The following is a 56,032-nucleotide window of genomic DNA, read 5'->3' on the forward strand; positions in this document are numbered from 1 at the left end:
ACGCTGAGAACGCCCGGCCAAGGGACATTGCGTCCTACGCAGCCGGGCATCTCCAGTCGGACGCCCTGGCATTCGCCAATCAACTGGGCGCGGGACGCTTCCATCTGATTGCCCACGACTGGGGCGGACTGGTTGCGTGGGGGCTCGCCTCGACGCATGCACACCGCGTGCGTTCGCTGTCCGTGCTGGCGACGCCACATCCGTTAGCGCTGCAAGCGGCGCTCCATCAAGAAGAGCAATACCAGCGTCTGGACTATGTTCGTGCATTTCGTCAACCAGGAGGTGTCGCAGAGCAACGCCTGCTGGCGGACGGAGCAGCGGCGCTGCGGGCCGCATACGCTGGACTCGTTCCAGCTTCCCTCGTGGACGAAAACGTGCGGCGTCTCAGCGAACCGGGCGCGCTTTCCGCGACGTTGAACTGGTATCGCGCACTTCCCGACGACCTGTCTTATCCCGCAGGCCGCATTGCCGTCCCGACACTCTACGTTTGGGGATCCGAAGACCGCGCCCTGGGGCGCGAAGCCGCCCTGCTCACGGGCGGCTTTGTCGACGGGCCCTACCGTTTCGAAATACTCGAGGGGGCAAGTCACTGGCTCCCGGAAGAAGCGCCGGACCGGATCATCCCATTGCTGCTCGACCATCTCGCCGCCTCGCCGTCGGCGTGAATCCTCGTACCGGCAAAAGATCCGACCCATCCGATATACGATACGCACCGTACCCGTCACTCATGCCTACTCATTCCCTAAACGACAATCAGCCGATCGCACGCGTCATGGTGGCCGGCACCGGCGTGCTGGGCGCGCAGATCGCTTTTCAGTGCGCGTTTTCCGGTATCGACGTCGTAGCCTACGACGTCGATACCGCCTGCCTGGATCGCGCGAACGCCCGTTTTGATGCGCTAGCGCGCATCTACGCTGTGGACCTCGGCGCTTCTCCCGAGCAGATCGAAGCCACACTGGCACGCATCGAGAGCAATACCGACCTCGGTTCGGCCGTCGCCGGCACGGACCTCGTCATCGAAGCCATCCCTGAGGATCTGGCAATCAAGCAGTCTTTCTACCGTTCACTGTCGGCTGTAGCGCCGTCCAGCACCATCTTCGCAAGCAACTCGTCGACGCTGGTGCCGAGCCAGTTCGCCATGTTCACCGACCGGCCCGAGCGCGTGCTGAGCCTGCATTTCGCGCACGAAGTGTGGAAGAACAACATCGCCGAAATCATGGGACATCCGGGCACCGACCCCGCCGTATTCGCGCACATGGTGCAGTTCGCACACCGTATTGGCATGGTGCCTTTACCGCTGCGCAAGGAGCAGCCCGGCTACTTGCTGAATACCATGCTCGTCCCGATGCTGATCGCCGCGCTGAGTCTGCTGGTCAATGAGGTCGCCGACGTGCAGACGATCGACAAGGCCTGGATGATTGCAAAGGCGGATCGAATTGGCCCATTCGGCATTCTCGACGGAATCGGCATGACGACCGTCTATAACGTTACGCGCGCTCTCGCGGAACGTACGGGCGATTCGACACATCGGCGCATTGCGGAATACGTGAAAACGTATTTCATCGATACCGGGTATATCGGCGAGTCAGTGGGACGCGGCTTCTATCAATATCCGGATCCAGAATTCCTGGATCCGACGTTCGTCGCCCCGTGAAACCCAAGGCAGGCTATCACTACTCAGCAGAGCGTCCGCGGTCAGCCTCGTGACGCATTGCTCGATACTGCCGGGGCGTGACGCCCCGCAGTCGCTTGAACGCACGGCTAAACGCGCTTTGCTGCGAATAACCGAGCAGTTCAGAGATCTCGGCGAGACGCAGGTTTGACTGCTGCACATACTTCAGGGCGAGATCTTCACGAACTTGTTCCCGCAGTTCATCGAACGTCGTGCGGGCCTCTGAGAGGCGACGTTGCAAGGACCGCGGGGACATTGCGAGGGCTCGCGCTATGGCGTTGAGCGAACTGTCGGTGAACGGCAAAAGCGCGCGAATCATCGTTTGCGTGCGTACCGTCCATAGCGCCTCCACCTGGGCCCTTTCTCGCCGCAAATGTGCCTCGAGCACACGATGTGCGTTACGGCGAAGTTGCGTCACCGGACGCGCCACCGTACCGCGATCGAGGACGATCGCATTTCTGTCCTGATCGAAGTTCAGGGACGGTCCGAACGTGCGCCTGTGCATTGTGCAGTCCGCAGGCGCGGAATGACGGAATTGCACAACGGCCGGTTGCCAGGCGGTACCGCAGATGGAACGCAAATACTGCATACCGTTAGCGAGACCCAGTTCAACTGCCTGAACCTCTCCGGGACCAGAAGCGCTTTCAAGGTCGTAAGTCAAAACCATCCCTTGATCGTCCCGCACTGCCCGTACCGAGGACATCGATGTATGCAGTACGTAGAACTCGGCAAGCGTATCCATTGCCTCCCCGATGGTACGCGCACCATGCATCATGACAAGGATCGGCCCCAGGACCGCCAGGCCCTGATATTCGGCGAGCCTCAGTCCAAAGTTCCGGCATTGCGTCACTTCAGCAGCTAGCGAAAGGAATCGAAGCACTTGCGCTCCCCGGATCGGCACATCGGCGGAACGGAGCGCAAGATCCGGCAGATCGGCTCCGGCCGCAACCACCTCGGGTTGAACGCCGAATACCTCAAGCAGAGCAGCAGCTCCGGTCAACACAACACTGGGTAGGTAGCCTTGCATTCTATATACGGATCGTCACTTGAGATGGTCGCTGCGAGAGGCAGTGCATACGTGAGCACCGAAGCGCGCGGCAGACAGCAAGCACAAGCTTCGCTAACGCGACGATCTCGCCATCCGCCCAAACGCGCCGCGCGAGGGAATTTACCCGATGGTATCGCGTTGTCGAATGAAAGAGTACGCGTGTTCGGCGCGGGGTCTCATTCGCGACCATTTTGCCTCGTAGCGGTGGCGGACTTGAACAGGCCGTCGACGGTGATCCGGCTAGCTGGCACGCTGTCTGGTGAGATGTGGCGCGCAAAGTACAAATTCCGGCGGCACGAGTCAAGTTTCCACGCGTAAATTGCGCGTAAATAGGGACCAGAGATTGTGCAATGGCAACGCTGTCGAATCGGCAACGATCTACGCAAGGTGATCGCCGCGTCAGGTGGTCGGGATGTCTTGGCTGTACAAGCAGGAGCGTGGAGATTCGTTCCTGGGGCGCGGGACTATTTGTCACGTGGCGGGTACCCAGATCCGAGTTGATCTGCTAAACCGGTGGCGAAAAGATCAGCAAGCGTCTACAGCATAATTAGGCATCCAAAATGTAGGACGACATATACAACGCGTCGGTTTGATCGCGTCTACGCGCAACGTTTCACTCAACGCGACGACGCCAAATCACACCGCCGTTCACCTCGGTATCACGCCAATCATTCACATACTATGAACTAAAGGAGACGCCCCGTCATGACGAAAAAGATTCCCACCATTCGTTCCATTCGATACGCCGCCGTCGGCGGCGCCTGCACACTCGCCGTCACATTCGCCAGCGCACCCGCCGCCCATGCGCAAAGCAGTGTCACCCTCTACGGCATCACCGATGCCTCGATCCTCTATACCAGCAAGACGTTCAACCTCGCCACCGGCGCCAGCGAAGGACACCAGTTTTCCTTTAAATCCGCCGGCGAAAACGCCTCTCGCTTCGGCCTGCGCGGAACCGAAGATCTCGGCGGCGGACTCGCCGCAATCTTCAACCTCGAAAGCGGCATCGACATCTCCAACGGGGGATTCGCGGACTCCAACGGCGAGTTCTTTGGCCGCCAGGCGTGGGTCGGCGTCACCGGCGGCTTCGGCACCCTCACCGCCGGTCTTCAGTTTTCGCCTTTCCTGTTGTCCATCTTCGCGAACGACCCCCGGGACCTAAAGCAGTTTGGGAGCGGACTCGTCAGCTACGTCGACAACGTCATCGTCACCGGCCTCTTCAACCCCAACTCAGTTATGTACACGTCGCCCGAGATTGCCGGCATCCAGGGCCGCGCGATGTACGCATTCGGTGGGTCTCCGGGTAACTTCCAGGCCGGACAGCAGTATTCAGCCGGGCTCACATATCACTACAGCGGCTTGCTGATCACCGCCGCGATGTATAGCGGCAACCCCGGCGGCTCCGCGGCCACCATCCCAAACCCCAGCACCATCGCCTTCTCCGGGCGCAACATCGGCGCCACCTACTACTTCGACCGCCTGACGGTCAGAGCCGCCTACACACTCTACAAGGTCGCTGGCTCCTTCGACAACCGCGTGATCTCCGGCGGCCTCGCCTACAAGCTCACGCCGTTCCTCTCCCTCGACGGAGGCGCCTGGTACACCCACGACGGCAACGACTCGAACAACCATTCGATCCTTGGCTCGCTCGGCGTCGATTACTCGCTGTCCAAACGCACCACGCTCTATAGCCAGGTCGCCTACGTCAACAATCATGGGGGCATGAACACCGGCCTCGCGATCAACGGCGCGCTCTTCGGCGTACCTGGCTCCCAGTTCGCCGCCGACCTCGGCATTCGCCACTCGTTCTGAACGTTCCCAGACGACTGCGGCCGGGGCCTGCCGGCCGCAACGCGACCAGGTTGACAATTACGAAGGTGTGAAGGCCCGGTCAGTGTGTTTAACCGCAAGCCTGCGCAGATGCCATTCCAGCTGGCCGAGCCGGTGTGGATCGTCGTCAAGCAAGCGGGCGTGACGGCCGCCCCGCAGGCCAAGCGCTCGCACTGAAACAGCGGCACGGCACATGCTTTCCAATTGTAGCGACAGCACCGCTGCGGTAGCGTCCAGCAGCCGCGATGACACCAGGCTTAAGCCCTGAAGAACACAAATCATGAAATCTGGCGCGACTACTAGCCCGATCGCGCTTAGCCGGTTGAATCCGGGAATAACTGGGCCCAAGCGACAGTCTTGCAAGCAGAAAGGCATGAGAAAGGTGATCGAAGTGGACATCATCGACATGGCTCGTGCACCGGGAATGACCGTCATCCTCGACGGAAAAATCGGCCGGGAGGGCTTGTCCCCCGCGAGGCCGGCGAATGAAAACGCGATTTCCGGAGGTCCACCGAGCAACCAGAAATCACATGCTATTCGCGCGCTTTCGGTCTGAATCCTACGCCAGTGCACCGATCTGCTGCCATGACCTGGTGTCCGGAAAACGCAGGGGCAACGCAATCGTCACCGAAGAAGGGACAACTGGCTGGACGCACGACGGCGAATGCTTTTCGGTGCATGAAATACTGCTGATCGCGAGCCTCAATCCGATCGAGCGCCGCGGACCTGCGCGATCCTCGGCGGAAATCCTGACCCGCATAAACTGGGCCTTTTTTCAACTCACCGCTGATGCGTGAATCGCGTGCGCTCAGTTTTGTCAGTCGCTTGATCAACAATAGTAATATGCCTGCAGGCACGCTTGGAAAGATCCAGTTTCACAGCGATGTGTCAAGGCACGTGGTCGCCCGGCTTGGCGTCGCAAGCAAGCAAGCCAGGTCCGAGCTGGCGTTTCCAGAAAGGCTCCACGATCTTGCCGGCAAGACGATGGATGCAGAACCAGACACGAATTGCAACGACCTCGAACCGAAGCCCGCCGGTCGGTCTCGCAACGCGATGCCTCTGATCGAAAGAGTGGAGCGTAGAGCATGTCACACTTTCCCGGTTTTCAAAGATGGCGGCCGGCGGGAGTGCGATCGGTTCGGCTGACCACCGGATTGGTGCTATTCACCTACGTAGGAACGCACCTTCTGAATCACTCGCTGGGGAATATCTCGCTCGCATGGCTGGAGCGCGGTCTGCTTGTACAGAAGTTCATCTGGCAGGGGTGGCTTGGCACAGGCGTGCTGTACAGCGCGCTCGTGACGCATTTCTTCCTGGGTCTGTGGGCTCTCTATGAGCGGCGCTCGGTGCATTGGAATCGGGGTGAGGCGACGCAGCTCGTCCTCGGCCTGTGCATTCCGCCGCTGCTGGCCAACCATCTCGCCAATACGCGGGTCGCGTTTGCCGCGCTCGGCCTGAACAAGGGTTACGCGCAACTGTTGTACTCGTTCTGGATTGCTTCGCCGTTCTTCGGTCGGGTGCAGCTAATGCTGTTGGTGGTCGCATGGTCGCATGGGTGTTGCGGCGTCTGGTTCTGGTTGCGGTTGAAGCCATGGTTTGGAGCGTGGCGGAGCGTGCTGCTAAGCGTCGCCGTGCTGCTCCCGGTGCTCGCTCTGCTAGGCTTCCTGCAAGGCGGACGGGAAGTGATCGCGCTTGCGCAGGATCCCGTCTGGCGCGCCGCGGCGACTCGGCCGGCGGTCGTCGGGACGGGATTGCAAAACCTCTGGCTCGCCGATCTGCGCAATGACTTTTTGCTCTTCGACGGTGGTGCGCTGCTGTTGATACTTGGAGCGCGGCTGCTGCGCACGATCCGTGAGCGCCGGCGCGGACGGCTCTGCATCTTGTATCCAGACGGGCAGAAGGTATTCGCGCCACTCGGATTTTCGGTGCTGGAAGCTAGCCGGATGGCCGGAGTTCCTCACGCCAGCACGTGCGGTGGCCGTGCCCGATGCACATTGTGTAGGGTGCGCGTGCTCAGCGATGTGCCGCTGCCCACGCCAGCCGAGGCGGAGCGGCGTGTCCTGGAGCGACTGGGAGCTGACTCGCAGACCGTGCGTCTTGCGTGCCAGTTGCGGCCGATCCATGATCTCTCCGTGTGGCCACTCGTGCCACCGGCCGCATCCACGGCCTTCCTGCAACGGCGTCAGCGGGACGTCATGCCGCAAGAGCGATTCGCGGCGTTCATGTTCGTGGACATGCGGGGTTCCACACAGCTTGCGGCGGCGCAACTACCGTTCGACAGCATTTTCGTAGTCAGTCGCTTCCTGAGCGCTGTCTGTGCTGCGGTGGTCGAGGCGGGTGGTATGCCAAACCAGTTCATGGGCGACGCTGTGCTCGCGATCTTTGGCTTACGCAGCGAGCCAGCCATTGCTTGTCGCCAGGCGCTCTGCGCAGTGCCGTTGGTGGCGGCCAACATTGATCAACTCAACGCTGCGCTCGAGCAGCAGTTGCAAACGCCCATCCGGTTTGGCATTGGATTGCATTGCGGCCGGGCTGTAATGGGTGAGATTGGCTATCGCGAGCATGCGACATTCACGGCGATTGGTGACCCACTGAACGTGGCCTCAAGACTTGAGGAACTGACAAAGGAAATCGCTTGTGATGCTATCGTGTCCGAACAGGTATTCCAGCAAGCCGGCGTTTCGGCGACAGACCTGCCGCAGCTTGATGCACACCTGAAGGGCCGCCATGGCCCGGTTCCCGTCCGTGTGCTGTCCAAGGCGTCCCAGATGCCTCAGGCCTGACAACACTTCGCGATATTGCGCGGCACTCAGCGCCCGCCGCGAAAAAGGGGGAGTGTCGACAGCGAGCTGGTGCCAAACGTGAGCGAGTTACTCACTCTTGATGCTTAAGATATCCAGGTCCTGAGAGGATGGTGATTACGTCTGGCTGCACGAATATGGCAACAACACGCGACACGCTAGCGAAGCTCGTTGTGAATGTCGATGCTTGAGCATTGCCGAACCGTGTTGTCGTTGGTCGCGAGCCAGGCGCCCACCACCGTCCCGCCCTTCTCGTGAAGAAAGCAGAGGAAGTCCCAGCTGAGTGCAGGCAGCATGCGCTCGGCTACACCGTTGCCAGCTTCGACAAGAGCTGCCAACTAAACTCCGTCGACCTTCGCGGATCATCCAAAGTCTGTCCGCAGTCATTCGCACCCGAGACAACGGTGTGAGCATCGCCACGATCCCACAGTCAATTTCGTGAACGCCGTGTCCTCGGGCCTCCTTCCGGACAGCTACTCAACCTCTGGCGGCATGGGCTCCGGGACAGTGAACCTACTTGACGGTGATCGTCTGCTTCATATATGGGTGTATGGCGCAGAACACCTTGTAGACACCCGGTTTATCGAACTTGAACTGAAAGGTGTCGTTCTGATCAAGCGCGCTGGAGCGAAACATGCCGGCATCGTTAACAACCGTATGCGGCTCGCCATCAAGATTTTTCCAGGTCACGGTCGAACCAGTTTTGACCGTGAGGGACATCGGCGAAAACATGAAGTTCTTTATCACGACGGCATTGGACTCCTGCGCTTGCACAGCGGAGAAGTCAGCCGATGCAGTCAGGAACAAAACGACTCCGGCGGAGACGATAATGGCGCGGCGAAGGGTGGTGGTTGGCATGACATAGGTCCTGGTTGGTAGCATGGTGTGGCAATTCAGACGAGTGTCGTGTCGGCAAGTGTCGCCTTCAGCGGGTGGCGCACGATCTTGATGCTAGTCACGTCAAGCATCCCTGGAAGCTGATCGCTCGCCACCGTCAGCGGCATGGGGCCGGGCCCAATGCCGGCTGTCGGTTGCGGATACGCCGTCGAGCCCGCCGTATGGAAGGTGATATTGCCTCCCACCTTCGACACGATCTGATGGATATACCCGTTCAGGACGGTGACCGAACCAAAGCGCTTCAAATAGGTCATCGCCTGGCCAGCATCGCCGGTGCCCCGCCCCCACGGCTCGTAAATCGTCCACATTGGCATGTGCGCAAAGACGACGATCGGTGTGCTGGACGAGCGCCCCTTCAGATCGTTTCCCAGCCAGGCGAGCTGGTTGTCGCCCCGGCCTCCCAAACCATTCGGCTTGAAATGCATTACGTTGACGAGCCCGATGAAGTGCACGCCATTGTGGTCGAAGCTGTAATAACCTTCGTTGTCCGACGCTTGACCGAAGCGGCTGAAGTATTCAGTTTCAGGCCCGTCGGTTACGTCATGCTCGCCGGGAACGGTATGCAACTCGGTGATATTCATTCCCGACAACAATTGGGCCGCGAGGTCGAACTCTGCGGGTTTGGAAAGATGGGTAGTGTCAGCTGTGTGAATCGCCAGCGCCGGCTTGACCGGCATCGCGTTGACAAAATCAATCGTCTGCCAGAGCGTACCGGCGACATCCGGATTGGCTTCCTTGTTGAAACCAATATGCGTGTCGCTGATCTGCAGGAACAGGGGAATAGCCGAGGCAATTGATAAATCCTTCGCTGTGGCGGCGAGGACTAATTCCACCGGCGTGAGAATACCGCCGGCCAGAACAAACACGGTGTCTATGCCACCGAAGGCGAGACATTTCAACGCGCCACGCGGCGACGGATCGGGCGGAAGATCTGACGACATAGTGCCCTCACGATTAGGTTCAGGAGGTACACCGCCAGATTATCCGACGGGCCTCCCGACTGGACACAATGCGTAGACTGCCGGGTCGTCCGTTTTATTCCCGCCCGCCGCACATTTCGAATCGGGTCGTGGGGTCGGCGTAACCGGTTCGGCGCCCTGATTGGCTGCAGTGGCCGCGGACCAGGATCGCATTTGGCACGCGCATCACGGCGACGTGATCAGAATCGTTGGCAAGTACCGACCCGCCACCTGATGCTGGTGAGCCGACGGTGAACTGACTTTGCGGTCAGCCAAATGTGTTTTATAGAAGGCGCGGGAATATCCGGCGACGAAACGGCGTCTACATTGCATATCGCACATCACGCTCAAAAGTCTGCAGAGAAGAAGTTTGCCGCGGTCATCATTTCTCTGATCATTCTCGCGCCACCGGGCGCAGCTGCTCAAGGCAAGACGCGCACCGAAGTCGATCAGGAAACTGGTCGAAGCGCAGCAATACGGCCTGAACTCGTCTCCGAGACCTCGTACCCAGACGTCAACCAGATGTTAACGGCCCAGATTACGCGTCTGAAGCAACAGCAACTCGCCCCAACAAAATGCAGCCAGCAAGGGTGGGAGTGGCGGTATTTCGGACAATACAGCTAACGAAATGTGCACGTCGATTAGACATGCTCATGTCCATGCGATGCCGCGCCTGAAAGTGCAAAGACCTGCAGGCCCGTCCCTCGCTCTAACCTGAAGACAGGAGAAGTGCAAATGAACCAATTCGATCTTCGCGACAGCCCGATCCCCGGTGCGTACAGCTCCGGTGCAGCCTGCCACCACAAGGCGACGAACGGTACCCCTGGTTTGTGCAGCCAGCCCGTAGGCAAGAGGGCTTCGTCGCGCATCCGCCGCGCGGTCTGGATCCACGTCGCCTTAGCGGGACTGATGGCTGCGGGATGCACTTCCCTGCCCCAGGCCAGCAGCAATGAATGCGTAGGTCCAGTCAGCTACTGCCAGCTGTTTTTCGGCTCCTGAATAGCAGTTCTCTTCTCGTCTGGTATCAAGGGCGACGAGGGTGCATGGCAGATGGCTGGTGATCGGAGACAGGGGCGCGTAGCAAAACCGTGGTGAAGCGCTTTTATTTTCGCCAGTTGCCCGGCGCGTGCGCACGCGTGCCGAGCAAGCCGGCCCTTAACGAGCCGCGCAGTCCACGTCGGCCAAAGCTGGAATTCACCAATGGGCCAATGTTAGACACGCTTTTGTGAATGCCGGCTTACGAATCAGTACCCGGGCCGAAACCCACCACCGGCCAGCCCGCGAACGGGAGAGGCCGATGAAGGGTTTCCATCGCGCATGCTCACACACATGCATTGCTCTCGAGCTTCGGCATGGACCATCAGCACTTCGCAATCAAACGGTGCGCCTGCGATGCCGCTCACTATCGATGTCACCTTGCCCGACGCTTTGCGTCGCGGCGCCTCTTTTTTACCAGCAGCACCCAAGGTCCGGTTGTCAGTTGCTGAGCAACGCGAGACCTGTATCTTTTTGCCTGCGCTCCTCGTCAAGCCGAAAGTGTTGTTCGTAACTATCGACGGGCGCCCCTCAAACCGACCCTGCCCGGCTTCGAGAAACCGTGGGCGCCCCCTACACGCAATCCTTCGCATTCATGGCGTGGGCTTCGTTTGCGCTATCGGGCTTCCGCCCGTCAGCGCATCCTGTTCCGCTTGATGCTTGGCCGCCAGTCTTTGTTCCGCCGCCTGAATGTCATCCGGGTAGTAGAGATCATTGGGAACAGGGCGGTATCCGACCGCCTCCAACTCCTTGAGTTCATGCCGTACTTCTGCACGGGTGATCTGATGCGTGCCGGGCTCCACCGACGTTTGCGCGTACACACAGGCTGACGTTGCCATCAGCACCGCACTCACGACGAGCGAACCACGCGCGGATTGACCAACAAGCCGATTAAGCGAATTCGATTTCATGATGCTACTCCTTGGTTTTCGAGCGCGTGATGTCCACAGTCCACTTGACTTCAGCGCACGGCGCTCTGCACGGGTAAACCGCTGAACCGGCATCCTTATTCCCTACTCTCTTTCGCAGGACAACAAAGCATCCTTGACATCGGCGATAAGAGGACACGGTGACACGCCCAACCGTGCGGTTGTCCAACGATCGTCCCCTACCGCCGCGTCGCCGATGCGGCGAGTCTCTTCTTCACCGAGCAGACTGCGGGAATATCCGGCGACGAAACAGAGTCTACTCATTGCATATCGCAAACGGTCTGAAGTCTGAAATGAAGGAATTCTCAGTGGTCGTATTGCACGTGATGAAGCAAGCAGCGAACCGACGCTGGGATTGAGGAAGCCTGCCCGGCCGCATTGCTGCATAGAGCGTCGTTATGAGAAACAAGGTCGATAGCGGGTCTCTCGCTTTCGGCACTTTAAGGAATTTGATACGAAAGAACGTCTTCGAGAGAGCGAGCGTGCCGCATGCACTGCAGATAACTAGCTGCATTGAATCGTGAGTCTGATCGTCATCGAATCCAGTCGTGTCACGCAGCTGGTTCGAATGCGCGCCTGGCGGCCCATCAACGGCAACCTGGCTGGATCCAGTGTTGATCGCGTCGCGTGCGCTCCTGTTACGCTGGTCGGGCACAGGGATGAAAGCCATGAAGAAGCATTCCGTTCATGCGATTGCCGCGCGGGCGTTGCGGATTTCGGTGCTCGCAATGGTCGCGGCACGCACGCCGCTCCAGGTGGTCACGCATACCGTCAGTCAGTCTGAAACGCGAGTGCCGCCAGGTCAGTACGAACTCGATCCGCACCACTGGAGCATTACATTCGACGTCGATCACTTCAAGTATTCGCGCTTCACGATGCGCCTCGATCGCGCGACCGCAAAGCTCGATTGGGATGAAGGCGGCCTCGACAGGAGTTCAGTCGCGGCGACCATCGATGCCGCCAGCGTGGATACCAACGTGCCGCTCCTCGACAAGCTCGTCAAAGGCGCTGATATGTTCGACGTGGCGCGCTACCCGCAGATCCAGTTCGTCAGCACGCGCTTCGAACGCACAGGAGACGCCCGCGGCACGTTGACCGGCAATCTGACGATCCGCGGCGCCACTCGACCGGTCACGCTTGACGTGACGTTCAACGGCTTCGCACCCGATCCACTGACGAAGCAGGACACGCTCGGCTTCTCGGCAGAAGGCCATTTCAGCCGCGCGAGGTTTGGACTATCGACGTGGTTCCCGGCCGTAGGCGACGAAGTAGACGTGCGGATTCAGGCGGAATTCGTCCGGCAACCCGCGGCGCCCGAGCGCGCTACGGGCGTACCCGACATGTCGCTCAAGAGAGTGATAAACGGCCCAGTCCGGGATCAGCTCGCCGCTTCCGCCTGCGGACACCCTGCGAACACGCAGACGACCCATCTTCCACGGTCTCAAGGCCCCCCGTTCGAGTTAGTCAATCGATACGTTCCGCCTCAAAGACACGGGCGGTGGAGACATGACATCGTGCGTCGCAGTGTAGTCTTTCTTTTTGGATGCCTTGGCTTCACTCGAATGTCTTCACAGGGTGGGCGGATTCAACCGGTGGATGCAACACACTTAAGACTGCGCAAGCAGTGGGAGTGTTGCATCCACCGGTTGAATCCGCCATGTGTGCATTGACGCGACAGGCCCTTATATTCAGAACCAGGCCAGGCTGGCATGGCGCCCACTGATCATAGACGTGCGGGATCCGCCGGGACGGGTAGGTAAACGGGGGCGTGGCTGGACCCGGCATTGAGGAGGTTTTCCATGGCGACGACGAATAGGGAGCGGCCGATCGCGCAGAAGACTATCGCACTCGCACTGCAAGGCGGCGGGATGCACGGAGCGTTCACCTGGGGCGTGCTCGATCGCCTGCTGGAGGACGGCCGGCTTTTAATTGAAGGCGTCAGCGCCACCAGTGCAGGTGCGATGAATGCCGCCGTGCTGGCCCACGGTCTATTGACGGGTGATTCCGAAGACGCGCGCCAGGCGCTGCACGACTTCTGGCGCGCCGTTGCACAATCGGCGCAGAGCTACGATCCGTTCGGCAAGATACCGTGGTTAAAGGGAACCCACACGTTCGGACTGGACCACTCCCCCATGTACCTGCTGGCGGACGTCGTTCTTCGCATCCTGTCACCGTACCAGTTCAATCCCCACAACATGAATCCGCTGCGCAGGATACTGGACCAACACGTCGATTTCGCCGCGCTGCGAAGACATTGCCCGATACATCTATATCTATGCGCAACTAATGTCGAGACCGGCAAAATACGAATCTTTTCTGGCCAGGAGCTGTGTATAGAGGCGGTGCTTGCTTCGGCATGTCTCCCAACGCTGTTCCAGGCGGTAGAGATCAACGGCGAACATTACTGGGACGGAGGCTATGTAGGTAACCCGGCAATTTTCCCCCTGATCTATAACTGCGAAACACACGATGTAGTAATTGTCCACATCAATCCGATTGTGCGCCCCGGTGTACCAACCACGGCGGCCGATATCCTCAACCGCATGAACGAAGTGAGCTTCAATTCGTCACTGATGCGTGAGATGCGCGCAATCGCTTTCGTCACCAAGCTGATCCAGCAAAGAAGCATTGAGCCCGGCGGCATGAAGGAAATGCTGATCCACTCGATTCGGTCCGACCAGACAATGGCGGCGCTCGGTGTGTCGAGCAAGTACAACGCCGACTGGGACTTTCTCTGCTCTTTACGTGATAAGGGACGGACCGAGGCCGGGGCATGGCTCGAGGAGAACTACCACCACATCGGCCAACGATCGAGCGTCGACATCAGCAGGGAATTCCTTTAGGGCCAGGTTGAACAAGCCGCGCAATTTGAGCGCGCCTCCGGCATGTGGGAGCTCATCAGCCAGTCGTCAACCCACACGTCATCCCTGACTTTTCGGGCATTCCGGGCCTCTCCCCGTCGCGCCGATGCAGTCCAATGCAATGGGGGATCTCATTCCGCCTTATCGAAGACGCCAGCTTCGAGATCCTGTCCGAAATGCTGCACCCAACCGGTTTCGAGTCCGATGGGGTATTCCCTCGCAATTTGTGTTGATAGCCTGGTTACGGTGACATAGCCCTGCAGGCCGACGTTCTCGTCGCCCTTGGGGTCGGTCGTATCCGTTTCCAGCAATTCGAATTCACCTTCTGCCAGTCCCTTGCGCTGCAAGCTCACCAGAAAAGCCTGACGTTCATCCGGTTCGATCAGTTGCATCTTCCGCCCTCCCGTCTGTCCGACACCGATGTTCGCGGCCCCCTTCACGACGTCGCCATAACCCCAGAACGTTATGCGGTGCCCGAGTGCGTCGCAGCTTGCTGCGGACGTTGTACCCGTGGCGCCGTTTTGATGTATGTCCTATCTGCGACAGGAGGAGATCGTGAAACGCGACATGAATCTGGCACTCGCAATATTGAAGACTCTCGAGGAAAATAGATTCCCGCACCTCGGCGAATTTGACGTTGAAAGCGCGCTCAAGGACGCGTTCGATGTTTCGAACCTGGGGGGTGTGTATCAGTTGAACCTGCTGGCCGACGCAAATCTCGTCCGCCCGATGGGTAGCGACTGGCGGCTAACCTGGGATGGTCACGAGTTTTTGAACTCGGCGGTCCCGAATACCTTCGAAGAGACCTGCAGGATGACCTAAGCGCTGGAAACATCCCCCGGCTCTAGTGAAGACAACCCGATTGCCGGGGCATCGCACAGGAGGCACCGAACGCAATGGCAGTTCGCCGAAGCGCGTTCGATTCCACGACTTGATGACGACCGCGCCCAACGTCCAGCCAGCCGGTTTTGTACAGCCGCATGTGCGGATATTCCTGGTCTGAGGAGAACATGGACCGGTTAAGGCATGCAATGCTTGAATATCACGAGCGCAGCAAGCATCGCGTCAGCGGCTACGCCCCTGGCCCCGGAAAACTCGACTGGGCAACCCAACCGGATCCGTTCCGGGTGTTTCACGGCGCACCGCGCATTGGTCTGCCGTTAGCCGCGGATAGCCTGACTACGCGCTACAACGAACTGCGCTGCGGCGCTTTGCCGCCCGCGCGCAGATTCGATCTTTCCGGTCTGGCAATCCTGTTCGAACTTTCGCTCGGCCTGTCGGCGTGGAAATCCTACGGCACCCAGCGGTGGGCACTGCGCTGCAACCCTTCGAGCGGAAATCTGCATCCGACCGAGGGCTATCTTCTGTGTCCGACTCTGCCCGGCTTGTCCGGTGGGGTCTACCATTACCTGAGCCGGGACCATTCCCTTGAATGTCGCGCCGCAGTGGATGACGAACGATGGAGCGAGGCGCTCCCGCAAAGTGGCGTCCTGGTCGGCATAAGCTCGATCCCCTGGCGCGAGGCGTGGAAATACGGCATGCGTGCCTGGCGCTACTGCCAGCACGATTGCGGCCATGTGATCGCCGCGGTGAGTTACGCGGCGGCAGCGCTTGGCTGGCAGACGCGGCTGGTGGAGGCGGCCGCGGACGACGCAGTGGCCAACCTGCTCGGATTAAACCGCGGAGAAGATTTCGGGAAAGCAGAACCAGAGGCGCCGGATGCGTTGCTCTGGATCGGTAACCCAGAATTGCGGCCTGATCTTGAGCGCATGCTGGTCGCCTTGGATAGCGTACAGTGGCACGGACGCGCGAATCAGCTGAGTCCGGGACACGTGAAGTGGCCGGATATCGATTCGATCTATCGTGCCACCCATAAGGCCCGTACTCGCGAACCGGCCTTGCCGAATCCGGAAGAGCACCCGTCGCCCGCGGCGCCCGCCCTTGATCTCAGCTTTGCCCGGATCGCGCGGCAGCGCCGCAGCGCGATGAATTTCGACGGTACGGCCTGCATCGACAAAGCAGCGTTTTTCAGCATGCTGGCGTGCCTGTTGCCCCGTCATGACACGCCGCCGTGGAATGCGCTGATGTCTCCTGCAGCAGTGCATGCAGCGCTAATGGTGCATCGCGTGGGCGACCTGGAGCCAGGCCTGTATATGTTCGTGAGAAGTCCGGGCGCGCTGTCGGATCTCAAGCGATCTCTACGTCCAGAATGGCTGTGGCAAAAGATCGGCCCCGATCATCTGCCGCTCTATCTTCTGCTGCCTTACGATTTGCGCGCCACGGCAAAGTTGATCTGCTGCCACCAGGATATCGGCGCCGATTCCTGCTTTGCTCTGGGGATGATCGCAGGATTCGGAATCGCGTTGAAGCAGCCATGGCGTTATCGCCATCTGTTCTGGGAATGCGGCATTCTTGGCCAGGCGCTCTATCTCGAAGCCGAAGCCGCCGGCGTGCGTGCGACAGGGATTGGCTGCTTTTTCGATGATGAAATGCACGCACTGCTCGGCGTGGAGGATCACACCTGGCAAAGCCTGTATCACTTCACCGTCGGCCGTGCGGTAGATGATCAGCGCCTGTCCACATGTCCACCGTATGAGGTTCAGCCTTGAAGCGAGAGCCTCACGTCCCGATCGTGGTGAGGCGGTATTTTCCAGGCGATTGAGCGTCACACATTGTCCTCGTTTTCCTTATCAATGGGCGGCGAACCAAATGTACTAGCGTGAGAATAAAAAGGAAAGCAACTCGCCCGCATGCGAAGAATAGAACCGCTGCCAGAAAGTTTGCTTTAAGGTCTGCTTTCCAAGGCAGTGATGGTTGAAAGCATCTATTCGAATTGCATCGAAGCGGACATTTTCGAGTGGTCGCAACTGGAAAGGCATAAGTGGCCGCTTCGGCCGAACGATGCCACGCTAATCTCCGTGAATGTCTTCTTTATGACGCATATCATCGCTGGCTCGTGTGTTCGGGGTGCGCGTGATCAATGGTACGTCGTCGTTGACGACTGCAGCTTCGTCAGCACGCCGCGTTTGAATCGGAACCAGCCTTGCGAGCTTTGCATCACGACTTCATCGCCTTGCCAGAACACGCGCTTGACCGTCATGCGCTTACCCGAGCGTTGCACAAGTGGCGGATGGTGGCGAAAGTCGTACAGCACCGGGCCGGAATCAGTCTGCACGAGCGTGCGCGTCACGCTGTCACTTGCGTTGCCGACGTCATCGAAATGCGTGAGCGTGCTCGCGCTGAAGCGATCGAAAATTTCCTTGTCGAGCATCGCCACGAAATCGCGGTCGACGCGCGCAAATTGCAAGTTACCCGAGGGCGTGACGAGTGGACCGGACGCGTTGCTTTGCGCATGAACGCAAGTCATGAAAGAGGTGGCTGCGAGCGCAGCGAGAAACAGTCGTTTCATGTTTCCTTTTAGATTCAGCGGCGTCTCCGACGACAGAGCACGACCTGCAATCGTTCCTTGTGAACATTGTCGGCCATTCTGGTCGACACGTCCAAGCTCTTTAACTTGCCGCACCCGGGCCCACAGTGATCGGCTCAGGTCGACGCTTTCCCGCCGGTCAGATCAAAGCTGTGGACGGCGGGTTTTCAAGGTGGAACAGCCACTTGCTCATTCGCGTTGGGCCGACGCGTGTGCGGCGCTTGGGACGGCACACAACAGGGCCTCGCGACATTGCCTGCTTTGCCGAGAAACGGCGAGGCGCTAGCAAAGTGCCGCCCCAAGAACCAGAATCTGGGGACCGTCGGTCCGGAAGCGCTAGAAACTCATTGCAAACCCGAACGACACGCCATGCACGTTGTGTCCGAACACGTATCGCACCATCGCGCGCGTGCGCGTGATGATGATGGGATACTTGCTGCTATCGAGTTCAAGGCCGACTCCCAACGACGTGAGGTCGTTGAACCCGAGCACGCCGGCGCTGTCGCCAAAATAGTGCGAATAGGCGGCTTCCAGCACATAGCGGACCGGCCGGTCCAGCGCGTGCCAGCCGGTCGGCGCTCGCCAGCGTGTCCACAGGCTCACTTGCTGCGCCATGGCCGATCCTTGAACGGCCTCCGACGAACCGCCGAAGCTGCGCAGGTAGATATCGGTGGCGCGCAATTCGGCATCGATTTCGTAGTTTTCGCGATAGTGCTCGTAGTCGAGCATGAGTGAGCCACCGTACCCGTACGCGTCCAGCGAACCATTCTCGAGGAACTGCAGGTTGCGGTCAGTGACGTGATTGAAGAGTGTCTGCCCCACCTTCAGATCGCTCGAGACACGTCCAATCGTACCGTTCAGGATCGGACGGAACGCCAGTTCATCCGTGATCCGGAAATCCCAGCCGACGCCGACCGTGCCACTGAAAGTGTTCCATTTTGTCGGGACCGCACGTTGCTGGGAACCATCCGTAGCGATAAAGATTGGATCGTAACGGCTGTAGGCGAGCGTGCCCTCCAGGTACAGCGGGAAGGATTTACTGATGGTGAAGCCGCCGCCAAACTGCGTCTGACCAAAACCGGGATTGCCGGTGGCACCGTTATTGACCGACAGGTTACTGGTCGTAACGTCGGGGACTGTCGTGTAGGTCATGATCGCGAGCACGGCGTTGGCATGTTGCTTCACGTTGCCGCCGATCACAGTATTGCTCGTCAATTGACTCGGCCCGGTCTGCGCATTCGACAGACAAGGCAGCAGGGCGAACGCCAGAGCAGCGCACGCCCATGATGCGCGACAGGACCGGCGTACCTGAAGCACAGGCATTGTCATGCCACCTCGCCATTTGTCCGCGCGACTGGAAGCTGCCACACTGCGTAGCGAACGCACATGACTCACTCCTATCAGCCAGGTCGTTTCGTTTATCTTCCACGAGACCGGCATTTCGTGCCGGCACAACGGTTCCAAACAACCCACCTGGCGCGTAACGACCGTTCCATCGTTCGCAAAATTCGAGTGGGCCACATGGGGGGCCGCCCAATTGTATAGCTGAAGGAGACGACAGATCTCGGCGCAGCTCTACGGCAGCCGTTCGGGCCTTCGGCTTCCCATCTGAGAACGGTCGAATCGCCGCCATTTGCAGGGGTTCGCAAGCCCAAGTTGAAACGCAGGCGGCAAGTTCAAATAACGTCTTGTTCGAAATTACCAAAGGCGGCTCGCTCAAGCGGCTCCCATTTGAAGGCCTGCCCGACCGTGACGCGCGCCTCCTTCGAGAAGGACGACAGAAACAAGCCGTGTCCCTCCAGTACGCAGTCATCTGCAAGCTCCCGGAGCGGATCCACGTACCCGAACTGCCGCACGTTCCATTCCGCGTGCTGGCGGGAAAAATCTGTCTTGTGCAGGGCGCAGAGATGTGCAAGCAATAACCGGTGATAGCCAAACCCGACATGCGCAAAGATCAGGCCGCTCTCTTTATGATAGAGAAAATCGCCGGTCGCCCCCGAACGCACGTCGTCTAACGCGTCCGCAAGCTGCTCCGCATAACCGAAGCGGATATGCCGCCAGAGATAGCGCTGAAGCCCTTTCTTGATGGCCGGCTGCGGCATCTCCGTGAAAACCGACAAAAGCAGACGTGTAAGCTCGGGCGCATCGCCCATCTGGTATCGCATACGTTTTCCCCGAAGACGTATGAAACTAGCCCAGTTTAGCTTATTAAGACCATTGCTTTTTGAAGCGCACTAAGCTTCGCGGTGAACTGATTCAGCGTCACCAGCCAGTCCAGGAGCTGACAGTGGCAGGCGGTCGCGGATTGGCTGGAACTGGCCGTTCCCGGAAGGTCGGACTGCCTTGCAGCACGAACAGTCCGCCGTTGGTCTCCTTGTCGGTGCCCACATAGGAAATGACTGCCTTCACCGGCGCATGCGCGGCCACCAGCTTCACGATCGACCCGTTGAACGCACCGCCGAAATCGACGTCGCCTGTCACTGCGGCCTGGATGTCCTGCGGCCCGCTGATCGTATTGCCGATCTATTTGAGTTTGATCGGCGCAAGGTATCCCAGGTCTTCGGCCAACTCCGGATACAGCACTTTGCTGGCCCAGCCCTGATAGCGCAGTTCGAGTTTCTCAGGGGTCTGCGCCAAGGCGGGTGTGCCGCAACCCACCACGCCTGCGATCAGCGACGTTAGCGACGCCAGATACAACCGCCGTGCAGCCCGCTGCCGCCAGTGACGCGCGATTTTCCTCATGCTTCGATCTCCGTGATCCATTCCTGAAAGCGCGCCGGTCAGAACACGCCGTCGTGCTCCAGCGTGATGCGGTGAATGCGACGATGGGCCGATCCGTAGTAGTCGCGTGCCGCATAGTGCTGGACCTGACGGTTGTCCCAGATCGCGACATCGCCGGCACGCCACTCGAAGCGCGCCTGCACTTCCGGCGTCTTGATCAGGTCGTACAGGTAATTCAGCAGACTCTGGCTTGCCGTCTTCGAGACGCCGAGCAGATGACTCGTATGCCCTTCATTCACAAACACCAGCTTGCGGCTGTTTTCAGGGTGCGTCTTGATGACCGGCACTTCGATCGGCGGATACTTTTGCGCCGCATCGCGCACTCGCGCGAGTCCAGCCTCGACGCTCTGTTCGCTCGTACCCTCGGGAATGTCGTAGCCGCTCAACAGATCGGCAAGCGCGTGCTTCTTCGGCGAGGCAAAGAAGGTGTTCACCGCTTTCAGCTTCTCGAAGTAGCGGGCCAGATCGGGATCCAGCAAGTCGTAGACTGCCGCCGACGAGGTCCAGATCGTGTCGCCGCCGCCCCCCTCAGGAATCTCCTGCGCGTGGAGGACGGTGGCCTTGGGCGGCTGGGGTTGCCAGGAAACATCGACGTGCCAGTTGTCGGTGCCGCCGGATTGTGTTTTCTCGCTATGTGCGATGACCTCGATTTCCGGGAAGCCCTTGACGGCTGGCAGATAGATGTTCTTGCGAACCGGGGTGCCGAACACGCGTGCCAGCGCGACATGCTGTTCTGGCGTAAGCGTCTGCTCGCGAAAAAAGATCACGCCATGATCGACGAGTGCCTGCCTCACGGTTCGCTGGTTTTCGTCGCTGAGCGATCTGGACAGATCGACGTTCTCGATCACGGCGCCGACCAGCGGCTTGTATCGGCGTACGCGAAGATCCTGGTGATCGGCGGATTGCGGATGCTGAAGCTCAGACACTGTACTCATGGCGTCCTCCTGGTGGGGTCGATAGCGGACTCCATGAAAGCAGCAGGAAGACGGCACCGGCAACCAACAATTCGGCGCATGCATAGGCGAAGGCGTGAAATTCGTTTAGTCGTTCTCGCGATGCCTTGATTCGAACGAAAGCTTCTTTCCCCTCCGGCTATCGATTACCTATAGTCGAACGTTAGCCACATCGTGATATCAAGTTCGCAGTGAACCTGACCTGTTTTGTTTCACTTAAAAATGTGAGGCATCGCAGCAAAACCTTCGCGCAGCCGTGCGTGCTGCGTGATCGTCGGATTAGCTGTTATGGGCTTCACTGACGCGAAGCGACGACACCGTGCTGGACGGGTGCCGTCGCGCGTGCGGATCGGGTGATTGGCGTGCTCCTGCTGGCGTGCCGAACAATCCGGAGCGGGTGCCCTGGCCAGAGAGGCGGAACTGGGGCGACGCTATCGCGATGTCCGTGCCGGCGCGTTCCATCCACCTAACGCCGATGCGTCGCATGATCTGATCGGCCAGGCATGGCTTGGTGTTCTGGGCCTCGCTTGAGCGAGTGACTCGGGGAAGCTGGCGACGATGCGCCCGCGCGCGAAGCGGCGATCCGCAGGCAGGCCTCACAAGAATTCTCACCAACGTGCCCGTATCCACCCACGGCACTATGCAATCGATAATCCGTTGCTAGTGTTTTCTCCAACGCCTTCGCATACTCTTCGACTACCCATCTGAGGAGCGTGTCCCGCATGTCTCTTTCACTCGACCATATCGTGATCCGCGTGCAGGATCTCGAGCAGACCATCGGCAACTTCAGTTCGCTCGGCTTCACGGTGCAGCGCGGCGGCACGCACGCCGACGGCGCCACGCATAACGCGCTGATCGGCTTCGGACATCGACGCCGGCGTACCGAGAGCCCGTCTGTCTGGACTGGCGCTTCGCCGCCGCGGGATCTGCGCCGCCGTCCCGTGATGCCCGTTGCTTCTCCCACTCCGCTATCACAGCCGGAAATCCCATTGCGGGCCACTCGCCGAGTTTGATTTGACGCATCCGCTGATCGAGCGGCGATTTGTAGCGGTAGGTCCATGACTTGCGGCTATGAGTCACCTGTAGGCGCAAGCCAGGAAAGCAGTCGAACGTCAGGTGTTCGCCCGCATTCAGCCTGCTCGCAGCTCGCGCGTCAAAACGCATCCGGTCACCCCGGCGCAGGTTTTTCCGGATGCGTAGACCCCGGCGTAGGTTTTTCGAATCAATAGACCCAAAAGTCACGCCAGCCGGTGAAGTATTGCAATCTCTTGATCAGTGTCGTTGAGCCTGCCGGGTTGCCGCGTTCTTCCCGCAATCGCTTACGGGTCAAGGGTTTGAGGCCGGACAGCCTTGATAGATAAGGCTGTCGCAAAGTAACGATTTTGCGCTATTCGTTTTCGTCGAAGTAGTGCCCGAACTTGAGCTGCTTGGTGCGGATATAGCGCTCGTTTTCCTCGCGCATCGGAATCGCCAGCGCGACCCGCTCGCACACCGGAATGCCATGCTTGGACAGCGTGTCGAACTTCTCCGGATTGTTGCTCATCAAGCGCACCGACGTGACCTTCAGCGTGCGCAGAATACCCGCGGCCGAATCGTATTCGCGCGAATCGTCCGGCAGGCCGAGGTCGAGATTGGCCTCGACGGTATCGCGCCCCTGCTCCTGCAGCGCATACGCGCGAATCTTGTTCGACAGGCCAATGCCGCGCCCTTCGTGACCGCGCAGATACAGCAGGACGCCGCAGCCTTCGGCCGCGATATAGCGCAGCGCGAGGTCGAGTTGCTCGCCGCAGTCGCAACGGTACGAACCGAGCACGTCGCCCGTGAGGCACTCGGAATGCAGGCGCGTCAACACGGACGACTGGTTGGCGACGTCGCCCATCACGAGCGCGAGATGTTCGGCGCCGCTCTCACACACGCGAAACACGTAGGAAGTGAACGTGCCGTAGCGCGTGGGAAGCGTGGCGGTGGCGTCGAGAACGACGCACTCGCCGTTGATTGCGCCGTTTGCTGCTGGCGATGGATCGTGAGACGTGAGCATGGCGTTGGACAGTGGTGCTGACATGAACCCGATCAAACCGGGGATAAGGTATGGAGTGGGAGTTTACCGCTAATCCGCGTAGCGCACCCGTATGTCCCTGCTTGGTGCACGGAGCGGCGCATGGAGCGCTGCGGCAGCGCTACCCCAATTGAACGCGCGGCGCGCCACACGTATTCCCGAACTACTGGGGCGGCGCGTCCCGCCTATACTGGAATAGCCTGTCCCACACGACAGCGCGCCGTGCCGGCGCGCTGCACTGCGAAACGGAGCCGCTCCATGACAAGCGTTGCCCAGCTTCTTAAAACGAAACCGACCAACACCGGCGTCTACACGATCGGCGCCGACGATTCCGTCTACGAGGCGATCCGACTGATGGCCGAAAAGGGCATCGGCGCACTGGTCGTGACGGACGGCGACAGCATCGCCGGCATCATCACGGAGCGCGACTATGCGCGCAAGGTGGTGTTGATGGACCGATCGTCGAAGGCCACGCCGGTGCGCGACATCATGAGCAAGGCGGTGCGCTTCGTGCGTCCCGACCAGACCACCGAGGACTGCATGGCGCTGATGACCGAGCGGCGCATGCGCCACTTGCCGGTGATCGAGAACGACCGGCTGGTCGGCATGGTGTCGATCGGCGACCTGGTGAAGAACATCATCGCCGAGCAGCAATTCACGATTCAGCAGCTCGAGTTCTATATTCACGGCGAGCGGCCTTGACGGCCGCCGCGGCATGCTGATTGCCGCGAGAACCGCTGCGCGGGCGCGAAAAACGGTGCAAAAAAAGCCCAATCTTCAATAGGTTGGGCGAAGCTACCTTGCGGCAGCGGAGGTTCCTTGAATTGAACCGGGCGCGCTTCACCTCACGCGCGGCATGGCGCAAGCGTGCGGATGCACCGCTGCGCTCGCTGGATCGCGGATCACGCACGGCTTGATCGCGTGGCGATGTCATCCGATGCGCGTCATCGACACCGCCCGCACTGACGCTGTGACTAACTCAGATTCCTCATAGACGTGCAGGCGGACGTGGTTCTGCGCACGCTTGTGCGCCATTCGCCGCGCCGCGCGACGGGTGGCCGGACACACCGGCCCACCGTGTCCCGATTCGACTCCTGTCCACTATCGAAAACTTAATTCCCGAAATACACGCCCTTCGGCCCGCTCATCGGCTGCAGCATGCCGCCTGCTTGCGACGAACCGCTCATCGGCGCGCCATACCCGCTTGTATCGGCGACCGGCTGGATCTGCGCGACGGTCGGGTTCTGTGCCTGCACACGGTGCTCGGCGGCCTGGATGTCGGCCGGGTAGCTGACGTCGTTCGAGGTGGCCGGGTTGTAGCCAGCGTGTTCAATCTGGATCAATTCGTTGCGAACATCCGCGCGCGTCACGGGTTGCTGGCTCGCCTGCGCGAACGCGACGACCGGAGCTGCGAGAACGGCTGCAATTGCGACTGCCTTGATGAGCGATTTCATGATGACTTACCTCCAGACCTGGTTTTCTTTGCATCGCTTTCCACATAAAGTGCGAAGCGAATGGATTCAGTCTAGTCACCAGAATGCCACGGGAAAACCCTAAATTTAACGATACATAATTGCTTGATTCGCAAGATTTCCCGGAAGTTACCGGAGCGATGCGATTTAAATTTCCCTTTCCAGTAATAATTGTCGGCGTCGTAATCTGATGCGTCTGATGTTTCGAAAATACGTCTGATCTGAGCGGCTTTTACCACGACCGAGGGCGCTGGCAGTCGAATTTGCGCGTGTTTTTCATGCACCGGAATGCGGCATCAACAGCAGTTTTCGCGGGCCGCTGACGAACACGCTGCCCGGTTCGAAAAACCGCAGCGGCCGATGCATTTCGCGCGACAAGCCGATGCGCGTCGTCACGCCGATCGGCGTGTCGCCCCGCTCGATCACGCCGATCCAAAGACCGCGTCCCGTGCAAAGATCGCGGCCGTCGAATGTCGGGCCGATCCCGAACGCCATCGTCAAACGGCCCGGACCGCGCGCGAGATCGCGCAGCGGCACGCCGGGGCGCCGCGCTTCCATCAGCGGCAACCCTTCGAGCGGCTCGACCGCGCGCAGCAGGATGCCGGCGCCGATCTCGTGCGCTTCAGCGGACATGTTGAGCATGTACGACAGTCCATAGGTGAGCCGCACATACGCATGACCGGGCGCGAGAAACATCGCTCCGTTATGCGGACGACGGCCGATAAACGCATGACTGGTGGGATCGCCGAGCGGGTAAGCCTCGGTTTCGACGATCCGCCCGCTCATGCGCCCTTCCGGCAGATCGTGCACGAGATATTTGCCGACCATGAAGCGCGCCAGTGCGACCGTGTCGACCGGTAAATCGTCGCGGCGCAACGGCGCGATCGGAAGCAATTCGTGTCGCATGCGTGTCGGTCCCCATTATCGAAATTCGATCGACGAAGTTTCAAATGAATGCCCGCGATCAGTATGCGCAGATTATTCCCAAAGGTTGGGAAAGCCACGCCGAAAGCGGATTAAAGATCACGCAAAACCTGAATCAAGTAAGTGATACCACGACATCGCCCTGTTTTCATCGGTCCATTCGTTGTGCCAAAGCCTCATTTCGAGGCAGCGCGGCCTCAACATGGCACTAATTGTTGTATTGTTCTCTCCTGCCGGCAGTCAGCCTTTGCCGGGTTGCGCACGCTTGAACACGGCCCGAATCGGCATACGGATTGAAAGCTTTCGCGCGGCGCGCATGACCGTTCCTTTCAGATTTGATCCCGTCTTACTCGTTGGTGTAGCAGACCGTCCCCATCCGGGGACTGCGTACTTATGACAATAGGAGAAAGTTGAATGAAAGCATTCCCGGCAATGAAGATGATCGGCGGCGCGCTGATCGTTCTGGCGTCCCTCAATGCCTATGCGCAAAGCAGCGACGCTGCAGCGCCTGCGGCCACGACGGCGGCGCCGACGGCCAAGGAGACCAAGGCGGCTAACCGCGCCTTGCAACGCAAGGTCCGCGGCACGCTGGCGAAAACGAAGGGCGTGAGCGTGGCGAACATCACCGTGCGCGCGCGTGACGGTGACGTGACGCTGGCCGGTTCAGTGCCCGAACAGTCGCAACTCGACATCGCGACGAAAGCGGCCCAAGGCGTGCCGGGCGTGAAGTCGGTCAAGAATGCGCTGACGATTCGTGCGGAAGGCGGCCAGTAACCGGATAGCTTTGCTGTAGGGAAACAGGTGGGCGCCAGTGTCCGGCTACGCGGCATTGGTGCCCCCGATCGGTGTCGAAGCGGTTGGTCCGGCGCCGTACCCTGCGAATCGGCCGACCCGACTCGCGCGCGCCCGGCGCAAGCGTCATCCATCCCAGTCACACCGCACACCAGCCTCGCAGTTCTGCGCAGGCGATCTTTCTCCACGAATCTTCTTCCTTTGCGTCGCGACGAGCCCGCCGCCCGGGGGCATCATGACGTCTGCCGCCAATGCCGCGCCAGAACGCTAGCGAAATCACGATCGCTGAAAATTATCCCTTATAATTTAATATGTTACGAATTATTGTTGATACATTGATTTAACAATATGCCCGCTTCGATCCGGGACAATGCCGCGCCGCCCCAGTCATTGACAAGCATCTAAAGGAAGCCCGCATGACCGCACCCACGCCTGTCCTTCCCCGCTGGACCCTGGTCGCGCCCTGTATCGCCTGGCTCGTGCTCGGCGCCGCGTATGCGATGCCGGGCAACGCGCTGCTGCTCGCGCTGGTCGGCGTGGCGCTATGCGCGGCGGTGTTCACCGCGGTGCACCACGCGGAAGTGGTCGCGCATCGCGTCGGCGAGCCGTTCGGGACGCTGGTGCTGGCAGTGGCGGTGACCGTCATCGAAGTAGCGCTGATCGTGTCGGTGATGCTGACCTCCGGCCCCGAAAAGGCCGGCCTCGCGCGCGACACCGTGTTCGCGGCAGTGATGATCGTGTGTAACGGGATCGTCGGTCTCTGCCTGCTGGTGGGTGGCCTCCGCCATCTGGAGCAGGACTTCCAGAGCCGCGGCGCGGCCGCCGCGCTGGCGGTGCTCGCCTCCTTGTCCGTGCTGACGCTCGTGATGCCGAACTACACGACCACCAGCGTGGGTCCGATCCTGTCGGCTTCGCAACTGGCGTTCGCCGGGATCTCGTCGCTGGTGCTGTATTGCGTATTCGTGTTCGTGCAGACCGTGCGCCATCGCGATTACTTCCTTGCCGGCGTGCCCGACGAAGACGTGCATGCCGCGCCGCCGAGCGTCGGCCTCGCGCTCACGAGCAGCGTGCTGCTGCTGGTGTGCCTCGTCGCCGTGGTGCTGCTCGCGAAGGTGCTGTCGCCGGTCGTGGAAACCGCGGTGCAGAATGCGGGCGCGCCACCGGCGGTGGTCGGGATCATCATTGCCGCGCTGGTGCTGTTGCCCGAAGGCCTTGCCGCCGTGCGCGCGGCGCGCGCCGACCGCTTGCAGAACAGCCTGAATCTCGCGCTCGGCTCGGCGCTGGCCAGTATCGGCCTGACCATTCCGACCGTCGCCGGCGTGTTCCTGTACACCGGGCAGCCGCTCGTGCTCGGCATCAACGGCAAGGAGACCGTGTTGCTGGCGCTGACGCTGGTGGTTGGCACGCTCACGCTCAGCACCGGACGCACGACGATTCTGCAAGGCGCCGTGCATCTGTCGCTGTTCGCGGCCTATCTGTTCCTGTCGTTCGCGCCTTGAAGCGGCGGCCGGCGTGCGGCCTCTTCGCTGCTGCGCGCCGCTCTACTCCTGCCAATGCGCCGCGATCCAGTCGCGGAACAGGTTCAGCTTCTGCTGATGCGCGACTGAGTCCGGATACACGAAGTAGTAGCGCCAGCCGGTCTTGAGCACGGTGTCGAACGGCCGCACCAGACGCCGCGCCGCGACATCCTCGTCGATCAGCGCAAGGTCGCTGATCGCGACGCCGAAGCCCTGCAACGCGGCGTTGGTCGCCATGTCGAGCGTATCGAAGCTCGGGCCATGTTCGGCGTCGATCGTCGCGGAGTCGACGGCATCCGTTTCGCCCACCTTGGCGAGCCACATCTTCCAGTCGCGATGATCGCGCGTGGGATGCAGCAGCGTATGGCGCGCGAGGTCCGCCACCTGCGCCAGCGGCTTGTCCTTCAGCAACTCGGGCGCGCATACCGGCGTCAGGCGCTCCTCGAACAACGGCACGGTCTGCACGTCCGCACCCGGTGACGACGCGTAGATGATCGCGGCGTCGAACGGCTCGCTCTGGAAATCGACGGCGTGTTGCCAGGTCGTCGTGATCTGCACGTGCAGATCGGGATATTCGGTCTGGAAACGCATGATTTTCGGCAGCATCCAGCGCATCACACAGGTCGGCACCTTCAGTGCGAGATCGGTGCGTTGCCGGGTCAGACGCAGCGAAATCTCCTCGATGCGGGCAAAGCTCTCCTTGACCGCGGGCAGCAGCATCTCGCCTTCGGCGGTCAGCGTCAGGCCTTTCGCGTGCCGCCTGAAAAGCGGGAACTTGTAGTAGTCCTCGAGCGCGATGATCTGCCGGCTCACTGCGCCTTGCGTCAGGCACAAGTGATCGGCGGCGCGCGTAAAGCTGCGATGGCGCGCGACGGTTTCGAAAATCTGCAGCGCGTTGAGCGGCGGAAGGCGTCGCATCGGGGTATCCAGAATCAGAAAAAGTCATTGCGCGGGCGGCGCGGCGCGAGTCGCCGGCACACCCGCCAAGCCCACAGGATACGCGATCCGAAATTGCCGCACGAGGGGCGAATACGCGATCGCGCATGCATTCGGCTCATGGCGCCGTCGGCCGGACAGCGCTCCGCGGCCCTTTTCGCACCGGCGCGGGGCGAAACGCTGTGTGCGCCGCACCAGAACCGAGCTTTCCTCATGGCTCGCTGGCGATCACATCAGCGCGCCATGCATGGACGTTAACCCGTATGCGCCACTGAATCGGCGCTCCCGCCGAACGAACGCCGCCACCACCACCCGTCACCCGAGCATCGACGCATGAGCTTACGTCATGCCGCCCATGCGCATATTTCGTTTGTTGAGGGATTTTGGCAAACCTAGAGTGCATCAACGCGCGGCACATCCGGGCAACCAGCAGGCAAACCGGCGAGGCACGGCAACGCAAGCCGGCGCAGCGGCAGCGGTCACTAGCGAATCTCACCAGGCAACAGGCGTTCATCACAGGAGACCGCCATGCAAGACATCAAACGGACCAGAAGGCACGTCATCAAGGCGATCGGCACGGCGCTGGCGGCGTCCACGTTGCCGATGCCGTTCATCAACCTGCGCGCCCAGGAGCAGAACTTCAGCGGCAAGACGCTGCGCCTCCTGACCTGGTCGGACGACACCGGCGCGGCCGCGCTGCGCAACATCGCCGCCACCTTCACGGCGAAGACCGGCGCCAAGGTGATCGCCGATCGCGCCGACGGCACCTCCGGCATGGTCGCCAAACTCAAGGCCGCAGGCGAGCGCCCGACCTACGACGTGATCACGCTCGCCGGCGTCGGCGCGGCGGGTCTTGGCGACGCGGGTCTGCTGATGAAGCCCGATCTCGACAAGCTGCCGAACCTCAAGGACGTCGCGCCGCAATACCGCACCGGCGCGAACGGCTTCGGCGTCGGCTATCTGCTGTGGTCGGACGGGTTGATCTACAACACGGCGACGGTCAAGAATGCGCCGACCTCGTACGAAGCGCTGTGGGACCCGAAGTACGCCGGCCGCGTGTTCCTGCCGCCGCCCGAATGGGCCGAAGCGGTGGACCTCGCGATCATCGCCGCGAAGATGAACGGCGGCTCGCAACAGAACATCGAACCGGGTTTCAAGAAGCTGATGCAGCTGAAAGACCACGTGATGACGCTCGGCGAGAACCCGAACCAGGTGGCCGACCTGTTCCGCACCGGCTCGCTCGATATCGGCGGCATCTATTCGCCGGCCTTTTTCCCCGACCAGATCCGCAAGCCCGAGTACAAGATGGCCGTGACCTACGGCATGAAGGAAGGCTTCGCCACGCAGCTGATGTTCACGGTGATCCCCAAATCGCACCCGGGCGACAGCGATCTGATCCACGCGTTCATCAATCACTCGCTCGACGCGGGCGTGCAAGGCCGCATGGCCGCCGACGTGCTGAACGGCCCGGTCAATTCGAAGGCGGTGATTCCTGCCGCCAGCCGCGCATTCGTGCCGAGCCCGCAGCAGATCGCCGAGAAAGCCGTGCTGCACGACGACAAGGCGCTCGCCGTGGTGCAACCGGCGTGGATCAAGCGCTACACCGAAATCTTCTCGGCATGACGGCGATGCTCGCGCGCTTTTCACGGCGTGCTTCGGCGGCGTCGGAGCCGGGTTTGGAGCCGCAGGCGGAGTTGGGTGCGGCGCCCGGCACGCCGCCGGACCAACCGGCCGCCACCGCGCTGGCGAAGGCGCGGCCGTGGCTGCTGCTCACGCCGATCCTGCTGTTTCTCGCGTTGCTCGGCGCGGCCGCGCTGGTCGTGCTGCGCATGAGCTTCGGCACGCCGGGCAACGAATGGCGCGGCTTCACGCTGCAAAACTACGCGGATCTGCTCGACGGCTACTTCATCAAGTCGCTCTGGCTCACGTTGCGGCTCGCGTTTCAAAGCATGATCTGCGCGGTCGTGCTGGCGATTCCCGTCGCGCTGGCCATGGCGCGCACGAAGTCGCGGCTCGCGCGCAGGCTGCTGCTCGCCGGCGTGCTGCTGCCGCTGCTCGTCAATCTGCTGCTGCAAGGCTACGGCTGGCTGATCATTCTCGGGCCGGCCGGACTGCTCAATCACGCGTTGCTCGCGAGCGGCCTCGTAGAGCGTCCGGTGATGTGGTTGTATCGCGAGCATGGCGTGTTGCTCGGCCTGATCCAGACCGCATTTCCGCTCGCCGTGCTGCCGCTTTCGAGCGCGATGCGCGCCGTTTCGACCGCGTATGAAGAAGCCGCGGCGACGCTCGGCGCAACCCGCTGGCAAACGCTGCGTCACGTGTTGTTGCCGCTCGCGATGCCGGGCCTCGTGTCGGGCGCGCTGCTGGTGTTCGCGTACAACGCGAGCGCGTTCGCCGTGCCCCTGCTGCTCGGCGGACGGCGCGTACCCATGCTCGCCGTGCTGGTCCACGACCAGGTCGCGCCATTGCTCAACTGGCCGGCGGCATCCGCATCGGGTGTCGTTCTGATGGCCGCCACGCTTGCCGTGATGGCGGTTTCGCAGCGCCTCGTGCGTCGCACGCAGCGTCTCGCCGAGGAGCCCCACGCATGAGCACGCCGCTTCCCACCCCGCGTCTGCCGGGAGATTCGCCACGCCTGCCGCGTTTCCCGTTCCCGCCGCGTCTGTCGAGCATCATGCCCGGCCAGCTCGGCCGCGCCACCGCGCTGTTCGCCGCGATCGTGCTGTTCCTCGCCGCGCTGCCCATCCTCACGATGATCACGATGTCGTTCAGCGCGGCCGACACGCTCGAATTTCCGCCGCACGCGTACAGCCTGCATTGGTATCGCGCCGCGTGGCACAGCTTCGTGTCGCCGGATGCGAGCGACTCGCTGTCGATGGGCGCCGCGTTGACCACAAGCCTCGTCGTCGCGCTCTCGACGATGCTGATCGCCACGCTCGTCTCGGTGCCCGCCGCCTACGCGCTGAGCCGCTACCGCTTTCGCGGCAAGCCCGCGGTCGAACAACTGGTCGCGCTGCCGCTCGTTTATCCGCTGGTGATGCTCGGCCTGTCGCTGCTGCTGGTGTTCAACGTGCTGCCGGTCGAACTCGGCGTGTTCCGCCTGATCATCGCGCATGTGATTCTGGCGCTGCCGTTCACGGTGAAAAATTGCGCGGCGTCGGTCGCGTCCATCGGCCCGGAGTTCGAGGAAGCCGCCTGCGTGATGGGCGCAAGTCCCGGCCGCGCGCTCGTCGACGTGATCCTGCCGCTGATGCGCCCCGGTATTCTCGCCGGCATGCTGTTCGCGTTCATCGTGTCGTTCAACGAGTTCACGGTGACCTTCTTCCTGTACGGCATCGATACGATGACGCTGCCGGTGTGGCTCTACAGCCGCACGGTGTCCTCGCTCGATCCGACCGTGTTCTGTTTCGCCGTCGTCATCGTCGTGATCGACTTCGCGCTGATCTGGCTGCTCGAAAAGCTGATCGGCGACGAAGGGGTCGCACTTTGAGCGCGCCGCTCATTCATCCACTGCGCGCGCGCATGACGTCACTTTGCTGGAGCATCCGATGACCCATCTGACCTTGCAGGCCGTGACCCGCCGCTTCGGCGCGGCGCATGCCGTCGACAGCGTCGATCTGAGCGTGCCCGACGGCAAGCTGGTGTGCTTTCTCGGCCCGTCCGGCTGCGGCAAGACCACCCTGCTGCGGATGATCGCCGGCCTCGAAACGCCCACTTCGGGCAGCATCCATTTCGCGGGCCGCGACATCACCCGGCTGCCGGCCAATCAGCGCGACTTCGGCATGGTGTTCCAGTCGCTCGCGCTGTTTCCGCATATGACGGTCGCGCAGAACGTCGCGTATCCGCTGAAGCTGCGCAAGACCCCGAAGGAGCAGCAGACGCGCCGCGTGGCCGAACTGCTGGATCTGATCCAGTTGCCGCATATGGCGAACCGGCCGGTCACGCAGCTCTCGGGCGGCCAGCGCCAGCGCGTGGCGATTGCGCGCGCGATCGCGTCGCAGCCGAAATTGCTGCTGCTCGACGAGCCGCTCTCCGCGCTCGACGCCAAGCTGCGCGAAGCGATGCAGGTGGAAATCCGCCTGTTGCAACAGCGCCTGGGCATCACGACGATCATGGTCACGCACGACCAGCGCGAAGCAATGACGATGGCCGATGAAATCGTCGTGATGGAGAAAGGCCGCATCGCGCAGGTCGGCAAGCCGCTCGACATCTATCGCGATCCGGTCAGCGAGTTCGTCGCCGACTTCATCGGCCTCGGCAATATCCTGCCTGTCACGTACGATGGCGGTGGCGGCGTGAGCTTGCCGGGCGGCCGGCGCATCGCGCTCGCGCAGAGCGCGCGCGTGCCGCAGTCCAGCACCGCGATCCGCTTGCTGATCCGGCCGGAAGACATCTGCGTGAAGACGGCGTCGACCGCGTCGGCCGCCGCCGACGCCGCCGGACCGAACCGGCTCGCCGGCACCGTCACGTTCATTCGCGACGTGGGCGCGTCGCTCGAAGCGACGATCGACTGCGCGGGCTTCACGCTGACCGCCGCGACCACGCCGCGCGAAACGCCGGGGCTCATGCTCGGCATGCCGGTGCTCGCGGAATTGCCGCCGCACGCGTGCAAGCTGATCGCAGTGCGTTCCATGCATTGAGCGCCGCCGCATTGACTCCGCTTACCGCAACCCATTCCAATACCCACGCTTTCGACAGAGGACACATCATGAATCAGCGCCCCGTTGCTCACTCGCAGACCCGCCGCGTGTTCGCCACGCTCGCCGCCGCGCTCGCCTTCACCGGCGCCGGCGCACTCTGCGCATTGCCGTCGGCCGCGCATGCCGATGCGCTCGACAACATCGCGAAGTCGGGCACGGTGCGCATCGGCGTGTTCGAGGACTATCCGCCGTTCGGCTCGATCGGTCCGGACATGAAGCCGATGGGCTACGACATCGACGTCGCCAACCTGATCGGCAAGACGCTCAACGCGAAGGTCGAACTCGTGCAGGTCACGGGCGACAACCGCATGGCCTACCTCGCCGACCACAAGGCGGACATGCTGCTGTCGGTCGGCCAGACGCCGGAGCGCGAAAAGGTGATCGATTTCTCGCAGCCCTACGCGCCCTACTACCTCGCCGTGTTCGGTCCGAAGTCGCTGCCCGTGAAGAACGCCGCCGACCTCGCCGGCAAGTCGATCTCGGTCGCGCGCGGCACGCTGGAAGACCTGAGCGTCACGAAGATCGCGCCGCCCTCGGCCAACATCAAACGTTTCGACGATCCGAACGGCGCAATTTCGGCGTTTCTTTCTGGTCAGGTACAGTTGATGGTAGTCGGCAACGACGTCGGCGCCACGATTCTCGCGCGTCATCCGGCCAACGATCCGGAGCAGAAGTTCTCGCTGTTCAGCTCGCCTGATCACGTCGGCCTGAACAAGAACGAGCCGCGCCTGAAACAGAAAGTCGACGAAACGATTGCCAAGGCCCGCAAGGACGGCACGATGAACGCGATCTCGCAGAAATGGCTGCGCGCGCCGCTGCCCGCGGATCTTTGATTTTTTCGCACGGAGTTTGACCTTACGATGAGCGCGACGCCATGACCTATGCGTTCGATTTCAGCGGCTTCGGCCTCTATGCGGGGATGCTCGTGCGCGGCGCCGCCGTGACCCTCGGGCTCACCGCGGTCTCCACGGTGCTCGGCGGCCTCGTCGGAATCGGCGGCGCGAGCATCGCGGTGGCCGGGCCGAAATGGGCGCGCTGGGTGGTGGCGAGCTACGTGGAGCTGATCCGCAACACGCCGTTCATCGTGCAGCTGTTCTTCGTGTTCTTCGGCTTGCCGAGCCTCGGCATCCATATCGACGAAATCCAGGCCGCGATTCTTGCGATGACCGTCAACCTCGGCGCGTACGCGATCGAGATCGTGCGCGCCGGCATCGATTCGATTCCGCGCGGCCAGGTCCAGGCGGCGCAGGCGCTCGGCCTGCATGGGCGGCAGGTGTTCCGCCACGTCGTGCTGCCGCAGGCGATCGCCAACGTGTTTCCCGCGCTGTTGAGCCAGGTGTTGATCGTCATGCTCGGCTCGGCGGTGGTGTCGCAGATCTCGGTGCCCGATCTGACCTATGCGGCCAACTTCATCCAGTCGCGCAACTTCCGCTCGTTCGAGAGTTACGTGATCATCACCGCGACCTATCTGCTGATGTCGATCGTGTTGCGGCAGATCCTCAACCGCTTCGGGCGCGGCCTGTTCGCGGGCCGTGTCGCGCGCGGCAACGACAGCGCGCCGCGCAACTGGCGCAGCCGCCTGATGTGGCGCGGCGCGCGCACCCTGCCGACGGAGCGCTGATCATGATCGAATTCACGCTGTGGGACATCGCCCGCAATCTGTTGCTCGCCGCCCGCTGGACGGTGCTGCTGTCGTTGATCGCGTTCGTCGGCGGCGGTGTGGTCGGGCTGCTGCTGCTCGCGATGCGCGTGTCGCCGATCGCGTGGCTGCGCCGCATCGTCGTGCTGTATGTGGAAGTGTTTCAGGGCACGCCGCTCCTGATGCAGCTGTTTCTCGCGTTCTTCGGCTTGCCGTTGCTCGGCGTCGACGTGTCGCCATGGGTCGCGGCGGCCGTCACGTTGACGCTTTATACGAGCGCGTATCTGGTCGACATCTGGCGCGGCTGCGTCGAAGCGGTGCCGCGCGGCCAGTGGGCCGCGGGCGCGAGCCTCGGCATGACGTTCAGCCAGCAGTTGCGCTACATCGTGTGGCCGCAGGCGCTGAAGATCGCCGTCGCGCCGACGGTCGGCTTTCTCGTGCAGGTGGTCAAAAGCACGGCGCTCGCGTCGATCATCGGCTTCACCGAACTGACCAAGACCGGCACGATGATCACCAACGCCGCGTTCCGGCCGTTTCCGATCTACGGGATGGTTGCAATGATCTACTTCGCGATGTGCTTCCCGTTGACGTGGTACGCGCGCGTGCTCGAAAAGCGGCAGAAGGTCGGGCAGCATCGCTGAAGACATGGCGTGCGCGAGTTGTCCTCGGCACGCGCATCTGTAGAAGAGCGGCGACCGTGTTGTGCACGGTTGCCGCTTTTTTCGCGCCTTTTGGCACTGCCCGACAGCGCTGCACTAACGCCTGACGCCTAACGCGCCGCCTGCGTCGACTTGCGCAGCTTCGCCACGTCAGCCGCCGTGACCGCCGGTGCGCCGTTGTTCCAGCCGGCCCGCACGAAGGTGAGCACGTCGGCGATCTGCTGGTCGTCGAGCACCGGCGCGAACTTCGGCATCGGATAAGGCGCAGGCACGCCGCCGACCACGAGGTCCTCCGTGCCGTTCAGCGTGACGTTGATCAACGACGACGGGTCCTTCTCCAGCACGTTCGGATTGCCGGCCAACGGCGCCAGCATCGGCGCGAAGCCACGGCCGTCGACGCCGTGACAGTGCATGCAATAGGCCGTATAGACGCGTGCGCCGGCATCGTTCGCGGGACGGTTCAACGACACTTTGGTCGCCTGCGGATCGAACGTATAGGGCGGTGCGCCGCTGCCGCCCGCTGGCGGCATTGACTTCAGATACGTCGTCATCGCCGCGATGTCGGCGTCGCTCATGTGCTGCGTGCTGTTGTTGATCACACTGGTCATCGAGCCGAACGCCGACGCATGGCGATTCGCGCCGGTCTTCAGGAACGCCTGCAAGTCCTGATCGTTCCAGCGGCCCAGCCCGACATTGTGCGCGCCGGTCAGATTCGCCGCGAACCAGCCGTCGAGCAGGCCGCCGGTGAGGAACGCGCTGCCGCTCTCATCGAGCGCCTTCTCCTGGAACGCGATGCCGCGCGGCGTATGGCACGACCCGCAGTGTCCGAGCCCCTGAATCAGATACGCGCCGCGATTCCATGCGGCATCCTTGCCCGGCTTGTCCTGATACGCGCCCTTTTCCAGGAACGCCATGTTCCAGAACTTCAGCGGCCAGCGCATGTTCAACGGCCATTTGATGTCCGGCTCGCGGTTCGCCTGCTGCACCGGCGCGACGCCGCTCATGAAAAACGCGTACAGCGCTTTCATGTCGTCGTCGGTGATCTTCGCGTAGGACGGATAGGGCATCGCCGGGTACAGGTTGTGGCCGTCCTTCGCGACGCCTTCGCGCATCGCCTGCGCGAAGTCCTGCTCACTGTAGCCGCCGATGCCGGTGCGCGCATCGGGCGTGATGTTGGTGGTGTAGATCTGGCCCATCGGCGTATTCATCGGCAGGCCGCCCGCGAATGGCTTGCCCTTCGGCGCCGTGTGACAGGCGACGCAGTCGCCGAGCTTCGCCAGATACGCGCCACGTTGCACCAGCGCCTGGTCCGCCTGCGCGGCCGCATGTACCGGCGCTTGTCCGATGAACGGTAGCGCCACGCACAATGCCGCGCCGAAACCCTTCAGTGTGTTTTTCATGTCCCGGGCTCCCGTCACGCGGTTTTCAACTGGCTGCCGACCGGCAATTGCCGCAGCCGCTTGCCGGTGGCCGCGTAGATCGCGTTGGTCAACGCGGGCGCAAGCGCCGCCGTGCCGGGTTCGCCGATGCCGCCGGGCGCCTCGCTGCTCTTCACGATATGCACGTCGATCGGCGGCGTCTGATTGATGCGCAGCATCCGGTAGTCCGTGAAGTTGTTCTGCTCGACGCGGCCGTCCTTGATCGTGATCTCGCTGTAGAGCGCCGCCGTGATGCCGAAGATGATGCCGCCCTGCACCTGCGCTTCGATCGTGTTCGGATTGACCACCATCCCGCAGTCGACCGCGCATACGACGCGCTTGACCGCGACCTCGCCCTGATCGACCGCGACCTCGACGACGATCGCGAAGAAGCTGCCGAATGCGTGCATCACCGATACGCCGCGCCCTTGTCCGTTCGGCAACGCGTTGCCCCAGTTCGCGGCCTGCGTGGCGGTGTTCAGCACATTCAGCGCGCGCGGGGTTTTCCCCAGCAGGTCCTGCCGGTATTTCACCGGGTCGATCTTCGCCTGCGCGGCGAGTTCGTCGACGAAGCTCTCCACCACGAAGGTGCCGCGTGTCGGCCCCACCCCGCGCCAGAATGCGGTGGGCACCGCATGCGGTTCCTGGCGCACGTAGTCGATCAACTGGTTCGGCAGATCGTATGGCAGGTCCGAGGCCACTTCGACGGCGTCGGGGTCGAGCCCGTTCTTGAACGCGGGCGGCGCGAAGCGCGCCAGGATCGACGAACCGACGATCCGATGCTGCCACGCGACCGGCTTGCCGTTCGCGTCGAGCCCGGCGGAAATCCGGTCGTAGTAGTACGGCCGGTACATGTCGTGCTGGATGTCTTCCTCGCGCGTCCACACCACTTTCACCGGTGTCGACACCTGCTTGCCGACCTTGACCGCCTGCGTGACCATGTCGAATTCGAGCCGCCGGCCGAAACCGCCGCCGATCAGATGGTTATGCACGACGATCTTTTCGGCGGGCAGGCCCGTGACCGCCACTGCTGCATCCACCACACGCGTCGGCACTTGCGAGCCGAGCCATATCTCGCAACCGTCGGCGCGCACGTGCACCGTGCAGTTGACCGGCTCCATCGTCGCGTGCGCGAGGAACGGCTGCTGATATACGGCGTCCACGCGCGACTTCGCGTTTGCAAACGCCTGGCCGACGTCGCCTTCCTTGCGCGCGACCGCGCCGTTACGCTGCGAAGCACGGGCGAGGTCGTCGACGATCTGCTGCATCGAAAGGTTCGCGCCCGCGCCTTCGTTCCATTTGATGTCGAGCGCCTGCACGCCGCGCTTCGCGGCCCACGTGTGGTCGCCGATCACCGCGACCGCGTTGTCGAGCTTGACGACCTGGCGCACGCCGGGGATCTTCTTCGCGTGGGTATCGTCGACGCTCGCGAGCGTGCCGCCGAACACCGGGCAATTCGCGATCGCCGCGTAGACCATCCCGGGCACGCGCACATCCAGTCCGAATAGCGCGGTGCCGTCCACTTTCTCCGGAGAATCGAGGCGTTTCACCGGCGTGCCGATCAGTTTGAAATCTTTTGGGTCCTTCAGCGGCACGTTCTGCGGCGCGGGCAGCGTGGCCGCGGCCTCCACCAGTTGACCGTAGCCGATGCTGCGATTGCTGGCCGCGTGGATCACCTGCCCTGCCTGCGCATGACAGCTCGCCGGATCGACCTGCCATTGCTGCGCGGCCGCGTTGACCAGCATGATGCGAGCGGTGGCGCCGGCGCGGCGCATCGGCTCCCATGCAAAGCGGATCGATGTCGACCCGCCGGTCAGCTGACCGCCGAGCAGCGGGTCCATGAAGAGCTTTTCGTTGGGCGGCGCGTGGTCGAGCGTGACCGCGTCGAGCGGCACTTCGAGCTCTTCGGCGATCAGCATCGGGATCGACGTATAGACGCCCTGGCCCATCTCGACTTTCGGAATCACCAGCGTGACCTTGCTCGCGGTGTCGATCTGGATGAACGCGTTCGGCGCGAACACGCCGCTTTGCGGCGCTTCCACCGCGTCGCCGCCGATCACCGATTTGCCGGCCTTCTGATCCTGGCTCGCGGCCGGCATGCTGAAGCCGAGCAGCAAGCCCCCGCCGGCTGCCGCGCCGACCGTCACGCTGAATTTCAGAAAGGCGCGGCGCGAAAGGGTGCCCGCGCCGCCAACGCCCTCTTTCGACGGCTGCGCGCCGTTCTGTGCATCGAGCAGTCCCTGGGACATGTCAGACTCCCTTCGCGGCTTGCCTGATCGCCGCGCGGATCCGGTTGTACGTCCCACAGCGGCAGATGTTGCCGGCCATCGCGGCGTCGATATCCGCATCGGTGGGATTGGGGTTGCCAGCGAGCAGCGATGCCGCCGACATCACCTGCCCCGACTGACAGTAGCCGCATTGCACGACATCCAGTTCACGCCAGGCCTGCTGCACCTTCTGCCCCGCGGGCGTGCTGCCGACCGCTTCGATCGTGATGACTTTCCTGTCGCCGACCGCCGCCGCCGGGAACACGCACGAGCGCACCGCGACGCCATCGAGATGCACGGTGCATGCGCCGCATTGAGCGATGCCGCAACCGAACTTGGTGCCGGTCAGGCCGACGAGATCGCGCAACACCCACAACAGAGGCATGTCGGGCGGCGCGTCGACGGTATGGGTCTGACCGTTGATGTTGAGCGTTGTCATAAGCGGCTCCGGGTGGGACTTATTGTTGGTGACGCTGTTTAGGCAGAGCAGTCGAACAGGAATGGAAAAACACGCTGTGTTTGTTCGACTTGGCAAACTAATCCGCGATGCGCTTGGACTGCGGTTGCGACGGCGCATGATGCGCGGCGTGCATGTGCCGAAAGTGACCGGCAAATTGTAGCCGTGGAAAAAGAAGTTTGCCGTGAAGGGGCGCGCGGCCGGTTCGCGCGACAACCGCTGCCGCCGCCTGCCTCACGCGACGTTCAAACGGAATTCGATTCATGCGTTACCATCGCCGCATCAACGCGAGCCGATTGCCCGGCTCGACCCGGCCCGACACTCCGAAGGAGCAGCACGATGAACGACCAGCAATGCACTCAATTCCTGTCGGACATTCGCCGGCCGTTGCTGGCGCTGCACAAGGCCATCCTCGATCACGAACGCGCGATGTATGAAAAAGAGTTCGGTCCGGTGACGCCCGCCGCTTTTTTGCAGGTGCTGATCAACGGTTCGGGTTTCCGCTGGCTCACGCCGCTTTCGACGGTCATTGCGAGCGTCGACGAAATCCTCGACGACAAGGAAGCCGACGCCGCCGACCGGCTCGCCGCAGCCGAAGCCGTCACCGGTCTCTTCTCGTCCGATCTGCCGGACAATATGTTTCTGCCGCGCTATCTGCCGTTGTTGCAGGCCGACCCGGCGATCCTGCATCAGCACGGCCAGGTGTCGCAACTGTTGCGCGGCGTTCAGAAGAAGTAAGTGGCGAGCGCGGCGGTGCTTGCGCCGCCCGCTCCCGGATTTCCTCACCGTTCAGATCGCAGGATTCTGAGCGACCGGGCAACGCTCTTCAAACACTGCACTCGCTTGCGGCCGCTCGATTACCAGGCTTGTCTGCGGTAGACGACATAAAAAACACCGTATTTCAGGCCAATTTATCTTCGACTCGCAACAGTGCGGGTTACGCGCGCCATCGAGCCGCGCATTCAAGCGCCCCGTTTCCGAATTTGCCTGGTTTTGCTGACTAAAACAAAGGTGAGCTTCTGCGGGAGAGGTTGCATGCCGCTCGAACACCGCCTACGAAAAGCCGCGCAGCACGCAACGCGCGGCCCTGTTAAGGTAAGCGGACTTCATTGCGAATGCTCACCGCCATGCAAGCCTGGCCGCTCCCCGAAAGCTATACGTTCCGCGATCAAACCGTGCGCTACAAGGTGACCGGCACGGGTCCGCCGCTGGTGCTGGTTCACGGCACACCGTTCTCTTCGTATGTGTGGCATCGGATCGCCGCGCATCTCGCGCCAGTGCGCACCGTGTATTACTACGACCTGCTCGGCTACGGCCAGTCGGAGCAGCGCGACGGACAGGATGTTTCGCTCGGCATTCAGAATGTGCTGCTCGCGGAACTGCTGGCGCACTGGAAACTGGCGAGCCCGGATGTCATCGCGCATGACTTCGGCGGCGCGACCTCGTTACGCGCGCATCTGCTCGACGGCTGCGAGTACCGCAGTCTCACGCTGATCGATCCGGTGGCGCTCGCGCCATGGGGCTCGCCATTCGTGCGGCATGTGCGCGAACACGGCGACGCGTTTGCCGGACTGCCGCCTTATATTCACGACGCGGTGGTGAAAGCGTATGTGCGCGGCGCGATCGCCCGCGAGATTGCGGATGCCGAGCTTGCGCCGTACGTGGCACCCTGGCTTGGCGCCGCCGGACAAGCCGCGTTCTATAGGCAAATCGCGCAGATGGACCAGCGCTACACCGACGAGGTTCAGGCGCGCTACCCGCACCTGCGCTGCCCGGTGCAGATTTTGTGGGGCGAACAGGATCAGTGGATTCCGCTCGAACGCGGCCGAGAGCTGGCTGCCGCGATTCCCGCAGCGCGCTTTCAGGCGGTGCCGAACGCCGGCCATCTGATGCAGGAAGACGCGCCGGAAGCGATCGTCGCCGCGGCGCTGCGGTGGTTCGATTGACGGCGGACGGTGCGTGACTAGCCGCGCCCTTGCGGCAGATACGGCAGCGGATCGACCGGCTTGCCGTCGTGGCGCAGCTCGAAGCCCACCGACACGCGCGAGTTGTTTTCGTCGCCCATCTCCGCGATCTGCTGTCCTTGCCGAACGATGTCGCCGATCTTCACCAGCAGCTTGCGGTTATGCGAGTAGGCAGTCAGAAAGTCCTTGTTGTGTTGCACGATGATCAGACTGCCATAGCTGTTCAGACCCGTGCCGGCGTACATCACCTTGCCGTCGGCGGCGGCCCGGACTGGATCACCCGGCTTGCCGCCGATTTCGATGCCGCGCGTTTCGCCCGGCTGGAACGCTTCGACCACACGCCCGCCCGCCGGCCACGCCAGCGCGACGCGGTTCGCATGCCGCATGGTCTGCTGCGTGACTTCGCGCGCCTCTTCGGCCGTGGGTCTCGCCGCTGCGGGTTGTGCCGGGACCGTCGCCACGGCTGCCGATGATGATGACGCCTGCTGCGCCGCGAGCGAAGCGGCCGGCGCGGACGCCGCCGCTGCCTTGGCTGCGGCGGCGTTGGCTGCGTTAGCCGCATTGGCTGCATTGGCTGCATTAGCGGCATTCACCGCCCGCACCGTTTCCGGCGACGCGACATGCAGCACTTGCCCCAACTTCAGCCGCGACGATCCCTTCAATCCGTTCCACGCCTGCAGCTGTTTGACGCTGCAATGATGATGCTGCGCGATACGCGCCAGCGTGTCGCCACGCTTGACGCGATAGACGAGCGGCGGTGCTTTCCTGAGCGGCGTGCCTTCGTCGGCGCCGATCGGCAACTGCTTGCCCGCGGACGCGAGATCGGCAACCGACGCGCTCGCCGCCGGCACGCCGGAAGCCGCCGCCGCGCTCGCTGCCGCGCCACTCTGCGCGTCCTGCTGCCCCACGTTCGCACAACCGCTCATCGCCAGCGCGACCCACACGCCGGTCAGACTGGCCATCATCGTTCTGTCGAAACGCTTTCCCATCTTTGTCCGACTCCTGCGTTATTCATGGGTGGGCCGGATGCCGCGATGTCGCGTGCGAATCGCGCGATGACGCCGCGCGGACTCCTTCGACACGGCGAGGCCGCCTCGTGCGGCGCTCACCCGATGCCCTACCGGCTATCCCAACCCTTTAGCACTTTCCGGATGCCCGGCGCCCGGCGTCTCGCGACGAGCCAGAGTTCAGCAAAAAGAGCCCGATTGCCAATTAAAAATTCAGCGGAATTGTAAAGTGCGTTTTACTAAAATCGCGCCACCTCACACACTCTGATACAAATCTTGCGCATGTCCGCAAACCTCGTTGCAAATGCAACGTGTTCGAGCCGCGCAGGCCCCGTTCAGGGGCCTCGCGCGCGACTCCTGGCGTCACTGGCTGATTGCATGGAAATGCGCGCGGTGAGTCGCGCCCCGATCCGCACAAGCGCGCCTGAGCGCGTGCATGCGCGAGCATCGCGAACGGACGATACCGGTTGTTTTAACGGCAGATCGGCGCCGGAACTTGAATGACGTTATATCGCAAGCAACGGCGAGCGGTGAACGGACAGCCGGGCGGGCCCGGCCAACGGGATTACGGCCGTCCGTGTCGAGCAGATGCGGCCTAGCTGTAGTACTGCCCCTCGTACTTCACATAGCCCACCGGATGATGGGTGAAGTGCAGCACTGGCAGAACGGGATTGGAATTGTCGACGGTGGGATAGGCGCTGGCTTCGGAAATGTATTCGCCTTGCGCCTCGATTGGCTGCCCTGCCTGGAGGCCGGGGATTTCCTGCGCGAGCCCTTCGTTGTCGCCGAAACGCACGGCGACGAATACCTCGGTGCCCGCCAGGTTCTGCGTGCCGCCTTCGAACTTCAGCACCTTGTCGATCTTGATGACGAAGTGCTGATGATTGGCGCCGTGGTGGTTTTCCGGGCCTGCGAACACCTTGCTGATCGTGCCTTGTACACAGGCGAGCGGTGCGCCCAGCGATTGAACATAACGATGATGCGGGAGAATCTGCGTCGCGCGATTGTTCATGAAGTCTCCGTGAAAAGAAGCGTGGCTCATTGACGTGGCTTACTTACGTGGCTTACTTACGGCGAACCTGACACGTGACGCCGGGCGGCGTCAGCGCGATACCGTTTGAGCGAGCCATCGCATGGGAGTTCAGTGCGCGAATTCAGTGAGCAGGATGAGCAGCGCACGTGCTGGGAGAGCTGGCACGAACGCCACGCTTTCAGAAACCTTCGCAGACTGCGAGTCGGCGAGCCGGTGCCGGTGCCTGCTTTGCCGATGCTTGCCGATGCGTATGAGCGGCAAAGCGCGCGCGCCGGCGAAACCGTTCACCCAGCGCACCCATATGTTCACCGCGCGATTGCCGCAACCGGCTACGCGTCAAAAGCGGCCCGGCAACGGCCCGCTCAATGCCCGTCGTGCTCGCTGTCCAGATGCGCCATCTGCACTTCGTTGTACCGCTTGCCGGCCACGGCATCCGGCGGAATCGCCGCTTCGATGCGCGCGAGCTCCTCGGCGCTCAACGCCAGTTGGGCAGCGGCCAGTGCATCGGTCAACTGCGCGCGGCGACGCGCGCCCACCAGCGGCACGATGTCCTCGCCACGCGACAACGCCCACGCAATCGCCAGTTGCGCCGGGTTGGTGCCACGCGCATCGGCAATCGAACGCAGCGTATCGACCAGCGCGAGGTTGCGTTCGAGATTCTCGCCCTGGAACCGCGGGCTGACGCTGCGGAAATCTTTCTGCGCGCCACGCTCTTTCGACCACGTGCCGCTCAGCAAGCCCCGCGATAGCACGCCATAAGCCGTCACGCCAATGCCGAGTTCGCGGCACACCGGCAAGATGCCGGCTTCGATGCCGCGCGACATCAGCGAGTATTCGATCTGCAGATCGGCGATCGGTGCGACCGCCTGCGCGCGTCGCAGCGTCTGCACACCCACTTCCGACAGCCCGATCTGCCGCACGTAGCCGGCCTTCACGAGATCGGCGATCGCACCGACGGTCTCTTCGATCGGCACTGCCGGATCGAGCCGCGCGGGCCGGTAGATATCGATGTAATCAGTGCCAAGCCGCCGCAGCGAGTAAGCAAGAAAATTGCGCACCGCCACCGGCCGCGTATCCAGGCCGATCCAGCCGCCCGCCGGATCGCGCAGTCCGCCGAATTTCACGCTGATCACGGCGTTCTCGCGCTGGCGTCCTTGCAGTGCGTCGCGGATCAGCATTTCGTTGTGACCCATTCCGTAAAAGTCGCCGGTGTCGAGCAGCGTGATGCCGGCGTCGAGCGCCGCGTGAATCGTAGCAATGCTTTCGTCGCGGTCGGCCGGTCCGTAGAGATCGGACATGCCCATGCAGCCCAGGCCGATGGCGGAAACTCGCGGGCCCTGGCGGCCCAGTTGACGTGTATTCATGGCGTGCATTCCCAAGGTCGTTGGATTGCGTCGAGGAAGGCGCTGGACTGACCACGCCCGAACGGCATTCTGCGCCTCGCGGGCGCGGGAAGAAAGCCGTTCGTTTGGTCGGAATCGCGAGCGCGTGCCGCGATGGATGGCGGCGATGAAGTGCCGCTGCGCAGCGCGCCTAGAACTTATGCCGGATCGCCGCGCGCACCACGACCTGCTTGTTCGTCGATGACGGCGCCTGGGTGCCGGGGATGAACGCGAAGTCGAGAATCGAGAAGGTCTGGTCGCCCGTCACCTGCTGATATTCGCCCTGAATATAGACGTCGGTGCGCTTGGACAGGTTGTAGTCCGCCATCAGGCCGAACGAGTGGATGTGCGGCTTCACGCCGCCGTTCGAAGCGTCGTAGGTCTCCATCGTGTACACGTACTGCGCGCCGACGAACAGCACCGGCGAGATCTGATATTTGCCGTTGACCTCGAAGTTCTGATACTTCAGCGAGTTCAGCAGCACGCCCGGCGGCACGAGCGGCGTAATGCCGAGATAGCCGTTGCCGGTCGGGTTCAGATAGTTCGAGTTGGTGTAGACGAAGCCCGCCGTCGCCGGGCCGAAGGTGTAGGTGATGCCGCCGCCGAACACACGCATGCGCGCGGCGATGAAACCGGCGTCGTTCGCGGTGATCGCTCCGTTCGCGCCGTTGCCGGGATTGTCGGCCTGCAGATACGCGGCGGCCACCAGCAAGCCGGCATACGCGTACTGGCCGCCAATGCTGTACGCGCGATTGTTCGCGAAGCCGGTGGCGTTGCTGAAACTGTAGGTGCCGCCGAACTGGAAGCCGGCGATCGGGGGGCTGGTGTACTTGACCGTGTTGTCGAGGCGGAACGTATTGTCGGTGTTGTCGTTGTCGAGCGGGTGCGAGAACAGCGTACCGGCCCAGTTGCCGTTGGCCGTGGTCTGCGCCAGATAGTCGACCACCGAATCGTACTGGCGGCCGAAGGTCAGCGTGCCGTAAGGCGCCGAACTCAAGCCGACGAACGCCTGACGGCCGAACATCCGGCCGCCCTGCCCGAGCCGCCCGGAATTCAGGTCGAAGCCGTTCTCGAGTTGGAAGATCGCTTTCAGTCCGCCGCCGAGTTCCTCGTCGCCCCTCAGTCCCCAACGGCTGCCTTGCGCGAAGCCGCTCGCCAGTTCGTACACATGGCCGCGGCCGACGTTGTTCGTGTAGTTGATCCCTTCGTCGATCACGCCATACAGCGTGACGCTCGTCTGCGCGTTGGCGGGTGTGGCAAGAGTGGCAGACACAGCGGTGGAGACAGCCAGCGCGAACACTTGCTTGTTCATGAAGATCTCCCTGCACTCGAGTAATGGGACCACTCGATCTGGCCTCTTTGCTTTTCGCTTCTTTTCGCTTCTTTTTGCTTCTTCGCTTCTCTGCTCTTTCCCGGCGCTTCGGCATCCGGCTCTGGGTCCTCGCCGCGCTTTCGGAAATCCTCACACGCCGTTCGCTGGCCGTCCATTGGGGGACATGAGCATCGCTTAAAATGTTGCGAAATCTCCACTTCGCGCGACTGCCTCTTTTTTCCAGACGCGCGTTCAGGTAGGCGGCATCGCCGGCCGGGACTCGAATCGGGCGACGTGTCGCCGCGCCGGCGCCCTGCACGGTCCGCCGCCGCTTTGTCACAGAAAGAAATATAATCGGCGGCTTTTGCGGCAGTGCAGCGGAACTCCGGTGCCTTCGCAAGGGTCCTTTTTACTGCCCCCTGACACCGCGCCTCGCGAGGCCGGTCGAACGCGGCGAATCGGCCAGCGGGCCGAATGGGTCCTGGACCCGCCGCAGCACCCCATCCAATTTCAAAAGCCTTGTGAGACGCCTGCCGCGCTGCATCAGCGCGCCGTCGCACGGGGCTGCTTTTGGCGCAAACAATGCAACAATCGTCTTCCCGTCTGATCGAGCTGGACTTTTTCCGCGGACTGGTCCTGCTGATCATCGTCGTCGACCACATCGGCGGCAGCATTCTGTCGCGCGTCACGCTGCACGCGTACGCGTTGTGCGATGCCGCCGAAGTCTTCGTGTTCCTCGGCGGCTTCGCTACCGCGACGGCCTACGCGGCGCTCGCCGAGCGGCGCAACGAGACGATCGCGCGCAGCCGCTTCCTGCGGCGCTCGCTGGAGATCTATCGCGCGTTCCTCGTCACGGCCGGGCTGATGCTGCTGGTCAGCGCGGTGCTGAGCGCGTTCAGCATCGACGGGCCGAATCTCGCGACCACCGATCTCGACGATCTGATGACCGCGCCGGTCGCCGCGCTGCGCGACATCCTGCTGTTGCGCCGCCAGCCCTATCTGGCCTCCGTGCTGCCGATGTACGCATTCTTCGCGCTGCTCGTGCCGATGATCCTGCCGCTCGCGCGCAGCAAGCCGTGGCTGCTGCTGGCCGGCAGCGTCGCGCTGTGGGCCGGCGCGCCGATCATCGACGCCTACCTGCCCGCCGCGCCCGACATGCACTGGGACTTCAACCCGTTCGCGTGGCAGCTGTTGTTCGTGCTCGGCGTGCTCGCGCGCTGCCAGCCAGTCTATCAGCGCGTGAGCGCGCACCGGCTAGGCTGGATCATCAGTGTGCTGGCGTTCGCGGTGGTGGTCGCCGCCGCGTATTTCAAGCTGGTTATCGAACATGGGCCGCTTGCCAGCAGCATGAAGCAGAATCTGTCCTACCTGCGGGCGGTCAACTTCCTCGCCATCGCGTGGCTGGTCGCGAATCTGATCCAGCTCGGCTGGGCGAAGAAGCTCGCGCAATGGCTGCCGTGGATCGGGGTGATCGGGCGTAAGGGCTTGCTTTGCTTCATCGCCGGCGCCGTGATCTCGCTGGTGGTCGACTCCGTGCTGTATGCAGCCACCGACGGCTATCTGAACTACCCGCTCGGGCTGCTCGCCGACGCGATCGCCGTCGGCGCCCTGCTGCTCGTCGCGCTGGGCGTGGAGCCACTCAAGCGCTTTGTCGGGCGCGTCGTCGGCACGCGGCTTGGGACTTCGCCCTGAGCGGCGTGGTCAGCAGCAAGCGGTGAGCGGCAAGCGCAGCTCATACGCGCCGACAGCCAAGATCCGCCGTAGCCAATTCGTCGCAAATCCAACTCCGATGCTGATAGCATGACGGCCGCGCGCAAGCTCCGCGTCAGCCTACTACCGTGACATGCGTCTATTCCTACATTCCGCACTCGTGCTGCTAGCGCTCGCCGCCAACGCGCCGGCTTTCGCCAGCACCGTCATCAGCCGCAGCTTCCATTCCGAGGCGCTCGGGCGCGACTGGAACTACACGATCTATCTGCCGACCGGTTATCGCCAGGACGGCGCGCGCATTCCGGTGCTCTATCTCCTGCACGGCAACAACGGCGACGCCAACGACTGGCTCACCCAGGGCCACCTGCAAAGCGCCGCCGACGCGCTGATCGAGCGCAAGGACATCCCGCCCGTGGCGATCGTGATGCCGCAAGGCGGCACGGACTGGTACGTCGACCGCAAGGAGAAGATGGAGACCGCGTTCTTCGACGATCTGCTGCCCGAGATCGAGGCGCACTACGCGGTGTCGACGCAGCGTGGCGCAAGGATGATCGGCGGTGTGTCGATGGGCGGCTTCGGCGCGCTGCGCTACGCGCTGACGCAACCGGAGCTGTTCTGCGGCGCGCTGCTGCTGAGCCCGGCGATCTACCCGAACGAACCGCCACGCGGGTCGGCCGCGCGCCACGTCGGCGTATTCGGCGACCGGCAGTTCGATCCGCGTATCTGGCACGAGCTCAACTATCCGGCGCAGTGGGACCGTTACATGAGCCGGCCGTATCGCCTGCCGATGTTCATCGCCTCGGGCGACGACGACCTCGCGATCCAGGCCGACGCGTCCACGCTGTACACGCATCTTCGGCTGGCGGGCAATCCGGCGGCGCTGCGCATCGTCGACGGCGGCCACACCTGGGATGTCTGGAGCGCGCTGCTGCCCGCCGCGTTGAAATACACGCTGGGCTGCGTGAAGCCGCCGGCGCTGGAACATCCGTCGAATCAGCGGCCGTGAGCGGGCGGATGCGCAGCCGGCATTCGCAGCGCGCGCGGCGTGCGCCTGAAAACCGCATGAAAAAACCGTCCGCCTAACGCACGAGATCGGTCCACAACACCATCAGCACCGTCATCAGCGCGGGGCCGATGAAGATGCCGAGCAGCCCGAACGTCTCGGCCCCGCCGAGAATGCCGAACAGCACGAGCAGGAACGGCAGCCGCGTCGAGTTGCCGATCAGCACCGGCCGCACGAAGTGCTCGGCGACGAACACCACCACCGAGCCGAACAAAACCAGTCCGACGGCCGCGGCCACCGAGCCTTGCGCGAGCAGCCACAGCGCGGCAAGGCCGAACGTGATCGGCGCGCAGAACGGCAGCATCGCGGCAATCGCGGTGACGAAGCCGAGCAGCGCGACATGCGGCAAGCCAGTCACGAAGTAGGCAACGCCCAGCAGCGCCCCCTCGCCGAGCCCGACCACCACCAGCCCGGACACCGTGCCGCGCACCGCCGCGGCCATCCGTTGCATGAGGTCGGCGCCGTCGTCGCCGAAACCGCGCCGCACGGCCTTGATCAGCGAGCCGGACAGACGCGGCCCCGCCTGGAAGATCACGAACAGCGTGACCAGCATGAACACGAACACCATCACTGCATGCAGCGCGCGCGCCCCGAAGCGGCGGCCGAGCATCATCGCCGTGGTGCTGTGCAGCCCCTTCATCGCCGCCGAATCGCGCAGCGGCTGGGCGAGGTTGGCCTGCCACCACGCTGAAATCTGCTGCGCGCCGAACGGCAGACGCTCGATGAAGTCCGGCAGCGCGATACCGGTTTCCCGCGCGCCCTTGAACCAATCGTTCAGGTCGTGCGCCTCGCGCAGCGCCTGGGCGATGCCGATGCCGACCGGCAGCACCACCAGCAGCGCAATCACGAGCGTGAGCAGCGCGGCGATCAGCGTCGTGCGGCCGGTGAACCAGCGGTTGCCCTCGACCTTGCGCAACAGCGGCCACAGCGCGATCGCGACCACGCCGGCCCACGCGACCACCGCGATGAAATCGCGCACGACCCACAGCGCCAGCAGCACCAGGCCGATGTACAGCACGAGCGAGGCCGCCCGCTGTTTTTTCAGACGATCGGCTGGGCTGGGCCGTTCGGCGGGGTTATCGGGTGGGCGTGAAATCATGTGAGCTCTAGTCTTTTTGGAGAGGTGCGCGCGAGCCGACCGCAAAACTGCAAACCCGCTACACTTGCGCGCACGGTCGGTTCATCGACAGCCACATCTTAAAGGAAGCGCCGCCGCGCCTTGGCAGACGGCGCTTTCGTCGCGCTGTGGACAACACTGCGTTGCAAAAATGCGCACTATTAAAAAGTTACATAATAAATGCTGCTAACGCCCGTCATTTCGGGCGATCGTAAATGTCAAGCGGCATTGTTGCTATTTGGGGAACAGTGTTTCAACCGCGGCAGAATGGCTATCCCGCGCTCGCAGGACTACATTCGGCTCTCGACAATACGGAGCCGATGATGATGACCTTAGAGTCCATCCCCCTTGACGGTACCAATGGCGTACGCATCGAAATTCTCGAGCGCTCCGACACGACGCTGGTGATCCGCTGGGTCGAGCCGGGACGCTGTCATTACGGCGAGCAGCGCTGGCGGCGCAGGTCCGCGCATACGTCGGGCACCTGCGCGGTGTCACGCCGCAAGATCCGCCGCGGCGACGCGGTGTTCAAGCCGGCGGAACGGCCGGCGCCGTCCAATGCTTCCGCGATGATCTGCGCCGAGATTCTGGGCGCGCTGGCAGAAGCCGCCTGACGCGGCGGATCGCCGGGCTTGCCGCTTGGGCCATGTTTCGAACCCGCCTGACGATGCTTCGACCACGCTTTGACCACCCTTCGAGCACGCTTCGACCACGCCCGGAACCCGCTTCGATCCTTCTGATCCCACATTGACCTTTTTGCGCTGACTTTTTGCCGGCATCCTTGCCGGCGGCGCACGGCGCACAAAGCGCGCACCCGCCCCGCAAGCCATACCTCGCACGAAGCGCACCCGGTCACGAGCTGGCCGCGCAACCGCGGCTCCCGCACCCTTCGATTGCCGCTCTGCGCCGCGTGCGCCAGGGTGGACCTCGCCGCCCGCCTGCGCTAAGGTGGACCTCACTGCGTGAAATCAACCGCCCGCACTCCGCGCGACGGTCACGACCCGCCTTTCCACCATCGCGCCGCGTCCGTTGCGGCGCCGTTTGAGGGCCCACCATGGCAGAAGACACGGCGCAAACCCGCCCGGCATCGGCGCCTCCCGCTCCCCCCGCTGTTCCCGTCGCACCCCAGCAATTTTCCCTTGACGTCCTGCTCGAAAAATACGCGAAGGGCGCCGAGCAATCGGCCGACGACGTTTTCAGCCGCGTCGCGCGCGGCGTCGCCGAGGCGGAGCCGCCGCAGCTGCGCGAATCGGTGGAAGCGCTGTTCGTCGACAATCTGCGGCACGGCGCGCTCGGCGCCGGCCGCATCATGAGCGCGGCGGGCACCGGCATCGCCGCCACGCTGATCAACTGCTTCGTGCAGCCGGTCGGCGACGCGATCCAGGGCGTCGACGAACAGGGCCTGCCCGGCATCTACGTCGCGCTGCTGCAGGCGGCCGAAACCATGCGCCGCGGCGGCGGCGTCGGCTACAACTTCTCCGCGATCCGGCCCAAGGGCGCGCGCGTGCACACCACCAGTTCGTCGGCGTCCGGGCCGTGCAGCTACATGGACGTGTTCGACGCCTCGTGCCGCACCGTCGAAAGCGCCGGCTCGCGGCGCGGCGCGCAGATGGCCGTGCTCGATTGCGACCATCCTGACCTGCTCGAATTCATCGAGGCCAAGCATTCGAAGGGCCGCTGGAACAACTTCAACGTGTCGGTGGGCGTCACCGATGAATTCATGCGCGCGGTCGAACAGGATCAGCCGTGGCAACTGGTGCATCGCGCCGACCCGTCGCCGGCGCTGCGCTCGGCCGGCGACGTGCGGCAACGCGAGGACGGCCTGTGGGTTTACAGCGAGCGGCCCGCCCGCGAGATCTGGGATCGCATCATGCGCTCCACTTACGACATCGCGGAACCGGGCATCGTGTTCATCTCGCGGATGAATGAGGACAACAATCTGCGCGCCGTCGAAACCATTCGCGCCACCAACCCGTGCGGCGAGCAACCGCTGCCGGCGTATGGCTGCTGCAATCTCGGGCCGTTGAATCTGACGCGCTTCGTGGTCGATCCGTTCGCGCAGATGCAAGGCCGCCAGCCCTCGTTCGACTGGGACGGCCTCGCGCTGCGCACCCGCACCCAGGTGCGCTTTCTCGACAACGTGCTCGACGTGACGCTGTGGCCGCTGCCGCAGCAATACGAGGAGTCGCGCGCGAAGCGGCGCATCGGCGTGGGCTTCACCGGACTCGGCGACACGCTCGTGATGCTGGGCTTGCGCTACAACTCGCAGGAAGGCCGCGACTTTGCCGTGCGCATTGCGCGGCTGATGCGCGACGAAGCGTATCAGGCGTCGGTGGAACTGGCGAAAGAGCGCGGCGCGTTTGCCCTCTTCGACGCCGATCGCTATCTGGAGGCCGGCACCTTTGCGTCGCGCCTGCCCGAGGACATCAAGCAGGCGATCCGCCGCGACGGCATCCGCAACAGCCATTTGCTGTCGATCGCGCCGACCGGCACCGTGAGCCTCGCGTTCGCGGACAACGCGTCGAACGGCATTGAGCCGCCCTTCTCGTGGACCTACACGCGCATGAAGGTGATGGCCGACGGCGGGCGCGAATCGTTCGATGTGGAGGACTACGCGTACCGGCTCTATCGCGAACTCGGCGGCGACGTCGGCAAGCTGCCGGACTATTTCGTCAGCGCGCTGCAGATGTCGGCGCGCGATCACCTCGACATGATGGCCGCCGTGCAGCCTTACGTGGACACGTCGATTTCGAAGACGGTGAACGTGCCCGCGGACTATCCGTTCGAAGCGTTCGAAAGTCTCTATTTCGACGCGTGGAAGAGCGGCCTCAAGGGCCTCGCGACGTACCGGCCGAACGAGACGCTCGGCGCGGTGCTCAGCGTGAGCCCGTCGCAAGCGGACGACACGCTCGCCGAGAGCGACCTCGATCCGCTGCGCATCGCGATCGACCATCGGCCCAAAGGCGAATTGCCGGCGATCATCGAGAAGGTCGAATATCTGACGCAGGCCGGCAAGAAGTCGCTCTACGTGGCGGTATCGTTTATCGAGGTGACCGGACGCCTGGGCGGTGAGGACGTGACGATCGAGCGGCCTATCGAGTTCTTCATACCCACCGGCCAGCGCGACGAATCGCAGCAATGGATCACGGCGACGATGCGCTCGCTGTCGCTCGCCGCGCGCGGCGGGTTTGTCGCGCGCAATTTGCAGGACATGCGCAAGGTCTCGTGGGATCGCGGGCAGGTCCGGCTCGGCGACGTGCAACGTCTGGACGGGCATCGCGCGCCGCGCTGGCACGATTCGGAAGTGGCCGCGCTCGCGTTTGCGATCCAGCAGATTCTGCATCGGCGCGGCTTTCTCGACGCCGAAGGCAATCAGGTGGCCTCGCGTTTGCTGGCGCGTTTGCCGCGCGGGCAGATGAAGGCGGAGACGGCTTTGTCGGCGGATTTCGGCCTCCGTGCGCATCCCGCCGAGGCCGATGACGACGCCACGTTGACGCAGCCCGGCGGTGCGCACGGACTATTCACGATGCTTGGGCGCAAGTGCGGGTCGTGCGGTGCGAATGCGGTGATTCGCAAGGATGGGTGCGATTTCTGCACGGCGTGTGGAGAAGTCGGCGCGTGCGGATAAGCTGCCTGCCTGCGAACCCGGCGAGCGCGCCGCGCGCGGTCGCCAACCGGCTAGCCGAGGGCGAACCGCCGCCGCGCGAGCCCCCGCGCTGATCGAGCTGAGCGCGTGCGGCACGACCGCGCGGCCATGCGAGGCCGCGCTTTATCCGACTCTCGCGTAATAGAGATTCTGCGGGTGCTTCGCTTCGGCGAAGAAAAACCATCGTTCCGCGACGAGCCCCGCGTACTGCACGAGACAGGCTGCGGCCAGCAGGCCGAGCGAGACGCCGATCGAATGCAGGTTCGCGCCGAGCGCCATCAGCACGACCGGCGCGACGAACGCGGCGGCGAGGAAACCCCATTTGACGTCACGCAGCGTCCGCGCCGATTGCCCATGAAAGAACTCGCGCAGATTGAACGCGCCGGCGGTGAAGCCGCGCGACACCTGCACGAGCTTCGGATTGTGGATGCCGGTCGCGCTCTGCACCGTCGACTTCGGCCGCAGGCGCGCATTGCGCACGAGCGACGCCGAGCGGCTCGCGCAGCCCGCAAGCGTCAGCACGCAGGCGCAGATCGCGAGCCCCACGGTCAACCCGGGCGCGCACCACGCGCTCAGCGCCGTGGCCAGCGTGAAGCCCGACGCGCAGCCGAGCAGCACGAAGTTGACCAGTGTGAGCGGCGTCGCCCATTCCTGCAGGAAGCGCAGGCACGCGTAGATCATCGCGGTGCAGACGAACAGCGTCGCGCTCGCCAGCACGCCGAGCCAGCCGAGCGCGAGTGACCACGGCGAACCGAACCAGTGCGCGACGCCGTAGCAAAACGCGCAGGCGAGAAACGCGGGCAGACACAGGCATTCGCGCGACAGCCACGAGGTTCGCCACATCGCTATCGCGCGCCAGGCGCGCTCGGGATGACCGAGATGGAAAAACGACGCGAGCAGTCCGAGTCCGCCCAACAGCACCGACACCACACTGCCGATGATGTAAAACGCCACCGGGGGCGGCGCGAGCAAACCCAGTTGGGCCGCGCTCTCCACGCCGACGAGCGCGATCAGGAGGCCTTGGGCCGCGCCGCTTAAAGTAGTGAGGAACACTACGGAAAATGCCGGATTCATTGTGAGGTCCTGTGGGTTCGCTAGATGCGCGTCGCCATCGACGCGAGATGGAGTTTGCCGCTCTCGAGTTGCGCGTCGAGCGAAGCTGGCGCGTCAGCCGCGCCGGCTGCCTTGCACGAACACGCGTCGCCACCGCAGCCTGAAGCCACAGTGGGCACGCGCGGCAGATAGTGATTCGCGGGCCGGGTGTTCCACTCGGGCATCAATTGATAACCGCCGCGCTCCTCGATCGCTTTCGACACTACCGACTGCGGGTCGTGAATGTCGCCGAACAGCCGCGCCGAGGTTGGGCACGCCAGCACGCAAGCCGGCTGCCGGTCGCGCTCGGAGAGATTTTCATCATGGATCCGATCGACGCACAGCGTGCACTTGGTCATTTCCTTGCGCGCCTCGTCGAGCTCGCGCGCGCCGTACGGACAGGCCCACGCGCAATACTTGCAGCCGATGCAGCGGTCGAAATCGACCAGCACCAGGCCGTCCTCCTTGCGCTTGTAGCTCGCGCCGGTCGGACAGACCGGCACGCATGGCGGGTCCTCGCAGTGCAGACACGATTTTGGAAAGTGGATCGTCTCGGCATTCGGGAAACTGCCGGCTTCGAAGGTCTGCACGCGATTGAAGAAAGTGCCGGACGGGTCCGCATCGTACGGGTTCAGGTCGGCGAGACTGCCCGATTCGCCCGACGTGTTCCACTCCT

At 62.8% G+C, this 56,032-nt stretch carries 54 protein-coding genes and 2 pseudogenes (1 of these 56 cut by a window edge); 29 read left to right on the top strand and 27 right to left on the bottom strand.

From position 1 onward, the window contains the following. On the top strand, window positions 1–665 hold a 665-nt coding region (locus FVF58_RS24190; RefSeq protein WP_149672361.1), incomplete at its 5' end, for an alpha/beta fold hydrolase. A 62-nt stretch (window positions 666–727) separates the two neighbouring features. Then, window positions 728–1,654 (top strand): 3-hydroxyacyl-CoA dehydrogenase, encoded by a 927-nt coding sequence (locus tag FVF58_RS24195; protein WP_149672362.1) that lies wholly within the window; start codon window positions 728–730, stop codon window positions 1,652–1,654. Between the two features lie 19 nt (window positions 1,655–1,673). On the opposite strand, the gene FVF58_RS24200 is transcribed toward FVF58_RS24195, so the two are convergent. Then, a complete protein-coding gene (locus tag FVF58_RS24200) occupies window positions 1,674–2,699 on the bottom strand; it encodes an AraC family transcriptional regulator (protein WP_149672363.1) in 1,026 nt (341 codons plus the stop codon). A 726-nt stretch (window positions 2,700–3,425) separates the two neighbouring features. Here FVF58_RS24200 and FVF58_RS24205 point away from each other — a divergent pair. From FVF58_RS24205 to FVF58_RS24220, 4 genes are all read left to right on the top strand, one after another. Then, on the top strand, window positions 3,426–4,532 hold the full coding sequence (locus FVF58_RS24205; RefSeq protein ID WP_149672364.1) for a porin: 1,107 nt from the start codon (window positions 3,426–3,428) through the stop codon (window positions 4,530–4,532). 391 nt (window positions 4,533–4,923) lie between these two features. Then, complete coding sequence (locus FVF58_RS24210; RefSeq protein WP_149672365.1) at window positions 4,924–5,106, top strand: hypothetical protein; 183 nt, start codon at window positions 4,924–4,926, stop codon at window positions 5,104–5,106. Continuing rightward, window positions 5,081–5,347, top strand: coding sequence for a hypothetical protein (locus FVF58_RS24215; protein ID WP_149672366.1), 267 nt, complete (start codon window positions 5,081–5,083; stop codon window positions 5,345–5,347). Before FVF58_RS24210 ends, FVF58_RS24215 begins: the two co-directional genes overlap by 26 nt. Before the next feature lie 483 nt (window positions 5,348–5,830). Next, entirely contained in the window at window positions 5,831–7,333 is a 1,503-nt protein-coding gene (locus tag FVF58_RS24220) for an adenylate/guanylate cyclase domain-containing protein (protein ID WP_246217186.1), read from the top strand. A gap of 176 nt (window positions 7,334–7,509) precedes the next feature. On the opposite strand, the gene FVF58_RS24225 is transcribed toward FVF58_RS24220, so the two are convergent. From FVF58_RS24225 to FVF58_RS24235, 3 genes are all read right to left on the bottom strand, one after another. After that, window positions 7,510–7,689, bottom strand: a complete 180-nt coding sequence (locus FVF58_RS24225; protein ID WP_149672368.1) for a hypothetical protein — start codon at window positions 7,687–7,689, stop codon at window positions 7,510–7,512. Between the two features lie 175 nt (window positions 7,690–7,864). After that, window positions 7,865–8,209: a cupredoxin domain-containing protein gene (locus FVF58_RS24230; RefSeq protein WP_149672369.1), complete on the bottom strand. Its 345-nt coding sequence runs from the start codon at window positions 8,207–8,209 to the stop codon at window positions 7,865–7,867. 35 nt (window positions 8,210–8,244) lie between these two features. Then, window positions 8,245–9,189 (bottom strand): metallophosphoesterase family protein, encoded by a 945-nt coding sequence (locus tag FVF58_RS24235; RefSeq protein ID WP_149672370.1) that lies wholly within the window; start codon window positions 9,187–9,189, stop codon window positions 8,245–8,247. A gap of 345 nt (window positions 9,190–9,534) precedes the next feature. Between FVF58_RS24235 and FVF58_RS24240 the strand changes: the two genes are divergently transcribed. Beyond that, complete coding sequence (locus tag FVF58_RS24240; protein ID WP_149672371.1) at window positions 9,535–9,831, top strand: hypothetical protein; 297 nt, start codon at window positions 9,535–9,537, stop codon at window positions 9,829–9,831. A 111-nt stretch (window positions 9,832–9,942) separates the two neighbouring features. Then, on the top strand, window positions 9,943–10,206 hold the full coding sequence (locus FVF58_RS24245) for a hypothetical protein (RefSeq protein ID WP_149672372.1): 264 nt from the start codon (window positions 9,943–9,945) through the stop codon (window positions 10,204–10,206). Window positions 10,207–10,835: 629 nt separating this feature from the next. On the opposite strand, the gene FVF58_RS24250 is transcribed toward FVF58_RS24245, so the two are convergent. After that, window positions 10,836–11,153 (bottom strand): DUF4148 domain-containing protein, encoded by a 318-nt coding sequence (locus FVF58_RS24250; protein WP_149672373.1) that lies wholly within the window; start codon window positions 11,151–11,153, stop codon window positions 10,836–10,838. A gap of 746 nt (window positions 11,154–11,899) precedes the next feature. Here FVF58_RS24250 and FVF58_RS52985 point away from each other — a divergent pair. Both FVF58_RS52985 and FVF58_RS24260 read left to right on the top strand, forming a co-directional pair. After that, window positions 11,900–12,481: pseudogene (locus FVF58_RS52985) on the top strand (YceI family protein); the annotation flags it as partial. Window positions 12,482–12,970: 489 nt separating this feature from the next. Beyond that, on the top strand, window positions 12,971–14,014 hold the full coding sequence (locus tag FVF58_RS24260) for a patatin-like phospholipase family protein (protein WP_149672375.1): 1,044 nt from the start codon (window positions 12,971–12,973) through the stop codon (window positions 14,012–14,014). 149 nt (window positions 14,015–14,163) lie between these two features. Here the strand turns inward: FVF58_RS24260 and FVF58_RS24265 are convergent, their stop codons facing one another. Next, window positions 14,164–14,424 carry a transcriptional regulator gene (locus tag FVF58_RS24265; RefSeq protein WP_149672376.1) on the bottom strand — a complete coding sequence of 87 codons (261 nt, stop codon included), beginning with the start codon at window positions 14,422–14,424 and terminating at the stop codon, window positions 14,164–14,166. Window positions 14,425–14,587: 163 nt separating this feature from the next. Here FVF58_RS24265 and FVF58_RS24270 point away from each other — a divergent pair, with 163 nt between their 5' ends. Both FVF58_RS24270 and FVF58_RS24275 read left to right on the top strand, forming a co-directional pair. Continuing rightward, entirely contained in the window at window positions 14,588–14,854 is a 267-nt protein-coding gene (locus tag FVF58_RS24270) for a DUF2513 domain-containing protein (RefSeq protein WP_246217187.1), read from the top strand. A gap of 209 nt (window positions 14,855–15,063) precedes the next feature. Continuing rightward, a complete protein-coding gene (locus FVF58_RS24275; RefSeq protein WP_246217188.1) occupies window positions 15,064–16,641 on the top strand; it encodes a SagB/ThcOx family dehydrogenase in 1,578 nt (525 codons plus the stop codon). 368 nt (window positions 16,642–17,009) lie between these two features. Here the strand turns inward: FVF58_RS24275 and FVF58_RS24280 are convergent, their stop codons facing one another. From FVF58_RS24280 to FVF58_RS24300, 6 genes are all read right to left on the bottom strand, one after another. Continuing rightward, window positions 17,010–17,441 (bottom strand): hypothetical protein, encoded by a 432-nt coding sequence (locus FVF58_RS24280; protein WP_149672378.1) that lies wholly within the window; start codon window positions 17,439–17,441, stop codon window positions 17,010–17,012. 354 nt (window positions 17,442–17,795) lie between these two features. Then, entirely contained in the window at window positions 17,796–18,782 is a 987-nt protein-coding gene (locus FVF58_RS24285; protein WP_149672528.1) for a hypothetical protein, read from the bottom strand. Between the two features lie 353 nt (window positions 18,783–19,135). Then, window positions 19,136–19,624: a hypothetical protein gene (locus FVF58_RS24290; RefSeq protein ID WP_149672379.1), complete on the bottom strand. Its 489-nt coding sequence runs from the start codon at window positions 19,622–19,624 to the stop codon at window positions 19,136–19,138. 97 nt (window positions 19,625–19,721) lie between these two features. After that, the gene (locus FVF58_RS52990; RefSeq protein WP_246217189.1) at window positions 19,722–19,940 is read right to left on the bottom strand and encodes a hypothetical protein; all 219 of its coding nucleotides are present in this window, start codon (window positions 19,938–19,940) and stop codon (window positions 19,722–19,724) included. Window positions 19,941–19,982: 42 nt separating this feature from the next. Next, window positions 19,983–20,201, bottom strand: coding sequence for a hypothetical protein (locus tag FVF58_RS52995; RefSeq protein ID WP_246217190.1), 219 nt, complete (start codon window positions 20,199–20,201; stop codon window positions 19,983–19,985). 38 nt (window positions 20,202–20,239) lie between these two features. After that, window positions 20,240–21,175, bottom strand: a complete 936-nt coding sequence (locus FVF58_RS24300) for a TauD/TfdA dioxygenase family protein (RefSeq protein WP_149672380.1) — start codon at window positions 21,173–21,175, stop codon at window positions 20,240–20,242. 740 nt (window positions 21,176–21,915) lie between these two features. On the opposite strand from FVF58_RS24300, the pseudogene FVF58_RS24310 reads away from it, so the two are divergent. After that, window positions 21,916–22,056, top strand: a pseudogene (locus tag FVF58_RS24310) (VOC family protein); the annotation flags it as partial. Here FVF58_RS24310 and FVF58_RS24315 read toward each other — a convergent pair. Then, window positions 21,995–22,357 (bottom strand): integrase arm-type DNA-binding domain-containing protein, encoded by a 363-nt coding sequence (locus FVF58_RS24315; protein WP_149672529.1) that lies wholly within the window; start codon window positions 22,355–22,357, stop codon window positions 21,995–21,997. The pseudogene FVF58_RS24310 and the gene FVF58_RS24315 overlap by 62 nt on opposite strands. 223 nt (window positions 22,358–22,580) lie before the next feature. Further along, window positions 22,581–23,231, bottom strand: a complete 651-nt coding sequence (gene ribA, locus FVF58_RS24320; RefSeq protein WP_149672530.1) for a GTP cyclohydrolase II — start codon at window positions 23,229–23,231, stop codon at window positions 22,581–22,583. Between the two features lie 276 nt (window positions 23,232–23,507). Here ribA and FVF58_RS24325 point away from each other — a divergent pair, with 276 nt between their 5' ends. Then, the gene (locus FVF58_RS24325; protein WP_149672381.1) at window positions 23,508–23,951 is read left to right on the top strand and encodes a CBS domain-containing protein; all 444 of its coding nucleotides are present in this window, start codon (window positions 23,508–23,510) and stop codon (window positions 23,949–23,951) included. Between the two features lie 410 nt (window positions 23,952–24,361). Here the strand turns inward: FVF58_RS24325 and FVF58_RS24330 are convergent, their stop codons facing one another. Together FVF58_RS24330 and FVF58_RS24335 are read right to left on the bottom strand one after the other, a co-directional pair. Continuing rightward, entirely contained in the window at window positions 24,362–24,703 is a 342-nt protein-coding gene (locus FVF58_RS24330; RefSeq protein WP_149672382.1) for a DUF4148 domain-containing protein, read from the bottom strand. A gap of 294 nt (window positions 24,704–24,997) precedes the next feature. Next, window positions 24,998–25,627, bottom strand: a complete 630-nt coding sequence (locus FVF58_RS24335) for a DNA-3-methyladenine glycosylase (protein WP_149672383.1) — start codon at window positions 25,625–25,627, stop codon at window positions 24,998–25,000. A gap of 432 nt (window positions 25,628–26,059) precedes the next feature. Here FVF58_RS24335 and FVF58_RS24340 point away from each other — a divergent pair, with 432 nt between their 5' ends. Both FVF58_RS24340 and FVF58_RS24345 read left to right on the top strand, forming a co-directional pair. Then, window positions 26,060–26,419: a BON domain-containing protein gene (locus FVF58_RS24340; RefSeq protein WP_149672384.1), complete on the top strand. Its 360-nt coding sequence runs from the start codon at window positions 26,060–26,062 to the stop codon at window positions 26,417–26,419. A gap of 434 nt (window positions 26,420–26,853) precedes the next feature. Next, a complete protein-coding gene (locus tag FVF58_RS24345; protein WP_149672385.1) occupies window positions 26,854–27,936 on the top strand; it encodes a calcium:cation antiporter in 1,083 nt (360 codons plus the stop codon). 42 nt (window positions 27,937–27,978) lie between these two features. Here the strand turns inward: FVF58_RS24345 and FVF58_RS24350 are convergent, their stop codons facing one another. After that, window positions 27,979–28,872 (bottom strand): LysR substrate-binding domain-containing protein, encoded by an 894-nt coding sequence (locus FVF58_RS24350; protein ID WP_149672386.1) that lies wholly within the window; start codon window positions 28,870–28,872, stop codon window positions 27,979–27,981. A 546-nt stretch (window positions 28,873–29,418) separates the two neighbouring features. Between FVF58_RS24350 and FVF58_RS24355 the strand changes: the two genes are divergently transcribed. The 7 genes from FVF58_RS24355 to FVF58_RS24385 all read left to right on the top strand — a co-directional run bounded on the left by FVF58_RS24355 (window position 29,419) and on the right by FVF58_RS24385 (window position 35,870). Continuing rightward, window positions 29,419–30,513: an ABC transporter substrate-binding protein gene (locus FVF58_RS24355; RefSeq protein WP_149672387.1), complete on the top strand. Its 1,095-nt coding sequence runs from the start codon at window positions 29,419–29,421 to the stop codon at window positions 30,511–30,513. Beyond that, window positions 30,510–31,481 (top strand): ABC transporter permease, encoded by a 972-nt coding sequence (locus tag FVF58_RS24360; RefSeq protein WP_149672388.1) that lies wholly within the window; start codon window positions 30,510–30,512, stop codon window positions 31,479–31,481. The genes FVF58_RS24355 and FVF58_RS24360 overlap by 4 nt, the downstream gene beginning before the upstream one ends. After that, complete coding sequence (locus tag FVF58_RS24365) at window positions 31,478–32,380, top strand: ABC transporter permease (protein ID WP_149672389.1); 903 nt, start codon at window positions 31,478–31,480, stop codon at window positions 32,378–32,380. The genes FVF58_RS24360 and FVF58_RS24365 overlap by 4 nt, the downstream gene beginning before the upstream one ends. A 58-nt stretch (window positions 32,381–32,438) precedes the next feature. Further along, window positions 32,439–33,530: an ABC transporter ATP-binding protein gene (locus tag FVF58_RS24370; RefSeq protein WP_149672390.1), complete on the top strand. Its 1,092-nt coding sequence runs from the start codon at window positions 32,439–32,441 to the stop codon at window positions 33,528–33,530. Between the two features lie 68 nt (window positions 33,531–33,598). Further along, entirely contained in the window at window positions 33,599–34,423 is an 825-nt protein-coding gene (locus tag FVF58_RS24375) for a transporter substrate-binding domain-containing protein (RefSeq protein WP_149672391.1), read from the top strand. Between the two features lie 41 nt (window positions 34,424–34,464). After that, window positions 34,465–35,211, top strand: a complete 747-nt coding sequence (locus FVF58_RS24380) for an amino acid ABC transporter permease (protein WP_149672392.1) — start codon at window positions 34,465–34,467, stop codon at window positions 35,209–35,211. A gap of 2 nt (window positions 35,212–35,213) precedes the next feature. After that, the gene (locus FVF58_RS24385; protein WP_149672393.1) at window positions 35,214–35,870 is read left to right on the top strand and encodes an amino acid ABC transporter permease; all 657 of its coding nucleotides are present in this window, start codon (window positions 35,214–35,216) and stop codon (window positions 35,868–35,870) included. Window positions 35,871–35,998: 128 nt separating this feature from the next. On the opposite strand, the gene FVF58_RS24390 is transcribed toward FVF58_RS24385, so the two are convergent. The 3 genes from FVF58_RS24390 to FVF58_RS24400 are packed head-to-tail and all read right to left on the bottom strand — an operon-like array spanning window position 35,999 to window position 40,012. Further along, window positions 35,999–37,288 (bottom strand): c-type cytochrome, encoded by a 1,290-nt coding sequence (locus FVF58_RS24390; protein ID WP_149672394.1) that lies wholly within the window; start codon window positions 37,286–37,288, stop codon window positions 35,999–36,001. A 14-nt stretch (window positions 37,289–37,302) separates the two neighbouring features. Then, window positions 37,303–39,555, bottom strand: a complete 2,253-nt coding sequence (locus tag FVF58_RS24395; RefSeq protein WP_149672395.1) for a xanthine dehydrogenase family protein molybdopterin-binding subunit — start codon at window positions 39,553–39,555, stop codon at window positions 37,303–37,305. Between the two features lies 1 nt (window position 39,556). Further along, window positions 39,557–40,012: a (2Fe-2S)-binding protein gene (locus tag FVF58_RS24400; RefSeq protein WP_149672396.1), complete on the bottom strand. Its 456-nt coding sequence runs from the start codon at window positions 40,010–40,012 to the stop codon at window positions 39,557–39,559. Between the two features lie 357 nt (window positions 40,013–40,369). Between FVF58_RS24400 and FVF58_RS24405 the strand changes: the two genes are divergently transcribed. Further along, on the top strand, window positions 40,370–40,768 hold the full coding sequence (locus FVF58_RS24405) for a hypothetical protein (protein WP_149672397.1): 399 nt from the start codon (window positions 40,370–40,372) through the stop codon (window positions 40,766–40,768). A 389-nt stretch (window positions 40,769–41,157) separates the two neighbouring features. Beyond that, on the top strand, window positions 41,158–41,976 hold the full coding sequence (locus tag FVF58_RS24410; protein ID WP_149672531.1) for an alpha/beta fold hydrolase: 819 nt from the start codon (window positions 41,158–41,160) through the stop codon (window positions 41,974–41,976). 17 nt (window positions 41,977–41,993) lie between these two features. Here FVF58_RS24410 and FVF58_RS24415 read toward each other — a convergent pair whose 3' ends face one another. From FVF58_RS24415 to FVF58_RS24430, 4 genes are all read right to left on the bottom strand, one after another. After that, window positions 41,994–42,983: a peptidoglycan DD-metalloendopeptidase family protein gene (locus tag FVF58_RS24415; protein WP_149672398.1), complete on the bottom strand. Its 990-nt coding sequence runs from the start codon at window positions 42,981–42,983 to the stop codon at window positions 41,994–41,996. Window positions 42,984–43,596: 613 nt separating this feature from the next. Beyond that, on the bottom strand, window positions 43,597–44,013 hold the full coding sequence (locus FVF58_RS24420) for a hypothetical protein (RefSeq protein WP_149672399.1): 417 nt from the start codon (window positions 44,011–44,013) through the stop codon (window positions 43,597–43,599). A gap of 383 nt (window positions 44,014–44,396) precedes the next feature. Then, window positions 44,397–45,398 carry an aldo/keto reductase gene (locus FVF58_RS24425; protein ID WP_149672400.1) on the bottom strand — a complete coding sequence of 334 codons (1,002 nt, stop codon included), beginning with the start codon at window positions 45,396–45,398 and terminating at the stop codon, window positions 44,397–44,399. A 169-nt stretch (window positions 45,399–45,567) separates the two neighbouring features. Continuing rightward, complete coding sequence (locus FVF58_RS24430) at window positions 45,568–46,728, bottom strand: porin (RefSeq protein WP_149672401.1); 1,161 nt, start codon at window positions 46,726–46,728, stop codon at window positions 45,568–45,570. A gap of 582 nt (window positions 46,729–47,310) precedes the next feature. On the opposite strand from FVF58_RS24430, the gene FVF58_RS24435 reads away from it, so the two are divergent. Both FVF58_RS24435 and FVF58_RS24440 read left to right on the top strand, forming a co-directional pair. Then, a complete protein-coding gene (locus tag FVF58_RS24435; RefSeq protein ID WP_149672402.1) occupies window positions 47,311–48,420 on the top strand; it encodes an OpgC domain-containing protein in 1,110 nt (369 codons plus the stop codon). A 151-nt stretch (window positions 48,421–48,571) separates the two neighbouring features. Then, window positions 48,572–49,444 (top strand): alpha/beta hydrolase, encoded by an 873-nt coding sequence (locus FVF58_RS24440; protein ID WP_149672403.1) that lies wholly within the window; start codon window positions 48,572–48,574, stop codon window positions 49,442–49,444. A 73-nt stretch (window positions 49,445–49,517) separates the two neighbouring features. Here the strand turns inward: FVF58_RS24440 and FVF58_RS24445 are convergent, their stop codons facing one another. Further along, window positions 49,518–50,600: an AI-2E family transporter gene (locus FVF58_RS24445; protein WP_149672404.1), complete on the bottom strand. Its 1,083-nt coding sequence runs from the start codon at window positions 50,598–50,600 to the stop codon at window positions 49,518–49,520. Window positions 50,601–50,944: 344 nt separating this feature from the next. On the opposite strand from FVF58_RS24445, the gene FVF58_RS24450 reads away from it, so the two are divergent. After that, window positions 50,945–51,232 carry a DUF3331 domain-containing protein gene (locus tag FVF58_RS24450; RefSeq protein ID WP_094779583.1) on the top strand — a complete coding sequence of 96 codons (288 nt, stop codon included), beginning with the start codon at window positions 50,945–50,947 and terminating at the stop codon, window positions 51,230–51,232. Between the two features lie 440 nt (window positions 51,233–51,672). Beyond that, a complete protein-coding gene (locus FVF58_RS24455) occupies window positions 51,673–54,246 on the top strand; it encodes an adenosylcobalamin-dependent ribonucleoside-diphosphate reductase (RefSeq protein ID WP_149672405.1) in 2,574 nt (857 codons plus the stop codon). A 141-nt stretch (window positions 54,247–54,387) separates the two neighbouring features. On the opposite strand, the gene FVF58_RS24460 is transcribed toward FVF58_RS24455, so the two are convergent. Both FVF58_RS24460 and FVF58_RS24465 read right to left on the bottom strand, forming a co-directional pair. Beyond that, entirely contained in the window at window positions 54,388–55,338 is a 951-nt protein-coding gene (locus FVF58_RS24460) for a dimethyl sulfoxide reductase anchor subunit family protein (protein WP_149672406.1), read from the bottom strand. A 20-nt stretch (window positions 55,339–55,358) separates the two neighbouring features. Further along, on the bottom strand, window positions 55,359–56,032 hold the 3' portion of the coding sequence (locus tag FVF58_RS24465) for a 4Fe-4S dicluster domain-containing protein (RefSeq protein WP_149672407.1). It continues 70 nt past the right edge of the window; 674 of the gene's 744 nt are visible here — the last part of the coding sequence; its start codon lies off the right edge, out of view — the gene reads right to left on this strand; the stop codon is at window positions 55,359–55,361.

The organism is Paraburkholderia panacisoli (assembly GCF_008369935.1).
GTDB classification, from domain to species: domain Bacteria; phylum Pseudomonadota; class Gammaproteobacteria; order Burkholderiales; family Burkholderiaceae; genus Paraburkholderia; species Paraburkholderia panacisoli.

Coding starts and splice junctions, on each gene's coding strand:
- FVF58_RS24195 (WP_149672362.1), top strand. CDS start 728: ATGCCTACTCATTCCCTAAACGACAATCAGCCGATCGCACGCGTCATG.
- FVF58_RS24200 (WP_149672363.1), bottom strand. CDS start 2,699: ATGCAAGGCTACCTACCCAGTGTTGTGTTGACCGGAGCTGCTGCTCTG.
- FVF58_RS24205 (WP_149672364.1), top strand. CDS start 3,426: ATGACGAAAAAGATTCCCACCATTCGTTCCATTCGATACGCCGCCGTC.
- FVF58_RS24210 (WP_149672365.1), top strand. CDS start 4,924: ATGAGAAAGGTGATCGAAGTGGACATCATCGACATGGCTCGTGCACCG.
- FVF58_RS24215 (WP_149672366.1), top strand. CDS start 5,081: ATGCTATTCGCGCGCTTTCGGTCTGAATCCTACGCCAGTGCACCGATC.
- FVF58_RS24230 (WP_149672369.1), bottom strand. CDS start 8,209: ATGCCAACCACCACCCTTCGCCGCGCCATTATCGTCTCCGCCGGAGTC.
- FVF58_RS24235 (WP_149672370.1), bottom strand. CDS start 9,189: ATGTCGTCAGATCTTCCGCCCGATCCGTCGCCGCGTGGCGCGTTGAAA.
- FVF58_RS24245 (WP_149672372.1), top strand. CDS start 9,943: ATGAACCAATTCGATCTTCGCGACAGCCCGATCCCCGGTGCGTACAGC.
- FVF58_RS24250 (WP_149672373.1), bottom strand. CDS start 11,153: ATGAAATCGAATTCGCTTAATCGGCTTGTTGGTCAATCCGCGCGTGGT.
- FVF58_RS24260 (WP_149672375.1), top strand. CDS start 12,971: ATGGCGACGACGAATAGGGAGCGGCCGATCGCGCAGAAGACTATCGCA.
- FVF58_RS24265 (WP_149672376.1), bottom strand. CDS start 14,424: ATGCAACTGATCGAACCGGATGAACGTCAGGCTTTTCTGGTGAGCTTG.
- FVF58_RS24275 (WP_246217188.1), top strand. CDS start 15,064: ATGCTTGAATATCACGAGCGCAGCAAGCATCGCGTCAGCGGCTACGCC.
- FVF58_RS24280 (WP_149672378.1), bottom strand. CDS start 17,441: ATGAAACGACTGTTTCTCGCTGCGCTCGCAGCCACCTCTTTCATGACT.
- FVF58_RS24285 (WP_149672528.1), bottom strand. CDS start 18,782: ATGCCTGTGCTTCAGGTACGCCGGTCCTGTCGCGCATCATGGGCGTGC.
- FVF58_RS24290 (WP_149672379.1), bottom strand. CDS start 19,624: ATGCGATACCAGATGGGCGATGCGCCCGAGCTTACACGTCTGCTTTTG.
- FVF58_RS52995 (WP_246217190.1), bottom strand. CDS start 20,201: ATGAGGAAAATCGCGCGTCACTGGCGGCAGCGGGCTGCACGGCGGTTG.
- FVF58_RS24300 (WP_149672380.1), bottom strand. CDS start 21,175: ATGAGTACAGTGTCTGAGCTTCAGCATCCGCAATCCGCCGATCACCAG.
- FVF58_RS24315 (WP_149672529.1), bottom strand. CDS start 22,357: ATGCGTTTTGACGCGCGAGCTGCGAGCAGGCTGAATGCGGGCGAACAC.
- ribA (WP_149672530.1), bottom strand. CDS start 23,231: ATGCTCACGTCTCACGATCCATCGCCAGCAGCAAACGGCGCAATCAAC.
- FVF58_RS24325 (WP_149672381.1), top strand. CDS start 23,508: ATGACAAGCGTTGCCCAGCTTCTTAAAACGAAACCGACCAACACCGGC.
- FVF58_RS24330 (WP_149672382.1), bottom strand. CDS start 24,703: ATGAAATCGCTCATCAAGGCAGTCGCAATTGCAGCCGTTCTCGCAGCT.
- FVF58_RS24335 (WP_149672383.1), bottom strand. CDS start 25,627: ATGCGACACGAATTGCTTCCGATCGCGCCGTTGCGCCGCGACGATTTA.
- FVF58_RS24340 (WP_149672384.1), top strand. CDS start 26,060: ATGAAAGCATTCCCGGCAATGAAGATGATCGGCGGCGCGCTGATCGTT.
- FVF58_RS24345 (WP_149672385.1), top strand. CDS start 26,854: ATGACCGCACCCACGCCTGTCCTTCCCCGCTGGACCCTGGTCGCGCCC.
- FVF58_RS24350 (WP_149672386.1), bottom strand. CDS start 28,872: ATGCGACGCCTTCCGCCGCTCAACGCGCTGCAGATTTTCGAAACCGTC.
- FVF58_RS24355 (WP_149672387.1), top strand. CDS start 29,419: ATGCAAGACATCAAACGGACCAGAAGGCACGTCATCAAGGCGATCGGC.
- FVF58_RS24360 (WP_149672388.1), top strand. CDS start 30,510: ATGACGGCGATGCTCGCGCGCTTTTCACGGCGTGCTTCGGCGGCGTCG.
- FVF58_RS24365 (WP_149672389.1), top strand. CDS start 31,478: ATGAGCACGCCGCTTCCCACCCCGCGTCTGCCGGGAGATTCGCCACGC.
- FVF58_RS24370 (WP_149672390.1), top strand. CDS start 32,439: ATGACCCATCTGACCTTGCAGGCCGTGACCCGCCGCTTCGGCGCGGCG.
- FVF58_RS24375 (WP_149672391.1), top strand. CDS start 33,599: ATGAATCAGCGCCCCGTTGCTCACTCGCAGACCCGCCGCGTGTTCGCC.
- FVF58_RS24380 (WP_149672392.1), top strand. CDS start 34,465: ATGACCTATGCGTTCGATTTCAGCGGCTTCGGCCTCTATGCGGGGATG.
- FVF58_RS24385 (WP_149672393.1), top strand. CDS start 35,214: ATGATCGAATTCACGCTGTGGGACATCGCCCGCAATCTGTTGCTCGCC.
- FVF58_RS24390 (WP_149672394.1), bottom strand. CDS start 37,288: ATGAAAAACACACTGAAGGGTTTCGGCGCGGCATTGTGCGTGGCGCTA.
- FVF58_RS24395 (WP_149672395.1), bottom strand. CDS start 39,555: ATGTCCCAGGGACTGCTCGATGCACAGAACGGCGCGCAGCCGTCGAAA.
- FVF58_RS24400 (WP_149672396.1), bottom strand. CDS start 40,012: ATGACAACGCTCAACATCAACGGTCAGACCCATACCGTCGACGCGCCG.
- FVF58_RS24405 (WP_149672397.1), top strand. CDS start 40,370: ATGAACGACCAGCAATGCACTCAATTCCTGTCGGACATTCGCCGGCCG.
- FVF58_RS24410 (WP_149672531.1), top strand. CDS start 41,158: ATGCAAGCCTGGCCGCTCCCCGAAAGCTATACGTTCCGCGATCAAACC.
- FVF58_RS24415 (WP_149672398.1), bottom strand. CDS start 42,983: ATGGGAAAGCGTTTCGACAGAACGATGATGGCCAGTCTGACCGGCGTG.
- FVF58_RS24420 (WP_149672399.1), bottom strand. CDS start 44,013: ATGAACAATCGCGCGACGCAGATTCTCCCGCATCATCGTTATGTTCAA.
- FVF58_RS24425 (WP_149672400.1), bottom strand. CDS start 45,398: ATGAATACACGTCAACTGGGCCGCCAGGGCCCGCGAGTTTCCGCCATC.
- FVF58_RS24430 (WP_149672401.1), bottom strand. CDS start 46,728: ATGAACAAGCAAGTGTTCGCGCTGGCTGTCTCCACCGCTGTGTCTGCC.
- FVF58_RS24435 (WP_149672402.1), top strand. CDS start 47,311: ATGCAACAATCGTCTTCCCGTCTGATCGAGCTGGACTTTTTCCGCGGA.
- FVF58_RS24440 (WP_149672403.1), top strand. CDS start 48,572: ATGCGTCTATTCCTACATTCCGCACTCGTGCTGCTAGCGCTCGCCGCC.
- FVF58_RS24445 (WP_149672404.1), bottom strand. CDS start 50,600: ATGATTTCACGCCCACCCGATAACCCCGCCGAACGGCCCAGCCCAGCC.
- FVF58_RS24450 (WP_094779583.1), top strand. CDS start 50,945: ATGACCTTAGAGTCCATCCCCCTTGACGGTACCAATGGCGTACGCATC.
- FVF58_RS24455 (WP_149672405.1), top strand. CDS start 51,673: ATGGCAGAAGACACGGCGCAAACCCGCCCGGCATCGGCGCCTCCCGCT.
- FVF58_RS24460 (WP_149672406.1), bottom strand. CDS start 55,338: ATGAATCCGGCATTTTCCGTAGTGTTCCTCACTACTTTAAGCGGCGCG.